Annotated in this window: 48 protein-coding genes, 1 tRNA gene and 3 pseudogenes (2 of these 52 cut by a window edge); 30 read left to right on the forward strand and 22 right to left on the reverse strand. The window is 70.9% G+C overall.

What is annotated here, in order from left to right; translation table 11 throughout:
• Positions 1–645: the 3' portion of a protein-glutamate O-methyltransferase CheR gene (locus FJ309_04340; protein MBM3953835.1), read on the forward strand. It extends 180 nt beyond the left edge of the window; the window shows 645 of its 825 coding nt (coding positions 181–825); its start codon lies off the left edge, out of view; the stop codon is at positions 643–645.
• Positions 646–1093: 448 nt separating this feature from the next.
• Here FJ309_04340 and FJ309_04345 read toward each other — a convergent pair whose 3' ends face one another.
• The 6 genes from FJ309_04345 to FJ309_04370 form a co-directional block, all read right to left on the reverse strand.
• Positions 1094–2251 carry a DGQHR domain-containing protein gene (locus tag FJ309_04345; protein MBM3953836.1) on the reverse strand — a complete coding sequence of 386 codons (1158 nt, stop codon included), beginning with the start codon at positions 2249–2251 and terminating at the stop codon, positions 1094–1096.
• A 392-nt stretch (positions 2252–2643) separates the two neighbouring features.
• Entirely contained in the window at positions 2644–3534 is an 891-nt protein-coding gene (locus FJ309_04350; protein ID MBM3953837.1) for a nucleotidyl transferase AbiEii/AbiGii toxin family protein, read from the reverse strand.
• On the reverse strand, positions 3531–4349 hold the full coding sequence (locus FJ309_04355) for a hypothetical protein (protein MBM3953838.1): 819 nt from the start codon (positions 4347–4349) through the stop codon (positions 3531–3533). Before FJ309_04355 ends, FJ309_04350 begins: the two co-directional genes overlap by 4 nt.
• Positions 4350–4443: 94 nt before the next feature.
• The gene (locus FJ309_04360; protein MBM3953839.1) at positions 4444–5877 is read right to left on the reverse strand and encodes a fused response regulator/phosphatase; all 1434 of its coding nucleotides are present in this window, start codon (positions 5875–5877) and stop codon (positions 4444–4446) included.
• A gap of 67 nt (positions 5878–5944) precedes the next feature.
• On the reverse strand, positions 5945–6310 hold the full coding sequence (locus FJ309_04365) for an STAS domain-containing protein (GenBank protein ID MBM3953840.1): 366 nt from the start codon (positions 6308–6310) through the stop codon (positions 5945–5947).
• Positions 6311–6538: 228 nt separating this feature from the next.
• Positions 6539–7447, reverse strand: a complete 909-nt coding sequence (locus FJ309_04370; protein MBM3953841.1) for an alpha/beta hydrolase — start codon at positions 7445–7447, stop codon at positions 6539–6541.
• 284 nt (positions 7448–7731) lie between these two features.
• Between FJ309_04370 and FJ309_04375 the strand changes: the two genes are divergently transcribed.
• The 6 genes from FJ309_04375 (at position 7732) to FJ309_04400 (ending at position 11737) form a co-directional block, all read left to right on the forward strand.
• Complete coding sequence (locus FJ309_04375) at positions 7732–8370, forward strand: response regulator transcription factor (GenBank protein ID MBM3953842.1); 639 nt, start codon at positions 7732–7734, stop codon at positions 8368–8370.
• A complete protein-coding gene (locus tag FJ309_04380) occupies positions 8357–9034 on the forward strand; it encodes a histidine phosphatase family protein (protein MBM3953843.1) in 678 nt (225 codons plus the stop codon). Before FJ309_04375 ends, FJ309_04380 begins: the two co-directional genes overlap by 14 nt.
• Before the next feature lie 163 nt (positions 9035–9197).
• Positions 9198–9626, forward strand: coding sequence for a hypothetical protein (locus FJ309_04385; GenBank protein MBM3953844.1), 429 nt, complete (start codon positions 9198–9200; stop codon positions 9624–9626).
• The gene (locus FJ309_04390) at positions 9568–10605 is read left to right on the forward strand and encodes a ketol-acid reductoisomerase (protein ID MBM3953845.1); all 1038 of its coding nucleotides are present in this window, start codon (positions 9568–9570) and stop codon (positions 10603–10605) included. The genes FJ309_04385 and FJ309_04390 overlap by 59 nt, the downstream gene beginning before the upstream one ends.
• Positions 10606–10732: 127 nt before the next feature.
• On the forward strand, positions 10733–11371 hold the full coding sequence (locus FJ309_04395) for a DUF4339 domain-containing protein (GenBank protein ID MBM3953846.1): 639 nt from the start codon (positions 10733–10735) through the stop codon (positions 11369–11371).
• Positions 11372–11524: 153 nt separating this feature from the next.
• A complete protein-coding gene (locus FJ309_04400) occupies positions 11525–11737 on the forward strand; it encodes a hypothetical protein (protein MBM3953847.1) in 213 nt (70 codons plus the stop codon).
• Between the two features lie 33 nt (positions 11738–11770).
• Here the strand turns inward: FJ309_04400 and FJ309_04405 are convergent, their stop codons facing one another.
• The gene (locus FJ309_04405; GenBank protein MBM3953848.1) at positions 11771–13288 is read right to left on the reverse strand and encodes a hypothetical protein; all 1518 of its coding nucleotides are present in this window, start codon (positions 13286–13288) and stop codon (positions 11771–11773) included.
• A gap of 265 nt (positions 13289–13553) precedes the next feature.
• Here FJ309_04405 and FJ309_04410 point away from each other — a divergent pair, with 265 nt between their 5' ends.
• Both FJ309_04410 and FJ309_04415 read left to right on the forward strand, forming a co-directional pair.
• The gene (locus FJ309_04410) at positions 13554–16571 is read left to right on the forward strand and encodes a hypothetical protein (protein ID MBM3953849.1); all 3018 of its coding nucleotides are present in this window, start codon (positions 13554–13556) and stop codon (positions 16569–16571) included.
• A gap of 79 nt (positions 16572–16650) precedes the next feature.
• Positions 16651–18111, forward strand: a pseudogene (locus FJ309_04415) (efflux RND transporter periplasmic adaptor subunit).
• Positions 18112–18224: 113 nt separating this feature from the next.
• Here the strand turns inward: FJ309_04415 and FJ309_04420 are convergent.
• Positions 18225–18350, reverse strand: a pseudogene (locus FJ309_04420) (DUF4247 domain-containing protein).
• An 83-nt stretch (positions 18351–18433) separates the two neighbouring features.
• On the opposite strand from FJ309_04420, the gene FJ309_04425 reads away from it, so the two are divergent.
• The 6 genes from FJ309_04425 (at position 18434) to FJ309_04450 (ending at position 26615) form a co-directional block, all read left to right on the forward strand.
• Positions 18434–19717, forward strand: coding sequence for an ABC transporter permease (locus tag FJ309_04425; GenBank protein MBM3953850.1), 1284 nt, complete (start codon positions 18434–18436; stop codon positions 19715–19717).
• Positions 19710–20495 (forward strand): ABC transporter ATP-binding protein, encoded by a 786-nt coding sequence (locus tag FJ309_04430; protein ID MBM3953851.1) that lies wholly within the window; start codon positions 19710–19712, stop codon positions 20493–20495. Before FJ309_04425 ends, FJ309_04430 begins: the two co-directional genes overlap by 8 nt.
• A 68-nt stretch (positions 20496–20563) precedes the next feature.
• Entirely contained in the window at positions 20564–22945 is a 2382-nt protein-coding gene (locus FJ309_04435; GenBank protein ID MBM3953852.1) for a DUF1549 domain-containing protein, read from the forward strand.
• A 19-nt stretch (positions 22946–22964) separates the two neighbouring features.
• Positions 22965–24239, forward strand: coding sequence for a DUF1501 domain-containing protein (locus FJ309_04440; GenBank protein MBM3953853.1), 1275 nt, complete (start codon positions 22965–22967; stop codon positions 24237–24239).
• Between the two features lie 16 nt (positions 24240–24255).
• The gene (locus FJ309_04445; protein ID MBM3953854.1) at positions 24256–25266 is read left to right on the forward strand and encodes a hypothetical protein; all 1011 of its coding nucleotides are present in this window, start codon (positions 24256–24258) and stop codon (positions 25264–25266) included.
• 44 nt (positions 25267–25310) lie between these two features.
• On the forward strand, positions 25311–26615 hold the full coding sequence (locus tag FJ309_04450; protein ID MBM3953855.1) for a Gfo/Idh/MocA family oxidoreductase: 1305 nt from the start codon (positions 25311–25313) through the stop codon (positions 26613–26615).
• 16 nt (positions 26616–26631) lie between these two features.
• Here the strand turns inward: FJ309_04450 and FJ309_04455 are convergent, their stop codons facing one another.
• From FJ309_04455 to FJ309_04465, 3 genes are all read right to left on the reverse strand, one after another.
• A complete protein-coding gene (locus FJ309_04455) occupies positions 26632–27306 on the reverse strand; it encodes a hypothetical protein (protein ID MBM3953856.1) in 675 nt (224 codons plus the stop codon).
• Between the two features lie 701 nt (positions 27307–28007).
• A complete protein-coding gene (gene eda / locus FJ309_04460; protein ID MBM3953857.1) occupies positions 28008–28619 on the reverse strand; it encodes a bifunctional 4-hydroxy-2-oxoglutarate aldolase/2-dehydro-3-deoxy-phosphogluconate aldolase in 612 nt (203 codons plus the stop codon).
• A gap of 110 nt (positions 28620–28729) precedes the next feature.
• Positions 28730–29443, reverse strand: a complete 714-nt coding sequence (locus FJ309_04465) for a nucleotidyl transferase AbiEii/AbiGii toxin family protein (protein MBM3953858.1) — start codon at positions 29441–29443, stop codon at positions 28730–28732.
• Positions 29444–29636: 193 nt separating this feature from the next.
• Between FJ309_04465 and FJ309_04470 the strand changes: the two genes are divergently transcribed.
• The 4 genes from FJ309_04470 to FJ309_04485 all read left to right on the forward strand — a co-directional run bounded on the left by FJ309_04470 (position 29637) and on the right by FJ309_04485 (position 31100).
• Complete coding sequence (locus FJ309_04470) at positions 29637–30197, forward strand: CIA30 family protein (protein MBM3953859.1); 561 nt, start codon at positions 29637–29639, stop codon at positions 30195–30197.
• 66 nt (positions 30198–30263) lie between these two features.
• Positions 30264–30336 (forward strand) — tRNA-Met (locus tag FJ309_04475).
• Positions 30337–30447: 111 nt separating this feature from the next.
• Complete coding sequence (locus FJ309_04480; protein ID MBM3953860.1) at positions 30448–30756, forward strand: DUF433 domain-containing protein; 309 nt, start codon at positions 30448–30450, stop codon at positions 30754–30756.
• Positions 30753–31100, forward strand: a complete 348-nt coding sequence (locus tag FJ309_04485) for a hypothetical protein (GenBank protein ID MBM3953861.1) — start codon at positions 30753–30755, stop codon at positions 31098–31100. The genes FJ309_04480 and FJ309_04485 overlap by 4 nt, the downstream gene beginning before the upstream one ends.
• 77 nt (positions 31101–31177) lie before the next feature.
• Here the strand turns inward: FJ309_04485 and FJ309_04490 are convergent, their stop codons facing one another.
• A complete protein-coding gene (locus tag FJ309_04490) occupies positions 31178–31588 on the reverse strand; it encodes a DUF1254 domain-containing protein (protein ID MBM3953862.1) in 411 nt (136 codons plus the stop codon).
• A gap of 61 nt (positions 31589–31649) precedes the next feature.
• Between FJ309_04490 and FJ309_04495 the strand changes: the two genes are divergently transcribed.
• Positions 31650–32093: a hypothetical protein gene (locus FJ309_04495; GenBank protein MBM3953863.1), complete on the forward strand. Its 444-nt coding sequence runs from the start codon at positions 31650–31652 to the stop codon at positions 32091–32093.
• Here the strand turns inward: FJ309_04495 and FJ309_04500 are convergent.
• The 3 genes and pseudogenes from FJ309_04500 to FJ309_04510 all read right to left on the reverse strand — a co-directional run bounded on the left by FJ309_04500 (position 32001) and on the right by FJ309_04510 (position 36411).
• Positions 32001–32678 (reverse strand): annotated as a pseudogene (locus tag FJ309_04500) (DUF1254 domain-containing protein). The gene FJ309_04495 and the pseudogene FJ309_04500 sit on opposite strands and share 93 nt — an antisense overlap.
• Positions 32679–32720: 42 nt before the next feature.
• A complete protein-coding gene (locus FJ309_04505) occupies positions 32721–34067 on the reverse strand; it encodes an APC family permease (GenBank protein MBM3953864.1) in 1347 nt (448 codons plus the stop codon).
• Between the two features lie 22 nt (positions 34068–34089).
• Positions 34090–36411, reverse strand: a complete 2322-nt coding sequence (locus FJ309_04510; protein ID MBM3953865.1) for a DUF1080 domain-containing protein — start codon at positions 36409–36411, stop codon at positions 34090–34092.
• A 1035-nt stretch (positions 36412–37446) separates the two neighbouring features.
• Here FJ309_04510 and FJ309_04515 point away from each other — a divergent pair.
• The 3 genes from FJ309_04515 to FJ309_04525 all read left to right on the forward strand — a co-directional run bounded on the left by FJ309_04515 (position 37447) and on the right by FJ309_04525 (position 41398).
• Positions 37447–38478 (forward strand): L-threonine 3-dehydrogenase, encoded by a 1032-nt coding sequence (locus FJ309_04515; protein ID MBM3953866.1) that lies wholly within the window; start codon positions 37447–37449, stop codon positions 38476–38478.
• Positions 38475–39668 (forward strand): glycine C-acetyltransferase, encoded by a 1194-nt coding sequence (kbl, locus tag FJ309_04520; GenBank protein ID MBM3953867.1) that lies wholly within the window; start codon positions 38475–38477, stop codon positions 39666–39668. The genes FJ309_04515 and kbl overlap by 4 nt, the downstream gene beginning before the upstream one ends.
• A 632-nt stretch (positions 39669–40300) precedes the next feature.
• Positions 40301–41398 carry a porin gene (locus FJ309_04525; GenBank protein ID MBM3953868.1) on the forward strand — a complete coding sequence of 366 codons (1098 nt, stop codon included), beginning with the start codon at positions 40301–40303 and terminating at the stop codon, positions 41396–41398.
• Here FJ309_04525 and FJ309_04530 read toward each other — a convergent pair.
• Complete coding sequence (locus FJ309_04530) at positions 41392–41871, reverse strand: peroxiredoxin (GenBank protein MBM3953869.1); 480 nt, start codon at positions 41869–41871, stop codon at positions 41392–41394. The genes FJ309_04525 and FJ309_04530 overlap by 7 nt on opposite strands.
• Positions 41872–42005: 134 nt before the next feature.
• On the opposite strand from FJ309_04530, the gene FJ309_04535 reads away from it, so the two are divergent.
• The gene (locus FJ309_04535) at positions 42006–43370 is read left to right on the forward strand and encodes a hypothetical protein (protein MBM3953870.1); all 1365 of its coding nucleotides are present in this window, start codon (positions 42006–42008) and stop codon (positions 43368–43370) included.
• Here FJ309_04535 and FJ309_04540 read toward each other — a convergent pair.
• The gene (locus FJ309_04540; protein MBM3953871.1) at positions 43339–43536 is read right to left on the reverse strand and encodes a hypothetical protein; all 198 of its coding nucleotides are present in this window, start codon (positions 43534–43536) and stop codon (positions 43339–43341) included. The genes FJ309_04535 and FJ309_04540 overlap by 32 nt on opposite strands.
• A 144-nt stretch (positions 43537–43680) precedes the next feature.
• A complete protein-coding gene (locus FJ309_04545) occupies positions 43681–43971 on the reverse strand; it encodes an RNA-binding protein (GenBank protein MBM3953872.1) in 291 nt (96 codons plus the stop codon).
• 471 nt (positions 43972–44442) lie between these two features.
• Between FJ309_04545 and FJ309_04550 the strand changes: the two genes are divergently transcribed.
• Positions 44443–45312, forward strand: a complete 870-nt coding sequence (locus FJ309_04550) for a formylglycine-generating enzyme family protein (protein MBM3953873.1) — start codon at positions 44443–44445, stop codon at positions 45310–45312.
• Positions 45313–45573: 261 nt separating this feature from the next.
• Positions 45574–47166 (forward strand): MFS transporter, encoded by a 1593-nt coding sequence (locus FJ309_04555; protein MBM3953874.1) that lies wholly within the window; start codon positions 45574–45576, stop codon positions 47164–47166.
• A 24-nt stretch (positions 47167–47190) separates the two neighbouring features.
• On the opposite strand, the gene FJ309_04560 is transcribed toward FJ309_04555, so the two are convergent.
• From FJ309_04560 to FJ309_04575, 4 genes are all read right to left on the reverse strand, one after another.
• Positions 47191–47919, reverse strand: coding sequence for a hypothetical protein (locus FJ309_04560; GenBank protein MBM3953875.1), 729 nt, complete (start codon positions 47917–47919; stop codon positions 47191–47193).
• A gap of 253 nt (positions 47920–48172) precedes the next feature.
• Complete coding sequence (hflC, locus tag FJ309_04565) at positions 48173–49393, reverse strand: protease modulator HflC (protein ID MBM3953876.1); 1221 nt, start codon at positions 49391–49393, stop codon at positions 48173–48175.
• Entirely contained in the window at positions 49390–50466 is a 1077-nt protein-coding gene (hflK, locus tag FJ309_04570) for an FtsH protease activity modulator HflK (GenBank protein ID MBM3953877.1), read from the reverse strand. Before hflK ends, hflC begins: the two co-directional genes overlap by 4 nt.
• A gap of 76 nt (positions 50467–50542) precedes the next feature.
• Positions 50543–51373 carry an alpha/beta hydrolase gene (locus FJ309_04575; protein MBM3953878.1) on the reverse strand — a complete coding sequence of 277 codons (831 nt, stop codon included), beginning with the start codon at positions 51371–51373 and terminating at the stop codon, positions 50543–50545.
• Between the two features lie 197 nt (positions 51374–51570).
• On the opposite strand from FJ309_04575, the gene FJ309_04580 reads away from it, so the two are divergent.
• The 4 genes from FJ309_04580 to FJ309_04595 all read left to right on the forward strand — a co-directional run.
• On the forward strand, positions 51571–52995 hold the full coding sequence (locus tag FJ309_04580) for a sulfatase (protein ID MBM3953879.1): 1425 nt from the start codon (positions 51571–51573) through the stop codon (positions 52993–52995).
• 80 nt (positions 52996–53075) lie between these two features.
• Positions 53076–56072: a DUF1553 domain-containing protein gene (locus FJ309_04585; GenBank protein ID MBM3953880.1), complete on the forward strand. Its 2997-nt coding sequence runs from the start codon at positions 53076–53078 to the stop codon at positions 56070–56072.
• Positions 56069–57517: a DUF1501 domain-containing protein gene (locus tag FJ309_04590; protein ID MBM3953881.1), complete on the forward strand. Its 1449-nt coding sequence runs from the start codon at positions 56069–56071 to the stop codon at positions 57515–57517. The genes FJ309_04585 and FJ309_04590 overlap by 4 nt, the downstream gene beginning before the upstream one ends.
• Positions 57518–57562: 45 nt before the next feature.
• Positions 57563–57671, forward strand: partial view of a ThuA domain-containing protein gene (locus FJ309_04595; GenBank protein ID MBM3953882.1) — the 5' portion only. It continues 899 nt past the right edge of the window; only the first 109 of its 1008 coding nucleotides appear in the window; the start codon lies at positions 57563–57565; its stop codon lies off the right edge, out of view.

The following is a 57671-nucleotide window of genomic DNA, read 5'->3' on the forward strand; positions in this document are numbered from 1 at the left end:
CTCGAGCGCGACATCCTCAACGCGATGATGACCCACGAGACGTCGTTCTTCCGCGACCGCGCGCCGTTCGAGACGGTGCGGAAGATCCTCCCCGACCTGCTCGCGCGCCGCGCCGTGTCGCGGCACCTGACGATCTGGTCGGCCGCCGCCTCGACGGGGCAGGAGGCGTACAGCCTGGCGATGCTCCTCGAGGAGCACTTCCGCCCGCTGCTCGCCGGGTGGCGCGTGCGGATCCTCGCCACCGACATCTCCGACGTCGTCCTCGAACAGGCGCGGACGGGGAGCTACGGCACGCTCGAGATGGCGCGCGGCCTGCCCGATGACTACCGGCAGAAATACTTCGTGCCGCTGCTGGGGCGGTGGAGCATCGCGCAGGACTGCCGCAAGCTGGTCGAGTTCCGCCAGTTCAACCTCGCCGCGCCATGGCAGGGGATCCCGGCCTGCGACATCGTCTTCCTCCGCAACGTCCTCATCTACTTCGACATCCCGACGCGCGTGCGGATCCTCGACCAGATGCGCTCCGTCGTCCGCCCCGACGGCAGCCTGTTCATCGGCGGCGCCGAGACGCTGCTCGGGGTGTGCGACACCTTCGAGCGCCTCCAGGGGGCCGGCTGCGGCTATTACCGCCCGAAGCCGGCGCGGTAGCCGAGCCCGGCGACTTTTGGGCCAGCGCCCCCAGTATCGGATGCTGCCTGGAATGGTCGTGGACGACCCTCGCCATCCATTGGATCGAGCCCGCGAGGGTAACCGAGTCGGGAGACAACATCGACGACCCCACGGCTGCCGAGATCGAGGAAGTCGGGCGGCCCGAAGACGCACTCCTTGCTCTGGCGGGGGGGCAGGAAAACCATCGAATTGACTGAATCAGGGGCCTTCGGACGGCGGGCTGCGTTTAGGAACAGCGGCACTTTGTTGCCGAATCAACGTGCCCTTCTATGAAAAGCGCAAGTTAGCAGCGGCGTGATCGAAGGGAAGAGTTGCGGCGATATGACGATGAACGCTGGGTGGGCCTCGATTTGGGTGTTCCCGGCCGGAGCGGCGGCAGGCCCCCAAGCAGCCTGCCGCCGCTCCGTGACCGCGGGCAAGGGCGCCCTCAAGCGGTCACGAGAGCGCCGGCCCGGATCCGCTGATAGTTGGGCTGAGTGGGATCAGTAAGGGCCCGGTAAACGGCATACGCCGTCTCCTTGGAGCCTCCGATCGACAGCTTGCCGCTCGGGCTCAGCTTGCCGGCGATGCCGTTCCAGTGCTCGCCCTTATCCCAATCGACCGACTTCAGCTCGTCGATCAGTCGCTTCATCTCCTGCTGCCGGTTCGGAAGGTTGACGAGGGAATGCCCCATCGCCCCGATGGCCGCCAGCACCGCCGGCGCGGAGGCCACCGACTGATCCCTCAACTCCATGGCTGGCCTGATCGCCTCGGCCACGGCTCCGAACCACTCCTTCGCAACCTCGGTGAGGTGCTTCAGATCTCCCGCCACGGCGACCGGCTTGGCCCCGTGCTTCACGCCGCCAATGCCCTCGGCAAGCGTGACGCAGGCACCGCGGAGCGCCGTAATCGTGACGACATGCCTATCCGACCTCCGCAGTTGCCGCCGCACGGTGTTGACCCTGTCCTTGAAGAACGGGACCTCCTGCTCGAGAGTCCTGGCAATGCCCGTTGCCGGATCCCGGGCGTCCATCGAGATACCCACGGCGGCGTTCGGCCGAACGCCGCACATGTTCAGGTCATGAAAGACCTGACGAGCCCAGGTCAGGTCGAGCCCGTGACAGATCATCACCGGGACTGACGCGGCCTGCGTGGACGGATCCATGCTCGCCGCCTCAAACCGGGCGGCCAACTGCGTCTCGCCATCGATGGCGATGAGCATGGTTCCGTACGGGATCTGGATCTGGCCCCCGGCGTCTGGAGAGTTGGTCCACTTCAACTTCTCCTTGGTGAACAGGATGATCGGCGGCGCCATCCCGTTCTGACCGTTGTGGACGGCGACGAGGTAGTCGGCGTAGGGCCCGACGTTCCGCTCCTTCGCCCCCTCAAACAACCGCTGCACCATCTCGCGGATCTTGCGGGTCTCACTGAGCGAGGCGTCCGCCGCGACCTGCTTCTCGTCCTCGGTCCGCCGAGGATCCTGCGCCACCTGCATCAACTGGGCGGCCTTCATCCGGCCCAGAAACCGGTGGGTGTCGAGGGAGACTCCCGCGACGATGTGCCCCTCGGTGGTATTCAGTCGATCGATCGATTCAGAAGATTCCATTTGAACAACCCTCAGTTGTGACTGCGCCCCCTCGCCAAAGCGGCTCGGGCGTCGCTTCGAGTTCAAAATATCGACCCGAGTCGATCCGTCAACAACTCGAGTTGCAGCTGTGAAAACTCGGGTCTTTTTTCAGGCTGTTTCTCATGACCCGAGCTCGCAATTCTGATCTAGACACTTGGTGTCTGCGAATTTCCTGGGGTCCTCCGAAGGGCTCAATAACTGCTAAAGCCCTTGATGACGGAGGTTTATGATTTTTTTAGCATGGCTGCAGGCGCGTTCAGAGCATCCCTTGTGCCGCAGCACCGCCGTGCACCAGGCCTGCCCGAAGCCCGCATCCTGATTGGATTGGGCCCGGGGGAAGGGGCCCAGAAACTTTGGGCAGCAGAATCCGCTCACGAGGCTGCGGCGTCCTCGATCCCGTCGAGCAGCGTGGGGATCTTGTTCGCCCGGATCGTGGCTATGACCGCCGACGAGGATTTCCAGGGCTCTCCCGGCATGCGGGTGATGAGTTGCCGCCACACTCGACCAAACGCCGCGATCGCCGTCTCCTCGTCAAAAATCACCCCTGCTGGCAGCAGCGGAGCAACGTCTTCCGTCAGGCTCCGGTTGAGCTTCTGCAGCATCCGCTCCTCGCTGATGGCCCGGGTGATTGGATGTCCTTCCAGTTCCAGGTAGTGCCGAAAACAGTCGATCAACCGGTCGTGGTCGAGCCCTGGCAGCAGCAGCGCCTCGTTGAGGTCGAACAAATCGCGATTCTTGTTCCGCTGCAGGAGGGCCCGCAGTTTTGTGGCGAGCAATTCCTCCCGGTCGTACGACATGATCTCGACCCGCCCGCGGTGCCAGTCGCTTTCGACTGCGTAAGGATAGGCGAGAAGCCCATGCCGGCTCTGGTGTTCCCGGGTGTTGATCTCGATCTTGAGCTTGAGCGGCTGGTCGCTGGTCTCCTCGGGAGTGAATCTGAAGATGAGCGCGGTCGAGCGCTGGCCTTGAATCCGCTTTCCTCGCCCAAGCCACGAGAGTGCATCTTGAACTCCGTCGATCACCGGCCCGATCGCCTCCGCTCGAGTCTGCACGAGGTCGATATCCTCGGAATAACGCAGCGGCTTCGCGAACAGGAGTTTGTGAAGCGCAGTTCCGCCGCGAAATGCGATCCGATCGCGGATTGCTCTGCTGGCGAAGAGATCGCACAGGGCGCGGGAAATGACCAGATCCTGTTCGACCTGTCGGAGATCGGGCCACGGCGCGGCAGCGGTCCAGTGTTGGATGTACGCCCGTGGGATCATGCGTCGATCTCGACGTCACTATTGATCGTGAGTTTCCAGGGCTTGTTCCGCTCTTCGCAAGCGGCCAACGGTCGTGCTGCCGGCTTGAGCGACGGGTCGAGCAGCGTGAATGACTTCGCCTGCTCGGCATACTGCGCGAGAGATCGAGATTGACGGGTGTACCCGAAATGCTCGAGAAGGTATCCGAGCCTGCGCACCGCCGTGTTGTCGTAGGCCTTGGCTGCGGCGGCGAGAACGCTGCCGCGGGCCTTGTCTCCAAGATCGTGCACGGCCTGGGCCGCGGCATTGAGCCCTCCCGCGCGGTGGAAATAGCCGCACATGTCGAGCAGCGTCAGTTCGAGGCCGGCGACCTTGGCAAACCCCGCGTCGGTCTTGAGGCGATCGAGCCACGCGGGCTGGTTCGTTCGCGCGAAGGCCTCGGCCGTCTGGTAGAGGAACTCGATCCGATGCCGGCCGATCACGATGAGCGGAAGCTGCCGCGGCGAAATCACCTGAAAGACCATGGCGGCTTGGTGGGCGGCGCCATGGAAGGCTGCGGCCCTCAGCAGCGACACCCGATAGTCGAGCCCAAGATGCGCCATCAGCGGGTCGATCCAACGGGCTGGATCGGGGGCGCCGAGGAGGCGATCCTCGGGCCGTAGAATCAAATAAAAGCCTCGGCGGGGGGACACGAGGCGGCCCTTTTTGGCCAGCCGTGAAGCCGCCGCCTGCAAGGCCTTGGGTGATTGCCGAAGTGCCGCCAGTGCCGCGGGCTTCGTGAAGAAAGCCCGGCCGTTCAGACGCTGCTGATCGATGAAATCTTCCAGTTCACCCATGCCCCGATCATATGAGAAAAACGACGTGCGGCGAGTGTTTTCTCATATGATCGGGGCGTGAGCCGGTCTGCTTGTGTTGGGGCCTTGGTTCCCATCACCCCGCCGCCGGGCCCGCCCACTCCAGGCACAGGATCGAGACGTCGTCGAGCGGCCCCTTCGGCTGGCACCAGGCCTGCACGCTCTCGAGCAGGCGCACGACGTTAACGTCGACCGAGTCGCCGCGGAGCGACTCGACCAGCGCCGTCATCCGCTCGTTGCCCATCTGCTCGAGCTTCTCGTCCATCGCCTCCGGCACGCCGTCGGAGTAGAGGATCACGCGGTCGCCCGGGGCGAGCTGGAGCGTCTCCTCGGCGAACTCGACGTCGGGCACGAACCCGACGGGGAAGCTCTCCACCTCGAACAGCTTGAGCGCCCCGGTCTTCGGGACGTGGAGCAGGGGCGGGTGGCCCCCCGACACGAAGCGCAGCTTGCCGCTGGGCACGTGGAGGATGCCGTACACGATCGTGAAGTACAGCCCGGCCTGGTTGTCGGCCTGGAACAGGTTGTTGAGCTGGGTCACCACCTCGGCCGGGGCCGCCACCAGCGGCTTGCCGCCGTCGGGCGACGGACGCAGGAGGAGCGACGTGTCGGAGACGCGCGGCGTGAGGAACGCCCCGACGGTCACCGCCAGCAGCGAGCTGGGCACACCGTGGCCGCTGACGTCGACGACGAACATCCCGACGTGCTCGTCGTCGAGCGCGAAGATGTTGAGGAAGTCGCCGGCCAGCTCGTTGCACGGCACGTAGCGCCAGGCCGACGCGGTCGCCGGCATGTCGAGCGCGGCCTGGGGGAGGAGCGACTGCTGGACCTTGGCGGCGGCGTGCAGGTCGCGCGTCATCCGTCGGTTGCTGCGCTCGATCTGCTCGTTGACGGCGACCAGCTCGGTGTTGGCTTTCTGGAGCTGGTCGCGTGCCACCGACAGCGACTGGTTGGTCGAGATCAGCTCCTTGTTCTTGGTGACGGCGTTCTCGAACACCGACACCAGCAGGTTGAGGACCTGCTGCCTCCCGGCGTTGACCTTGAAGGTCTGGCCGGCGACGGTGACCTCCATCTCGTTGCCGGCCGTCGCATCGGCGGCCGCCAGCGGGGAGGCGAGCAGCGAGTCCATCCGGCCGAGGAGGTACTCCGGCTCGTAGGGCTTGGTGACGTAGTTGTCGGCCCCGGCGTCGAGCCCGCGGATGATGTCGACCGGGTCGCCGAGCGACGACAGGAGGATCAGCGGGATCGTGCGCAGATCGGGATCGGTCTTGACGATCTTGCAGAGCTCGTAGCCCGTCATCTCCGGCATCTCGATGTCGGAGATGATGATGTCGGGCCGCCGCTCGCGGACCAGCGCCAGGGCCTTGCCGCCATCGGCCCCCCAGCGCACGGCATGGCCGGCCTCGGTGAGCCGGCGCTCGAGGAGCTTGGCCTGGATCTTGCTGTCCTCGGCAATCACCACGTCGACCGGCCGATGGGCGCGGGGAGGGCTGGAGTCGGCGGAGGCCATGGCGAGGTCCCGGGGGCGGAAGGCTGACGGAGATCCGGCCCGACCCACGGGCCGCGACCGCCGCCGCTCAGGTGAACTTCGCCATCGCCTCGGCCGCGTCCTTGTGGATCGCGAACAGCTTGTTGAGGTTGGTGAGCTTGAAGACCTCGTAGATCTGCGGATGGATGCTGCACATCTTCAGCCGCCCCTTGAGCGTCGTGCCGACCTTGCGGTGGATCGTGCCGAGGAGGCCGAGGGCGGCGCTCGACATGAACTCGACGTTGCCGAAGTCGAGGAGCAGGTCGAGCCCCGGGCGGTCGGCGATCAGCCGCAGCAGCTCGACCTTGATCTCGTCGAGCGCCGTCTCGTCGAGGATCTTCTTGTCCTTGAACTTCGCGATCTCCACCTTGCCAACCTTCGTCACGTCGATCCGGCGATAGGGTTCTGCGGTCATCGGCATCCTCGGGGGCTGCGGCCGGCGGAGCGCCGGTCAGGTCTGGGGGCGACGGGTCCTCGGCGGTGTCTGCCGCGGCACTGCTTCACGGCGGCGGCGCCGATCGGCAGGGGTGGAGGAAAAGTGTAGCCGACGCCACGGCCGTCGCACGCGGCCGCGCGGGCCGCGGAATAGCCCCCCGCCGGCGCGCGGGCCGCGCCGGCCCGGGGCGACGGCGGAACGGCTCTTTCAGGGGGTTTCTCGTGCCGCGGTGGGTGGTGCCGGAGCCGGGCCGAGATGGTCGTCGAACCACGACACCATCGCCGTCACGGCGGTCGCCAGGTCCTGCCCCTGGAAGCCGTGCCCCGCCTGTTCGAGGACCACCAACCGCGACGCGACTCCCTGGGCGGCAAGGGCATCGTGGATCTTCCGCGAATGCTCGGGCGGGACCAGCTCGTCGCGGCCGCCGGCGATCAACAGCGCCGGGGCGTCGTCGCGCGACACGGCCAGCAACGGCGACATCCGCGCCGCCTCTGCCTGGTCGAGGTCGAGGGCGGGGAAACGCTCGTACTGTTTGTGATGGTCGGGATGGCTCCAGACGACGTGGCGGAGGTCGGTCGGTGCCACCCAGGCACAGGCCGCCCTGACACGGGCACCGGTGCGGAGCACCGGATCACCGCTCGACTCGTCGCCGTCGTCGCCGGTCGTCGCCAGCATCAGCGACAGGTGTCCTCCGGCACTCATCCCGAAGACGCCGATCCGCTCCGGATCGACCGCGAACCGGGCGGCGTTGTGGCGCACGAAGCGGACCGCACGGCGCACGTCGTCGACCGCCTCGGGGATCGTGAACTTCGGGCTGCTGCCGTGGCGGACGGCGAGCACGGTGTAGCCCTTGTCGGTGAGCGGCGCGAACATCGGCCGGGCCTGGTCGGGGGGCATCCAGGCCGAGTACCACCCGCCGCTGACCATGAACAGCAGCACGGCGCCGTTGGCATCCGTCTCCGGCCGGAACATGTCGCAGGTCATCGCCAGGCCGTGCTTGTGGCCGTAGACGATGTCGGGGGTGATCCGCACCTCGCCGGACAACCCGGTGCTCGCGGCGAGCGCCAGACCGAGGGCCATCCCCACTGACCGCACCAGACTGTCTCGCGATTGCATCACTAAACCCCTTGGAGGTGTTCCTTCCGATGGGGGGTGGTGAACGGACCGTATTTTGTCGCAAAACCCACCCAGCCGGTCGACCGACCCCTTTCGACAGCGTATCCTATCCCAGGGGCATGGCCGTCCCGCTGCCGATCAGCGATTGTTAGCGTATCGTCTCCCCCTGACGGCGGTCCCGACCGCGAGACGCCGACCCGTGGGCTCGGGACAACGATCCCGGTGATTCTGCGGTCGTCTCTCCCGTCCGGCTCCGGGTCTCCCCCTCCCCACGGAAAACCACCATGGCCCAGTCGCTCTCGCTGCTCGTCGCCTACCCCAAGCCCGTCATCCGCGCGGGGCTTTTGAGGATGCTCGAGGGCTCCGGTATCAAGGTGATCGGCGAGGCGAACCATGCCCGCGACGCGGTCTCGATGGCGCGGAAGCTGTCGCCGACGGTGATCCTCATCGACGCCATCCTTCCGGGCGTCGACAGCTTCGACGTCGTCCGCAAGCTGCGGTCGACCGTGCCCGATGCGAAGCTGCTCGTGTTGTCGGCCGTCGACAATCCGACCTACATGGCCCGGGCCCACGCCGCCGGGGCGACCGACTATCTCCTCGAGTCGCTGTCCGCCGACGAGCTGGTGACGACGATCAAGAACGCCGCTGCCGGCAAGCCGCCAGGGAAGGGGAGCCGCTACGCAGCGTTCCTGGCCCAGCTCGATGCGCGCGAGTCGACGGGGCCGGCTTCCGGCCGGCTGACGCCGCGCGAGCAGCAGGTGCTGCGGCACATCTCGCTCGGCCTGCCGAACAAGGAGATCGCCTCGTCGCTGGCGATCAGTGTCGAGACGGTCAAGGAGCACGTTCAAAACATCCTCCGCAAGATGGGGCTCAAGGACCGCACCCAGGCGGCCGTCTGGGCGGCGCAGCATGAGCCCGCCTGACGGCGACGCCATGCGGCAGGTGCTGGTGCGCCACGGCGAGAGCGTCTCCAACGCCGCGGGGCGTGTGCAGGGTCAGGCCCAGGTGCCCCTGTCGTCGCTGGGTGAACGGCAGGCTGCCGCCGTGGCCACCTGGGCTGCAGGGTTGGTCGCCGCCGACGCGATCGACGAAGTCTGGTCGAGCCCTCTGCGGCGCGCTCGCCAGACCGCGGACGTGATCGCCGCGGCGCTCGGGCTCCCCGTCGCCGTCGACGACCGGCTCGCCGAGCTGCACGCCGGGATTTTCGAGGGCCACCTCTGGGCCGACCTCGCGGTGCGCTTCCCCGCCGAGTTGGCCGCGTGGCAGGCCGGTGACCCCGACTACGTGATCCCCGGTGGCGAGTCGCGCGGGGCGCTGGCAACGCGGGGGCGGGCGGCGCTCGAGAGCCTCGCGCTGCGACCGGCGCGGACGATCGTCGTCGTCGCCCACGGCGGCCTGCTCACCGCGGCGCTGGGGAGCTTGGTGGGCAATGCCGACGCGCTGCTGGCCGCAGCGGTCACGCGCCCCTTCACCCGCCTGCCGGCGCTGGCCAATGCGTCGCTCACGCTGCTGCGCTGGCCCGGTCCGCAGCTCGAGGCGTTCAACGACACCGGCCACCTCGCGGCCGTGGCGTCACCTGGCGGCTGAGCGGCGGTTCCTCCGCCATGGTCAGCGCGGCCTGTGCCTGTGACTGTGCCTGTACCGCGGCGATCCCGCGCCCGCAGGCCGTCTGGAAATGACCGGCTGTGGTAGGCTCGCCGCGGTTTCGGTCGCGCCGCCAGGCCGCCCGATGCTCCCCGGGTGGCCCGCGATGCCGAGCGATTCCGTCCCGACTGCCGATCCGTCGTTCGCTGCCATCCTGGCGAGGATGATCGCGCTGCTCGACGGCCGGCTCACCCCCCGGCAGCGCGAGCAGCTCGCCGCCGCGATGCCCGACATCCTCTGGGAGTTCCCCGACGTCGACGGCCGCCTCCATCTCCGCGCCACCGCGACGGGGCTCGAGGTCGCCCCCCCCGGCGGCGCGCCGCCGTTCGTCGTGCGGATGCCGAGGGCGACGCTCGAGGATGCGGCCTTCGGACGGCGCTCGCTCGGGGCGGCATTCCTCGCCGGGAAGATCCACGTCCGCGGCATGAATCCCCTGCGCCTGCGCGAGTTCATCATGCTCGTCGATCCGCTGCTCGATGCCTACCGCGAGGCCCACCGTGAATGCACCCCCGCGTCGCCACCGCCTGTACCGTGATTCCGACGCCGATCCCGGGGCTCTCGCCGACTGCACCGTGGCCCTGCTCGGCTACGGCCTCCTCGGCCGGCCGCTGGCGCTGAACCTCCGCGATGCCCTGCCCGCGGCCGCCGCCGCCCGCATCGTCGTCGGCAGCGACGACGCCGCGTCGAGCGCCCGGGCCGCCGCCGACGGCTTCGTGCCGCAGAGCCTCGCGGCCGCCGCGGCTGCCGCCGACGTGGCGCTGGTGATGCTCCCCGACGAGGCCCAGCCGGAACTGATGCCCGGCCTGATGGCGGCGCTCGAGCCGGGGGCGACGCTCGTCTTCGCCTCGGGCTACGTCCTGGCCTGGGATCTCGTAGCGCCGCCGGCGGGAATCGACGTGGCGCTATTCGCGCCGCGGATGGGGGGCGACGCGATCCGCGAGCGCACGCTGTCGGGACGCGGGTACTTGAGCTACGTCGGCGTCGAGCGCGATGCCAGCGGCCGGGCCTGGCCGCGGCTGTTGGCGCTGGCCAGCGCCTGCGGGTCGCTGCGCCACGGGGGCCTCGGGATGACCGCCCGCGACGAGGCGCTGCTCGACCTGTTCGTCGAGCAGGCGCTCGGGCCCTGGCTCGGGGCCGCCGTCCTGTCGGCGTTCCACGTCGGCATCGAGGCCGGGCTGCCGCCGCTGGGGCTGCTGCTCGAGATGTATCTCTCCGGCGAGATGAGCGAGACGTTCGCGCAGATGGCGGCCGACGGCTTCCTCCGCTCGACGCGCGCCCACGGCTACGCCGCCGCGTTCGGTGGGATGACGCGGGCACTGGCCGTCGACCGCGAGCAGATGGCGACGATGATGCGCGAGGTGTTCGCCGACATCGACGCGGGGGGCTTTGCCCGGTCGCTCCAGGAGGAACACGCCACCGGCTATCCCTGCCGTCCGTTCCTCGAGCAGGTGGTCGCCGACGAGGATCTCCTCAACGCCACCGAAGACGAATACCGGCGGCTCCGCGGGGAGTGAGCCGGCGTTGGGCGCGCGGGGGCCTGATCGGTTTCGTGCGTGCCCGCCCGGCTGGCCGGGCCGCGGCCTGCTATCCTCGCGACAGGATGGCGGGCCCGCGGCGGGCCGGCGGGCGGGGAACGCGGGCATGGCGCGAGAGTGGCACTACGCGATCGACGGCACACGCGCCGGCCCCGTCGAACCGGCCGAGCTCAAGGCGCTCGCCGCAGCCGGGCGGCTCGGCCCCGACGATCTCGTCTGGAAGCCGGGGCTCGCCGAGTGGGTCGCGGCGCGGAGCGTGCGTGGGCTGTTTGCCCCCGGGCCGCCGCCGCTCCCGGTGGCCACGGCGGCTGCCCCGCGAGGCGGCGAGACACCCGTGTGGCGCGGCCGGCCGTCGCAGGTGTTGAACCTCCCCTGGTTCTTCCTGGCGATCGCGTTGTGCTGGTTGTTCGTGCCGGTGATCTTCGCGCTGTGGCGATTGTGCGTGGTGCTCTGCACCCGCTATGAGCTCACCAACGAACGCCTCCGCCGCACCAGCGGCGTCTTCTCGCGCGTCACCGAGGAGCTCGAGCTCTACCGGGTGAAGGACACGCGGCTGTCCGAGCCGTGGTGGCTCCGCCCGTTCGCGCTCGGCGACATTGAGGTTGTCGCCTCCGACGTCACCACGCCGCGGCTCGTGATCCGCGCGATTCCGATCGCGACGGCGCGCCAGCTGCGCGAGATGATCCGCGGCGCGGTCGAGGAGCTGCGCGGGCGCAAAGGCGTGCGCGAGATCGACGCCACGTGACGCTGGTCCGCGGGCGAGCTGCGGCCGGGCCGGGCGGGGCAGGGTCGATTGAAACCGGGCAGCCAGCCAGATATGATGAACGCCCGTCCATGCAGAGCCCACAGCCTGCCAAGGTTTGACAAGCCTGGCGGGGACCTATCTCGAGGTGCTTCGATGAACGCCGAGACGATCCGCGAGTACATCCACCGGAAGCCGTTCGAGCCGTTCGTGATCCGGCTGTCGAACGGCGAGAGCCACGAGGTCCGTCATCCGGAGTGCGTGCTCCTGATGAAGACGAAGGTCCTCGTCTACTACCCGGACGACGATCGGAGCGTGATCTGCGCGCTCATCCACATCAACGCGGTCGAGTCGCTCCAGCGCACCTGACGCCGCGCCGGTCGATCGGGCCATGGTGTCTCGTCAAAAGACGTATTCGAGCCCGAGAGTCAGGCCCTGGGCCCAAAAGTCGGTGGTCTGCAGATCGAACGCCGGGGCGGCAGGGCCGGTGAGCGTGCCCGGCGGGAATTGCGTCGGGTTGACCGTGGGGTCGATCTGGGCCCCGGCGCGGGCGACCTGTGACCACCAGATGCAGGTGTAGCCCACCGAGCAGCGGAGCTGCGGGAGCAGCGCGTAGTCGAGGGCGACGCCGACCTCGCCGACCGCGGCAAACGCGCTCGACCACCGGTTGCCACTGTTGGTCGGCTGCGCGAGGACGCCGCCGGGAGTGCTCGACACGAGTGTCGCGGTCGTCGTGCCGTCGGCGTTGAGGACCGTCTGCGTCCCCTGGGTGAGGCCGCTGACGGCGCTCGAGATCCCGGTGCCGCCGAAGCCCACCTTGCCGGTTGCCATCAGGCCCCAGCGGTGGTGCCACCAGCGCTCGATGAGGCCGAACTCGCCGCCATGGAATTGGTTGACGACGTCGAATTGGTCGCGGCTCCCGATCGAGAGTTGCGGGTAGCCCCCCGGCGTGCCGGTCGAAATGACGTTGGTCTGCGTGATGCCGAGCCGGTCGATGAGGCCGAAGTAGCGGTAGCCGCCGACGAGGTAGCGGCGGTGGAACAGGTCGCAGACCAGCGAATGCCGCAGCAGGACCTCGGCGCCGTTGAACAGGCTCGTGCTGCCGACCTGGATCGACTGGGAAAGGAGCGCCGGGTCGGCGGGGAAGGCGCCGGGCGCGGGGACGACGACGGCGGCGTTGGCCCCGGTGACGGCGTCGACGTACGGGCGGGCGAGGATCGCGCCGGAGGCGTTGCCCCAGGTGCCGCCGTGGCGCGCCAGCGCCAATTCCAGATAGCTGGCCTCGATGCCGTCGAGCTGGCGCGGGTCGAACCAGACGCCGACGGTGAACCTCCCGCCGGGGCGCATCGTCCCCAGGGCGTCGCCGCCGCCGAACAGCGTGGCGGTGCCCGGCTGGCCGAGGATGCCGGCGGTGGCAGGGGGCGTGCCGGCCGGGCTGGCGGTGGCCAGCGCCGGGAAGGAGTCGGCGGACGTCGCCCAGAGGAGCAGCTCCATGCTCGACCAGAGCGTGCCCATGTAGCCCATGCGGAACATCCGCGTGTGGTCGCGTGTGCACCAGCACTGCCCCGGACTCTTGTGGTAGGCGTATTCCCCCGGGCCCATCCATGCCGGATCGACGAGGTTGCGGTCGCACGGCGACGGCCCGAACGGCTCCTCGAACCACGACAGGCGGTGCTCGGGATCGCCGTCCTCGAATGGCGGCGCCCGCGCCGGATCGACGCCGCCGCGCGGCCGCAGTTGGTCGGGGATCGAGAACGGCTCGGCGGCGGAATCGGCCTCCCCGCTGGCGTCGGCAGCGGTCGGGTCGGTTGCCGACGCGGGATACCCGAGCGGATCGTCGGCGGCCCGTGCCGCGGTCAACGCCAGCGCGGCGACGAGCGCCACCCAGCCCTGTTGCGGCAATCGTCCCGTCCGGTTCATGGGTCGTTCGACTCGGCGGATCACGACAGGGAAGGGCACGCAAACTCTTCTTTCCCTATCGGTCGAATCGATCGTGCCGGGTGAGTCGAGGGTGGCGGTTTTTCCACCAAGACCCCCCAGGTGGCAGCAATTCCCCGATTTCTCCAGTCGCCAGGATCGCTAAAGCCGGGCGGCCGTGGCGGTCGATCTTCCCGGTGTGGGTCCGGTCCGGCGCTGTTGGTCTGCCGACCCCGGGAGTCTCCAGGGGGGCCTGGATGCACGCCCGATGCCGCTGTCGCGTTTCATCGCCCTGCGCCTCGTCCTGGCGGCGGCTGTCGCCGTCTCCGGGACCGCCGGCTGCACGCGCGGCCGCTACTACCTCCAGGCCGACCGGGAGGTGAGCACGCTGCTGGCGGAGAAGTCGTGCGACCCGCGCTGGAATCTCCCCTTCAACTACACCGTGCGGATGGATCCGCGCAGCCGGTTCTACGACGAGTACAGCCAGATCTTCCCGCCGATGCCGTCCGACGATCCGACGTCGCACCGCTACATGCACTGCGTCGACGGCAAGCCGGGCTGGCCGCGCTGGCACGCCAACGGCGACCGCACCGACCTCGAAAACGGCAGCTGGCGCGAGTGGGTCGGTGAGTTCGCCGAGATCACCGCCGCCGGCGCGATCCGGCTCGACCTGCCGACGGCGGTCCGCCTGGCGTACCTCAACTCGCTCGACTGGCAGGACCAGCTCGAGACGCTGTATCTCTCGGCGCTCGACGTCAGCACCGAGCGCTTCCGGTTCGACGTCCAGCTGTTCGGCGGCAACACCACCGCCTACGCCAACCGCGGCCCGCTCAACGCTGCCGGGGCGTCGACGATGTGGACGACCGATTCGTTTCTCCAGGCGCGGAAATACTTCGCCACCGCCGGCACGCTCTCCGTCGGCCTCCTCAATTCGGTGATGTGGCAGTTCGCCGGCCCCGACAAATACAACAATGTCTCGCTGGTGAATTTCAACTTCGTCCAGCCGCTCCTCCAGCGCGCCGGCCGGTCGATCGCCCTGGAGCCGCTGACGATCGTCGAGCGGGCGCTGCTGGCCAACCTGCGGACGCTGCAGTTCTACCGCCAGGGGTTCTTCCTCCAGGTGGCGTTCGGCGGGGGCGCCCCGCAGCAGCTCCAGCGCCGCGGCGGCTTCTTCGGCGGCACCGGATTCACCGGCTTCACGGGCACCGGCATCGGTGGCTTCGGCAACCTCGGCGGCGTGTTTTTCGGCGGCCAGGGCGTCGGCCTCCAGGTCGGTGGCGGCGGCACCGGCGGCGCGGGGTTTGCCGGCGGCGGTGCCGGCAACGTCGGCGGCTTCTTCGGACTCCTCCAGCTGCGCCAGCAGGTCCGCAACGCCGAGCAGAACCTCGCCGCCCAGGAGCGCGCCTTGGCGCTGCTCGATGCCAATCTCGAAGGCGGCCTGGTGGGCCTCGACCAGGTCGATCAGCTCCGCCAGAGCGTCGAGACCAACCGGGCGGGGCTGCTCCAGGCGAAGACCACGCTCACCAACCAGCTCGAGAGCTTCAAGGTCAACATCCTCTGCATCCCCTCCGACACGCCGATCGCCCTCGACGAGACGTTCATCGAGCCGTTCCAGTTCATCAGCCCGCAACTCCAGGAGCTGCAGAACGACATCGGGACGTTCCTCGCCACCAACACCGTGGGGGCGGAGGAGACGCTCAAGGAGACCGAGGATCCGCGCGCCGACGACGGCGATGATGAAGCCGCCGCCGGCACCGCGGCGACCGAGGAGTTGCCGGCCCCCGACGCCGCGCCGGCCCCGGCCGGCACCGCTCCCACGGAACCGGCCCCTGCCACGGCGCCGACTGCTGCCGAGGCCGGCACCGACACGACTGCCGACGCCGCCACGAAGGCCGACCCGGCGACCGAGAAGGCCGAGGCGAAGGCCGATCGCAAGCTGATCACCGAGAGCCTCGCCCGCCTCGGCGAGCTCCGCGACCGTGTCGAGCGCCAGGCGGCGGAGGTCAAGGACGACCTCTCCCGGGCGACGGCGAACACCGCCGGCCGCCTCGCCGGGATGCGCCCCACCGAGCGCGACACCTTCGCCCGCGAGATGAAGCTCCTCGGCGACGATCTCGCCAAGCTTCTCCGCCGGATCGACGAGCACGAGGTGGAGATGGAGCGCTTCGGCGGCGTTGTCTCCGACGCCGACCTGCGCAAGACGGCCGACCGGTTCGTGAAGCTCGTCACCGACATCGCCGCCTCGGTCGACGAGATGTCGCTGATCCAGGCCCGGGCCCGGGTCGAGGCGATCACGATCGACTTCGAGCCGCTCGACCCCGACGTCGCCTTCGAGATCGCCCGCGCCAACCGCCTCGACTGGATGAACAACCGCGCGGCACTGGTCGACCAGTGGCGCCTCATCCAGTTCAACGCCATGGCGCTGCTCTCCGGGCTCGAGGTCGTCGTCGACGGCGGCATCAACACCACCGGCAACAACCCCGCCAAGTTCCGCGCCCCGACCGGGAGCCTCGCCGCCGGGTTGCAGTTCGACGCGCCGTTCACGCGGCTCGTCGAGCGCAACAATTTTCGCCAGGCGATCCTCGACTACCAGCAGGTCCGCCGCCAGCAGATCCAGTACGAGGACCGGATCAAGCTCGCGATCCGCCAGTCGCTCCGCCAGCTCGCGCTCGACAAGGCGAACCTCGAGACCCAGCGCCGGGCCGTGATCATCGCCATCCGCCGCGTCGACCAGACGCGGCTCACCCTCTCGCAGCCGGCGCCGCCGCCGCCGATGCCCGGCCCCGACGGGATCACGCCCCAGGTCGATCCGACCGCCGGCCAGCTCGGCCCCACCGCCACGCTCAACCTGATCTTCGCGTTCAACGACCTGCGCAGTTCGCAGGACGCGCTGACGAGCATCTGGATCAATTACTACGCCACCAAGGCGGCGCTGTCGCAGCAGCTCGGCGTGATGGAGCTCACCGACGACGGGATCTGGATCGAGAAGCCGCTCGACTGTGCCGAGCGCGCCCGCGAGGAGGAGATGCCGCTGCCGCCGGCAGTGCCGCAGGAATGGCTCGACCATTTGGAGGAGGTGAAGGCACCCCCCCCGCGCCGCGCCGATGCAGCCGCCCCCGCCGATGCGAAGGCCGCCCCCCTGCCGGCTGCCGATGCCCCGGCTGCCGCCCCCACCTCCCAAAGCGGCTCCCAAGACGGCGCGACGCCGCCGGCAGCCGCGCCCGAGAGCCGATCGTCAGGGCTGCCGCTGCGCCTGCCCCGCCTGCCGCGCTTCCCCGGCGGCTGAGGCCACCGGCCGCGCCGTGCCGTACAATCGAGACCGGCCGTCGGTCGGCGGCCGATTCCGCCGTGGAGCCCGCGCTGTCATGTCCACCATCATCGAACCACGGTCCACGCCCCGCCCGGGTGGGGCGGTCGCCCCGGCCGACGACGTGTCGGCGATCGCCGGGATCCTCGGCGACCACGCCCCCGCCGCCGAGCCTGCACCACGCCGGTGGGGGTGGTTTCCCTGGCGGCTGCTGTTCGCCACCGGCGTGATCGGCGGGCTGGCGGCCGTCGCGCCGTGGGCGATGGCCCGGCTCGGCACCGGCGAGGGGTCGGCGGTCGACGAGCTGCTCACTCACACCGTCGAGCGGGGGCCGATGCGGGTCTCGGTCACAGAGGACGGCAGCCTCGTCAGCGACGAGAACGTCGACATCGTCTGCGGTGTCGCCGGCGGGGCGACGATCATCTGGCTGATCGACGACGGCGCCCAGGTGACCGAGGGGACGGAGCTGGTCAAGCTCGACAGCTCGACCCTCTCGGAGAGCGTGACGGCGCAGAAGATCGCCTTCGAGAAGGCCCGGGCGGCGGGGATCCAGGCCGAGAAGGACTATTCGGCCGCCAAGATCGCCGTCGAGGAATACACCGAAGGGACCTACAAAAAAGACCTCCGCAAAGCGAAGTCCGACGTCACGGCCGCCAAGGAGCGGCTCCAGGCGGCGGAAAACGGCCTCGCCCACGGCGAGAAGATGTTTCGCAAGGGCTACATCGCCCCGCAGCAGCTCGACGCGCAGAAATCGGCGGTCGACCGGGCCAAGCTCGACCTCGGCACCGCCGAGATCGCGCTCGACGTCCTCGAGCGGTTTGCCAAGCCGAAGATGATCACCGAGCTGGCCAGCCGGCGCGACGCGATGGAGGCCAAGCGCGACGCCGAGAACGCCGCCCTGGAGCTCGAGAAGGCGAAGCTCGAGCGGCTCACGTCGCAGCTGGCCAAGTGCGTTCTCAAGGCACCCAAGGACGGGCTGGTGATCTACGCCAACGAACGCACGCGCGACGCCCAGAGCGAGATCAAGAACGGCGCCAAGGTCACCGAGGGGACGACGATCATCCGCCTCCCCAACCTGTCGCGGATGCGTGCCGACGTCGAGGTCCACGAGTCGAAGGTCGACCGCATCCAGCCGGGGATGAAGGCGCGGATCCGCGTCCAGGGGCGCTCGTTCGACGGCACGGTGTCCACCGTCGCCAACCGGCCGCAGTCGAACTGGATGAGCACGGTGAAGAAATACGTCGTCCAGGTGAAGATCGACGGCGAGTCGGGCGTGCTCCGCCCGGGCTTGACCGCCGAGGTCGAGATCGTCGTCGCCGACCTCGACGGCGTGCTCGCGGTGCCTGTCGCCGCGGTCTTCGAGCAGGGGGGGACGTACGTCTGCGGCGTGCGGACCGGGAAGACGGTCGAGCGGCGCGAGGTGACGCTCGGCCAGGGCAACGACAAGCTGGTCGAGATCACCGCCGGCCTCGAACCGGGAGACGTCGTCGTCCTCAATCCGCGGACGGCGCTCGGTGATCCGGCCGACGGCGCCTCGGCAGCGAACGGCCGCCCCGACGGCGCCGGCGGCTGGAAGCGCGACGGCGCTGGCGCCCGGCCCGAGGCTGCCGGGCCTCCGGGTGGCGGGCCTCCGGGTGGCGGACCTCCGGGTGGCGGACCTCCGGGCGGCGGACCTCCGGGTGGCGGGCGGCCCGAGGGCCCGGCCGGGGGGCAGCGTCGCGGTGGGCCTCCGGGGGGCGCTCCTCAGGGTGGCGCGCCGGGCGCCTGACGACTCCACCCGCGTCGCCGGGGCAACGGCCGTGAACATCCTCCAGCAGCTCCGCCTCGGCTTCCGCAGCCTCATGCTGCACAAGCTGCGCTCGGCGCTGGCCGTGCTCGGGATCCTCATCGGCGTCACCGCCGTGATCTGGCTGGTGGCGATGGGGGAGGGGGTCAGCTGGCAGGCGCAGCAGCAGATCAAGGACCTCGGCGCCACGAGCATCATCGTCCGCAGCATCAAGCCCTCGGAGGGCTCGAGCCGCGAGGCGGGCGGCCGGATGGGGATCGCCTACGGCCTGCTCCGCGAGGACTTCGACCGGATCGTCGCCAACGTCCCCACGCTCCAGCGCGCCGTCCCGATGCGCGAGATCAGCCGTGAGGTCCGCCGCGGCGAGCAATTCATCGACGCCCAGTTGATCGGCTGCACGCCCGACTACTTCACGATGAACCGGCTGGGGATGGCCCGCGGCCGGCCGCTCTCCGAGCTCGACATGGAGAGCTATGCCAACGTTGCCGTCCTCGCCTACCGCGCCGCCGAGAAGCTGTTTCCGATCGAGGATCCGCTCGGCCGCACGGTCCAGGTCGGGCAGGAGTTCTACCGCGTCGTCGGTGTCGCCGCCGACCGCAACGCCGCCGCGGCGATCGGCGGCAGCCTCGATGCCCGGCAGTACGACCGCGACGTCTACGTGCCGCTGTCGACGTTCCGGTCGCGGATCGGCGACCGGGTGTTCACGATGCGCGCCGGGAGCACGCAGCTCGAGACGGTCGAGCTGTCGCAGATCACCGCCGTGGTCGACGAGATGCGCGACGTCGATTCCTCCGCCGGCGTCATCAAGAGCCTCCTCGAGCGCTACCACAAGACGGTCGACTACGCGGTCGTGGTTCCCAAGGAGCTGCTCGAGCAGGCGGAGACGATGCGCGCGATGTTCAACGTGCTCCTCGTGCTGATCGCCGGGATCTCGCTGCTCGTCGGCGGCATCGGGATCATGAACATCATGCTCGCCACCGTCACCGAACGGACGCGCGAGATCGGCATCCGCCGGGCCCTCGGCGCGACGCGCGGCGAGATCGTGCAGCAGTTCCTCTGGGAGACGGTCGTCCTCTCCGGCACCGGCGGGCTGCTCGGGGTGGCGTTCGGGTTCCTCTGCGGGCCGACGGTGACGGCGCTGCGGCAGGGGATCCAGACGCTGCTCCCCGAGGTCTGGTCGGCGCTGCCCCCGAACATCCGCAACCTCGAGCCGCGCCTCGCCCCCTGGTCGGTGATCGCGGCGTTCGCGATCTCGGTCGGCGTCGGGATCATCTTCGGCATCTACCCGGCGCGGCGGGCCGCGGCGATGGACCCGATCGAGGCGCTGCGCCATGAGTGACGACCGACGGCTCCGCGACGACGGCCGCACGGGCCTGCCGTCCGTCACGCGCGAGCGGCGCGTGGTGGCGCGCGTCGAGAAGGTGACGAAGGTCTACCGCCTCGGCGGCCACGACGTCCGCGCCCTCGACGGCGTGTCGATCGATTTCCTGGAGGGGGATTTCGTCGCCATCATGGGCTCGTCGGGGTCGGGGAAGAGCACGCTGCTCAACCTCCTCGGCTGCCTCGACCGGCCGACGACGGGGCGCTACGTGCTCGCCGGCGAGGACGTGGCGAGCATGGACGACGAGACGCTGTCGCGGATCCGTGGCCGCTACCTCGGCTTCATCTTCCAGTCGTACAACCTCATCCAGCAGTTGTCGGTCGTGGAGAACATCGAGGTCCCGCTGTCCTACCAGCGCCCGCCGCTCCCCGGCGGGCGCGAGCGCTGCCTGAAGCTCGCGGCGCTGGTCGGTCTCGGCGGGCGCCTCGGCCACCGCCCCACCGAACTGTCGGGCGGCCAGCAGCAGCGCGTGGCGATCGCCCGGGCGCTGGTCAACAACCCGCAGGTGATCCTCGCCGACGAGCCCACCGGCAATCTCGACAGCGCCACCAGCCACGAGATCATGAATCTCCTCGACGCCCTCAACCATGCCGGGCGGACGATCGTGATGGTGACCCACGAGGAGGACATCGCGGCCCGCGCGCGGCGCGTGATCCGGCTCCGCGACGGGCGGATCGACACCGTCTCCGAAAACCGGCCGCTGGCCCCGGCGGCCGAGGTGCCGGCGTTGCGATGACATCCACCCCGGGGTAGGGTTTGGGTCGCCGGAAGCCGTGCAGTGCGGCGGAAGCCGGGAGGGTGGCGATGGGGTGCAGGCCGTCGAGCAGGTTCGCCGTCGGCAACCGCGGGGCCCGCCTCGCCGTGGCGGCCATCGCCCTGGCACTCGGCTCGATGGCCGTCGCCGAGGTCCCCGCGCCGCCCGATTGTGCCGCGGCGATCGACGCGATCGTCGAGCGCGAGGCGGTCGGGGCGGTCGCCGCGCCGTGCGCCGCCGCCGAATTCGTCCGCCGGGTGCACCTCGATCTCGCCGGCACGATCCCGACCGCCGACCGCGTCCGTGCGTTCCTCGCCGATCCCGCCGCCGACAAGCGCGCCCGACTCGTCGACGAATTGCTCGACGGGCCGGCCTTCTCCCGCCACCTGGCCCTGGTCCTCGACGCCTGGCTCCTGGAGCGCAAAGGGGCGGGCGGCGAGGCCGCGGCATGGCGCGAATGGCTCGCCACGGCGCTGGCCACCGACCGGCCGCTCGACCAGATCTGTGCCGACGTGATCGCCGCCGACGGCGCCGAGCCGCTGCCCCACGCCGCGGCCACGTTTCTCCTCGTGCGCGAGGTCGATCCGCTGCGGCTGACGCGCTCGATCGGGCGGGTGTTCCTCGGCCGCGACCTCGAGTGCTGCCAGTGCCACGACCACCCCGACAACGCCGACCTCCGCCAGGACGATTACCATGCGCTCCGCGCGTTCGTCGACCGCAGCAGCCTGTTCAAGCCGGCGGCCGACAAGCCGGCGCTGGTCGGTGAGAAGGCCGATGGCGAGGTCGACTACACGTCGGTGTTCACCAAGGAGTCGGTCAAGGGAGTACGCCCCCGGGTCCCCGCCGGGCCCGCGCTCGTCGACGAGCCGCTCCCCGAGGCGGCCGACGCCTACCTGACGGCGCCGGCCAAGGACGTCCGCGGGGTGGCCCGCCACGGCCGCCGCGCGGCGCTGGCGCGGCTGCTCGTCGAGTCGGAGGAGTTTTCCCGCGTCCTCGCCAACCGGCTGTGGGCCCATCTCTTCGGCCGCGGCCTCGTCCATCCGCTCGACGGCCACGATCCCGACAATCCGCCGGTCCATCCCGACGTCCTCGCCCTCCTCGCCGAGCGCCTCCGCGCCGACGGATTCCACGTCCGGGCGCTCGTCCGCGGGATCGCGTTGTCGCGGACCTACCAGCGGAGCGTCGTGCCCCCGCCGCTCGACCCGGCCGGGCTCGACGCGCTCGCCAAGCGCCTCGCCGCCGAGCGCGCGGCGGCCGAGGCGGCGCTTTTACCCCTGGCGACCGCGCAGGCAGCGGCCGCCGCTCACCGCCAGGCGCTGCTCGACGCCGATGCCGCGGCCGTGGCCGCCGCCGCGCCGCTGCGCGAGCCGCGCGACAAGGCCCGCGCCGCGGCCGACGCCGCCGCCACGGCGCTGAAGGGGGCTGCCGACGACCTGGCCGCGAAGACCGCCCAGGCGTCCGCCCTCGCCGCCGCGGCGAGCCAGGCCGGCGCCGCGGCCAAGCTGCTGGCCGACGACAAGGTCCTCGCGGGCGCCGCGGCGATCATCGAGGCGCGGAGCGTCGAGTTCACCCCGGTGGTCGAGGGGGCGAAGGGGGTGCTGGCGGCGCGGACCACCGAAGAGGAAGCGGCCCGCGGGGGGCTGGCGGCCGCCCGCGCGGCGTTCGACGAGGTGCTGGCCAAGCGCTTCCCCGTCGCGGAGCGCGCCGCCGCCGACCGGGCGGCGCTGGCGGCGGCCGCCGCCTGGCGCGACGCCCGCGCCGCCCTCGCCCGGATCGACCTGCGCCTCGCCCTGGCCGCCGACATCCTCCGCCACGGTGAGCTGGCCGCGACCGACCCGGCCGGCGCGGCGGCGCTCGCCGCGAGCATCGACGAGCGCCGCACGGCGCTCGGGCAGGTGGCCCGCGTGCGGGCGCTGTCTCCCGAACAATTGGCGCTGTCGCTGGCCACGGCAACTGGGGCCGACGAGGCCGCCCGGGCGGCGGCGACTGCCGCACTCGACAAGGAGCCCCCCGCGGTGCTTCGGTCGGCGGCGCCCGAGATCGCGCCGCGGCTCCGCGCGGTGCTCGTCGAAGTGGGGGCGGTGTCGCAGCAGGCGGGCCTGGTGAACACCGTCGCCGGGCTGTACGGCGATCCGCTCGCCGGCGAGTTCCAGGCCTCGGTCAATCAGGCGCTGTGGCTGGGCAATGCTCCCGACCTTGCCAATCGGCTGGCGCCGTCGGGTGGGTCGCTCGTCGGCCGGTTGGTGGCGCTGGCCGACGACGGCGCCGTCACCGACGAGGTGGTGCTGGCGATCCTCTCCCGTCCTGCCGAGCCCGAGGAGCGCGATGATCTGGTCCGCTTTCTCGCCGACCGGGGGGGCGATCGGCCGGCCGCGATCGCCGAGCTGGTGTGGGCCTTGTTGGCAAGCGCCGAGTTTCGCTTCAATCATTGACCTCCGCGGAGACGTCGCCATGCCAGCCTTCGACAGCCCTGCCTGCGGCTCGGCGGCCCACCGCCTCTCGCGGCGCGCGCTGTTGGGGGGCATGGCCGCAGCGGCCGCCGGGGGGATCGCCGCGCGGCCGGCGCTGTCGCGCACGGTCGCCGGCAGCGGCAAGCGCGTCCTCCAGATTTTCCTCCACGGCGGCGTCAGCCAGCTCGAGAGCTGGGATCCCAAGCCGGGCACGGCGACCGGCGGACCGTTCCGGGCGATCCCGACCAGCGTGCCGGGGATCCATGTCAGCGAGCTGCTGCCGTTCACCGCCCGGCAGATGCACCACCTCGGCCTCGTGCGCGGGATGGCCGGTGGCTCCGACGACCATGGCCGCGGCCAGCGCGAGATGTTCAGCGGGCGCGACCAGCCGGCGCCGCTCGACGTGCCCGATCTGGGCGCCGTCGTCGCCAAGGCCTGCCTGGCCGACGAGTTCCCTCTCCCCGGCCACGTCCTCATCCGCGGCGCCGGTGGCGGCCCCGGCAATGCCTCGTACCTCGGCCCGCGCTACGCCGGCGTGATCATGGAGGATGCCAAGCCGCCGGCGTTCACCGACCGACCGGCCGGCCTCTCGGCCGAGGCGGAGCGGCGCCGCGCCGCGCTCCGTGCCCGCCTCGACGCGCGGTTCACCGGCCGTCGGCGCACCGCCGACACCGAGGCCTACACCTTCTCGCACGAGCAGGCCCTCGACCTCCTCGACCGGCGGCAGGTGTTCGACGTCTCCCTCGAGCCCGAGCGCGACCACGACCGCTACGGGAGGAGCGAGTTTGGCCGCCATTGCCTGATGGCCCGGCGGCTGCTCGAGCACGGCGTGCCGTTCGTCCAGGTGAACCACTCCAACTACGATACCCACTTCGAGAATTTCGACTTCCACGTCGAGCAGCTCGGCGAATTCGACCGGCCGTTCGCGACGCTCGTCGAGGACCTGGCCACGCGTGGCCTCCTCGACGACACGCTGGTCTGTGTGATGAGCGAGTTCGGCCGCACGCCGCGGATCAACGCCGGCTACGGCCGCGACCACTGGGGCAAGAGCTGGAGCATCCTCCTCGGCGGTGCCGGGATCCAGCGCGGCGCCGTGGTCGGGAAAACCAACACCGACGGCACCGAGGTGATCGAGCGGCCGGTCGATCACGGCCATGTGTTTCACACCGTGCTCCGCGCCATCGGCGTCGATTCCGCCGGGAGCTTCCATGTCGGCGGCCGCGACCTGCCGATCGCCGACCCGGCCAAGGGGCCGATCACCGAGCTGCTCGCCTGACGCCCCGGAGGTCGCCATGGCCGATCCCGCGCCGATCGATCCCGCCGCGACCCACGAGACGGCCAGCCACAAGCACGGCCGGCCGCTCGTGGGCTGCGCCTGGGATCCGGCCGGCGCGTGGATCGCGTTTTCCGCAGAGGACGCGACCGTCCACCGCCTCACCGCCGCCATGGGCGCCGCCGCCGACCTGCCGGGGCCGGCGCACGACAGCTGGCCGTGGGCGCTGCGATTCTCCCCCGACGGGACGCGTCTGTTTTCCGGCGGCTACGACGGCCGGCTCGTCGCCTGGTCGCTCGGCGAGCCGGCCGCGGCGGCCTGGCTCGTGACCGCCCACGACGGCTGGCTCCGCGGCCTCGCCGTCAGCCCCGACGGCACCACCGTGGCCACCTGCGGCAACGACCGGACGGTGAAACTGTGGCGCGGCGCCGACGGCGGAGCGCTGGCCACGAGCCCCGGTCACGAGTCGCACGTCTACGCGGTCGCCTGGCACCCCGACGGCCAGCGGCTGGTGTCGTGCGACCTCAAGGGGTTTCTCAAGGAGTGGGACGCCGCCGGCGCCCCCGTCCGCGACCTCGGCAGGGCCGAGGCGCTGTGGAAATACGACACGCAGTTTCGCGCCGACATCGGCGGCGCGCGGACGATCGCCTTTCGCGCCGACGGCGCCCAACTCGCCGTCGGCGGGATCACCGCCGTCACCAATGCCTTCGCCGGCATCGGCCATCCGGCGGTCTGCCTCCTCGACCACGCCGACGGCAAGCAGGCCCTGCTCCTCGAGCCGAAGGACAAACAGCAGGGGGTCTGCTGGGGCGTCGCCTGGCACCCGCAGGGGTTCTGGGTGAGCGTCGCCGGTGGCGGGGGCGGCGGCTGGCTGCGGTTCTTCAGGCCGGGAGAGGCTGGCGAGTTTCACGCCCTCAAGCTGCCGGCCAACGGCCGCAGTCTGGCCCTCTCCCCCGACGGGCGCCAGGTGGCGGTGGCGCTGGCCGACGGCACGCTGCGCACGTACGGATTGTTTGCCAAGACCGCCTGAACGGCCCCTGTCCATCGAGACGGTTCCCCCGAGGAGGATTCGCCATGTCGTCCCCGCGCCGTGGATCCGCGAGCTTCGGCATCTCTCCGCGCCGCACGCTGCTGCGGCTGGCGGCGCTGGGAGCGGCGAGCGTGCCCCTCGGCAGCCACGCCGCCGCCGACGAGCCGCGCCGGCTGCGCGTCGGAATCGTCGGCCTCGGCCGTGGCGCTGCCTACATCAAGACGCTCCTCGGCCTGCCCGGCGTGGAGATTGCCTGGCTCGCCGAGGTCGATCCGCGCCGCCTGGCCGCCGCGATGAAGCGCGTCGAGGGGAGCCAGCCGGCGGCCTGCCGCGGGCTCTCTGATTTCCGTGCCGGCCTCGACGACCCGCAGCTCGACTGTGTGTTCATCGCGCTGCCCAATTTCTGGCACACCCCGGCGGCGCTGTTGTGCCTCGCGGCGGGCAAGCACGTCTACGTCGAGAAGCCGGGGAGCCACGACATCCGCGAGGGGGAGTGGCTGGTGGCCGCGGCGGCGCGATCAGGCAAGCAGGTGCAGATGGGCAACCAGCGCCGGACCTGGATGAAGGACGCGATCGCCGCACTCCACGCCGGTGCGATCGGCACGGTGCGCTTCGGCCGCGGCTTCTACTATGCCTCGCGCGGTCCGGTGGGCGCGCCGCGCGCCCCGGTCGCCGGTCTCGCCGCCGATCTGTGGCAGGGGCCGGTGCCCGACGACCCGCGCCACGACATCCGCCAACTCGCCCACTACGACTGGCACTGGTTCTGGCACTGGGGCAACGGCGAGCTGGGCAACAACGGCATCCACTTCCTCGACATCCTTCGCTGGGGGCTGAAGGCGGAGCATCCGCTGCGCGTCAGCTACACCGGCGGCCGCTATGCCTTCGCCGACGCCCAGGAGACCCCCGACACCGGCACCGCCGTCTACGACTTCGGCCACGCCGGCTGCGAGTGGGTGCAGAGCTCCTGCCATCCGCGGCCGGTGGAGCAGCCGCCGGCCGAGATCGTGTTTTACGGCGACGGCGGATCGATGGTCATCAACCGCGACACGTGGGTGATCTACGACACCAAGGGTGTCGAGACGTCGATGAGCACCAGTTCCGTGGTCGGCACCGGCGACGCCTCCCACATCGGCAACTTCCTCGATGCCGTCCGCGGCACCGCCACGCTCAACAGCCCGATCGACGAGGGGCAGAAGAGCACGCGCCTCTGCCACCTCGGCAACATCGCCTACCGGACCTCGACGGTGGTCCGCTGCGATCCCGTCAGCGGCGCGATCCTCGACAACCCCGCGGCGCTGGAGCTGATCGGCAGGCCGCACTACCGCGACGGCTGGGAGGTGAGGGCGTAGCCGGGGCGGGCGGCGCTCACGGCCGGCAGATGCCGACCGCGCAGGCTGGCGGGCAGGAATCGTCGATCACCGGCTCGGCGCCGCCGTAGCCGACGGTGGTCGAGCGGTAGCCGCTGCCGGTCCAGGCCCACGAGTTTCCCCCGGTGTTGAAGACCGGGACGGGGCGGCCGAGCTGCAACTCGTAGCGTTCGCCGGTGGCGAGGTCGAACACCCGCCCCGAGTTGGTCGCCTGATCGAGCCGCCAGCGGTTGTTTTCGTCGAGGCGAAGCGAGGGGCGGGCACCCTGTGTCGCCAGCCGGCGGGCCAGCTCCGGGGCGCGCTTCTCGAGCGCCTTGCGGCGCGTCTCCTGGTCGGCCACCGGATCGAACAGGCGCACCGGGAACGACGAACCGGGGCCGAGCTCGTAGCGGAAGTCGCCGCTCTCGTCGAACCGGCTCCACATGTGCTTGCCCCCGGAGGGCCCCGGGCGGAGGTAGATGTGGCCGGCCTTGAGGTCCTTGCGTGCGATCGGCGCGAGCTTTTCGGTGAGCGGGTCGTAGCGGTAGATCACCGCCGGGTCGAGCCGGTCGTCGAGCGAGTATTCCTTGGCGGGCGTGGGGGCCGGTTCGGCGGCGCGGGCGCTGACCGGAAGGAGCGCGAGCACCGCGAGCAGGATGGCGTGGCGGCGGTGCAGGAAAGCAAGCGAGGGCATCGGAGGGCCTGCGGGGAGCGACGGCAGGCCGCGCAGGCCGCCAACGGGATCGTACCTCGCGATTTGTGGTCAGGTCGGCTGAATCGCGGTGGCGGCTGATGAGGTGAGGGGAGCCGCGGGTCGGGATGTGCAGAGGGACGCGGGTGACGGCCGATCAGTCAGTCGTTATGGAGCCTCAGCTCGGGCTCTGCAGAGGGACGCCCCCCGCGCCTTTGCCCTCGCATCGACCCGCACGAAGTTGCGACGGGCCGATGCGAGGGCGACGGCGGAGGGGCTTCGCGGGTCCCTGGGCGCGGGGGATCGGGCGATCGGTCGGTTGGCGGGGAGCCTCGGCTCGGGCTCTGCAGAGGGACGCCCCCCGCGCCTTTGCCCTCGCATCGACCCGCACGAAGTTGCGACGGGCCGATGCGAGGGCGACGGCGGAGGGGCTTCGCGGGTCCCTGGGCGCGGGGGATCGGGCGCGGGATGGGGGGGCGGTCAGGTCGGTGCGGCTCACGGAGAGTGAGTGGATGTCGTTCGGCGGTGGTGTCGCTCGGGCGGGGTTGGGTTGTGCTGTGGTGGGGCTGTGCCGGGGGCGGGCTGTGACGTGGTGGGGCTGTGACGTGGTGGGGCTATGACGTGGCGGGGCTATGACGTGGCGGGGCTATGACGTGGCGGGTGATGCGATCGTTGCGATTGTCGTGTCGGGGCCGCTCGGGGGGTCAGCTGGATGACGCGGCGCGGGCGAGCGCCGTGATCGCGTCCCAGTCGCCGACGCGGATCAGTTCGGCCGGGGTGACCCATGAGCCGCCGACGACCGGACAGTTGCGCAGGGCCCGGTAGGCGGCGCCGTCCTCGCGCCTGATCCCGCCGGTCGGGCAGAAGACCACGTCGGGGAGCACCGGCGCCAGCGCCTGGAGAAACGCGATCCCGGCGGTGCCATGGGCGGGAAACAGCTTCTGCTCGAGGAAGCCGTGGGCGCGGGCGGCGATCGCCTCGCTCGGCGTCGCCACGCCGGGGAGAAAGGGCAACGCGCTGGCGTTCACCGCGGCGGCGATCTCGGGGGTCAGCCCGGGAGAGACGCCGAACGTCGCCCCGGCGGCGACGGCGCGCTCGACGTCGGCCGCCGACAGGAGCGTGCCGAGGCCGACGTCGGCGTCGGGCTCCGCGGCCCGCATCGCGCCGACAGCCGCGCACGCCGCCGGCGTCCGCAACACGATCTCGATCACCCGGATCCCGCCGGCGACCAGCGCCCGCGCCAGCGCCGCGGCGACGGAGACATCGTCGATCGTGACGATCGGGATCACCGGGCCACGCGACAGGATCGCGCGCATCGGCCGGACGTGCCCGGTTGCTCCTGCGGCCATCGCGATTTTCCTCGGGGGCTGCCTGACATCACGGCGTGGCCACGCATCGGCATCCGGCTGATCGCGCGGACCGGGCCTCAGTCGAGCGACAGGAGCGACGACCTCACCTCGCGGAGCCGCGCCAGCGTGGGCGCGTCGCGCAGGTGCGGATACTCCTCCAGCAGGGCGACGACATCGGCGATGTCGTGCTGCCGCTTGCTCGGCCGTCGCTGCGGCTCGGCCGCTGCCGCGAGTTTGAGCACGATCATGTCGATCGGTGTCGCCACACGGATCACCAGTCCGTCGGCAAGATGCGTCGGTTCGGCGCGACTGACGGCATCGGCGATCCCCACATCGTCGGCCGAAAACCGCACCGTCGTTCGCAGGCTGCCGGAACCACCTGCCGGAGCCTGCCAGGTGTCGCTGTGAGCATGCCGGCCCCTATGCTCGAATCCGGCGGCGACAAGCGCGGCACGCGGAATATCGTCGAATCGCGGGACGGCGATGTCGATGCCGAGCGTCGTCCGTGGCTCGCCCGTGCGGATCTGCATGGCCACGCCACCGATCAGCGCATAGGCCACCCGTTCGCGGTTGAGGAGGGTCGCCACCAGCCGAAGCGGCCCCTCCTTCGTGTCGCTCGGATCGATGCCCATCGTCTCGGTCCAGAGGTGATCGAGCGCCAACCCGATCAGGAGCCGCTCGCGGGCAGCCTCGGCAGAAGAGGTCATGGCACGCTCTCGGGATCGGGTCGCCGACCGCACTCTCCGCGGTCGCTGATCGAATGAGTCCGGCCGTGCCGCGCCGGTCGTCATCGTCACGGGCGTCGGGGACGGGAGTGGGCCATCGCCCCGACTCCAGCCACCATTGTAATCGGCAGCGATACCGCGATCGGCGCCCCGAGGCCGCCCAGCGGCCACCGAGGGCTCGCCGTCACCCCGTTTGATCGGGCGCCCCCGGTATGCTCGAGCAGGACCGATGACCTCCGGAGGGGTGGCGATGCACGAGATGCTGTCGGTAACGCTGACGTTGTTTGCCGGGGTTCTCGCGGGCGACGGCGCCCTGCTTCCGCTTCTCGACTTTGCCGCTCCCGACGCCGGGCAGGTGTGGCAGGCGGTGAACGACGGCGTGATGGGTGGGCGTTCGCAGGGGCGCTTCAGGATCACCGAGACCAAATCGCTCGAGTTTTCGGGAAACCTGTCGCTCGAGAACAACGGCGGCTTCGCGTCGGTGCGCACCAAGCCGATGGCGCTGGGGATCGCGGCGGGCGACACGCTCGTCATGCGCCTCAAGGGAGACGGCCGCGAATACATGGTCAATATCTACACCACGGCCCGGCGCATGGCGTTTTCCTACCGGGCCGTCGTGGCGACGGAGAAAGACCGGTGGCAGGAGATCCACGTGCCGCTTGACCGGTTCGAGCCGACCTCGTTCGGCCGGATCGTGCCCGGCATGGGCCCTGTCGCCCCCGACCAGATCAACGGCTTCGGCTTCATGCTCGGCGACAAGAAGCCGGGCGCGTTCCGTCTGGAAGTCGAGTGGGTCAAGGTGCTCCGCGGCAGCGAGTGAGCCGGGGCCATCGGCCGCGCGCGGGCCTCGTGGTGCAGCGCCGCAAAACAGGTACAACAAGGCCGCGGGCCCGTAGCTCAGCGGTTAGAGCAGGGGACTCATAATCCCTTGGTCGAAGGTTCGAATCCTTCCGGGCCTAGTTGGTTTCGCCGGTCCGCGAGGTTGTCGAGCGACGTGCTGCCGAATCGCCGATTGAACAGGCGGCAGCGTGGTTTTGAGGCAGAGGATTGACCGGCGGAGGAGCACGACCATGGCGACCGTTTCCTACCCGCACATCGCACTGAGCGCGGACGGTGTGCCCTATCTCGAAGGCACGCGCACCAAAGTCGTCGAGATTGCCCTCGACAGCCTCGCCCATCATTGGGATGCCGACGACATCCAGCGACAGCATCCGCACCTGACGATGGGGCAAATTCATACCGCCCTGGCGTATTACCACGATCATCGTGAGGCCCTTGACGCCGTGATCGCCCAGCAACTGGCGGACGTCGATCGAATCGCCGGCGCACAGCAACCCTCCGTGCTGCGCGAGAGACTGAAGCACGTGGGGCGGCAGTGAGCCTCCGGCTGTATTTCGACCACCATGTGCCACGGGCGATCGCTGTCGGCGTGCGGCAGCAGGGCATCGACGTACTGACCACGGACACGGACGGCATGGCCGACCGTGACGACGAACTTCTTCTGCAACGTGCGACCGACCTCGACCGCGTCATATTCACGCAGGACAGGGATTTCTTGGCGCTGGCGGCGGCATGGCAGCAGACCCGTCGAGAGTTCACCGGTATGGTGTACGCTCATCAGTTGCGGATCACCATCGGCGCGGCGATCCGGGACCTCGTCGTGATCGCTTCGTTGATGCATCCCGACGAGATGCGAAATCGTGTCGAATTCCTGCCGCTCTGATTCGTTTTCGAACGTCATCGCAGCCCGACGCCGGATGCCATCGATGGGCGGGGCCCTCGCGGTGCTGCCATTCCCGCCTACTCGATCACCTCGATGTCTGCCAGCACCCAGGAGCGGTCGAAGTAGGCCTGGGTCGGGCCGTAGAGGCGGAAGTAGCTGAACCAGCCTTTGCCCGGGAGGGGCTTGATCCAGTTGCTCTCCGGCGTGCCGGCGGGGACCGCGGGGCCGAACGTGATGGTCACCGAGCCGTCGGAGTTGGTGACGATCGCATCGCGCGACGAACGATCCGGTGGAACACCCGTGTCGACGAAGCACCGGGTCTCGTTGTCGTACACGGTGACCGACCAAAACTGCGCCACGGGAACGTCCTTGGGAACCGTGAGGCGATAGGTCTTGCCACCATCGAGCCAGCGGCCGTGAGCGTCTTTCGCGGCCTCGAGGTAGACCTGGCCGACCCCGACCGCCCGGCCCATCATCCCGACCGACACGCCGACCGCCTCGTAAAAACCAGCTCGTGCGCTCGTCCAACTGCGTGTGGTGCGGGGCTTCTTGGTTGGTCTCGGCGAGAAACAGGGAGATCTCCCAGTTCCTGCCCGGCCAGACTTTCGCCCCTTCGAACCGCTTGCGGTAGGCGATCGCCCGGGCCATCACCTCGCCGGTCCGGGCGGCGTCGACGAGGATCTGCTTCTGCCGCTCGGTCGGCGTGAACGGCTTGCCCTTCTCGATGCCCAGCGGCTGGAGCATTCCCATCATCATCCGGTCGCGCTCGTGGACCGGTTCCTCCTCGATGATCTTCGCGAGACCCTCCCAATACGCGAGGCCGCGCGGCTGTTCGCCGCTCCACCGGCGCCCCGCCGGCGATACGTGACGGGTCGGGGCGTGGCGGTCGCGCTGGCTGTAGGGATAGATCCGCAAGCCGTCGATGAGCTGCCTGGCTCGGGCCGGATCGGGATCGAGCACGCGGTGGGCCGACCAGACGTTCACGGTCGGTGACCGGAAGACGAAATAACCCTCCGGCTTCATCTCGGGATCGTCGGGGCCGAGGATCAGATACCTGCCCCCCGCGCCCTTGTCGGGGCCGGTCTGTCCGGAATCGGTGATCGGCCGCTGCCAGAAATCGGTGAAGCCACCTGCCGTGGGGCCGGCGGGAACCTCGAACACCAGCGGGCCAGCCTCCTTGAGGTTTGGAAACGCCATGATGTAGGGCGTCGTGGCGTTGGCGGTCAGGAGGCCGAGCTTGTCCTGAAACGTCAGGTAGTCGACGTAGTCGAGCTTGCCGGCGCCGAACCGGGCGAAGTGTTCGCTCTGCCATTGCTGCATCGCCATCAGCGGCAGGGCCCAGAGGTAGGCCTGGCAGGCCCGCTGATAGTCGATGTCGTCGAAGACTTTCACGATCGTGGCATCGGTGGGGTAGCCGTTTTCCAGTTCGAGCGGGCCGAGCCTCGATGCGACGGTGCCGGTCGTGGGCAGGAGCTGCGCGTGCGCCGCGGGGGGCGCCTGCGCGAAGACCAAGAGAGCGGCGAGGATGATCGCGCAGGGAGTCGATCGACGGGGCACTCTTCGCAACGCGGTCGTCATGCATGGCTCCTGGTCATGGACTGTGGCGGCTACTTTCCAGACTTACCGCCGGCGCCATTGGTCGCGCACGAAGAACACCACCACTCCCGATGCCAGCACGGCCGCCGCGAGGGTGATGGCCTCGACCTTCGACGTGCCGAGCACGAACAGCCAGCCCGCCAGGGCGACGAGGCTCGGCAGCGGATAGAGCCACATCCGAAACGGCATCTGCTCGGCCGGCAATTGCCGGCGCAGCAGGTGCAGCCCGATGATCTGCCCGATGAACTGGATCGCGATCCGCACCGTGACCGCGGCGTCGATCACGCTCGGCAGCGGCCAATAGCAGAACACCGCCGTCAGCACCCCGAGGCCGAGCAGCGCCACCCACGGGTAGCGGTGGACCGGGTGGACCCGGGCGAAGACCGGGAGGAAGTCGCCGTCACGGGCGGCCGCGTAGAGGACGCGCGAGTAGCCGAGGTGGATCGCGAACAGGCAGGCGGCCACCGTCCAGAGGATGAGCAGGGTGAACGCCACCGCCACCGGCCGGCCGTAGATCGTCTCCATGAATTCGGCGGCGATGTTCTGCGACGCCATCGCCCGCTGCCAGGGGATGACCCCGATGATCACCGTGTTCATGCACAGGTAGATCGTGGCGACGACGGCGATCGAGATCACGACCGCCCGAGGGATCGTCTTCCCCGGTTCGACCACCTCGTCGCCGAGATGGCAGACGTTGTAATAGCCGAGGTAATCGTAGATCGCGATCAGCATCGCGCCCCCCAGGCCGGTGAAGAACCGGCCGTCGAGCCGGAAGGCATCGGGGGGGAAGGTGATCAGTTCGGGGCGGAAGTTGAACAGGCCGGAGACGATCACCACCGACACGGTGACGAGCGTGCCGATGGCGAGGACGATGCTCAACGGCCCGAGAAAGCCGATCGGCCGCGCCAGCACGGCCGTCATCACGAGGACCGCGACGGCTGCCAGCGTGGCCGGCCCGCCAGGGATCGGCCAGTCGGCCAGGTCGGGGCGGATGTATGCCAGGTAGTCGATCGCCCCGATGTACCCCGAGGCCATCTCGAGCGTGCCGGAGACGGCGAACTGCCAGATGAACAGGAACGGGATCAGCCGCCCCCACCGCGTGCCGCCGAAGATCCGCGACAGGAAGTGGTACGACCCGCCGCTGCCGGGGATCGCCGCGCCGAGCTCGCTCCACACCAGCCCGTCGCACAACACGAGGACCGCGGCCACGACCCAGCCGACGAGCGCCTGCGGGCCCGCCATCGCGGCGATGAACAGCGGGATCGTGATGAACGGGCCGATCCCGACCATGTTGGCGACGTTGAGCGCCGTCGCCTGCCACAGGCCGATGCTCCGCTCGAGCGGTGGGGAAGGTGAGTCGGGCACGTGCATGGCGTGTGGGTGGAGAGCTCCTCTACGGCCGAGCCGGCGTAGCGCTGCTTGCGGCAGCGAAGTCGCGCGGAAACTGGAACCGGCTCTGTTCCTCCCCCGTGACGGAGTGGTGGCGGAGTGTGAGCGTGGGCGGGCCGTCGCCGGCGACCTCGCCGGAGAGAAACCCGGCGGCGACACGGAGGAAGCGCTGCTCCGGGCGCGTGTCCCCCTCGCGCCAGCCGAGCTCGTGCAAGGCGCTGCCCGGCCCGCAGCCGAATTCCCACAGACCGGTGGCGGCGTCGGTCGACGCATACTGCCAATGGCGGTCGCCGCAGACGACGATCACGCCCGGGAGTTTGGCGAACGCGTCGCGCAACTGCCGCCCCTCCCAGGCGAAGGCGTCGTTGGCATGGTTGTCTTTCTTCCCCGCCCGGTCGGGGCCGACGATCGGCGTCGGGCTGACGACGAGTTTGAACGGCGCGTCCGACGCGGCGAGTGATTCGAGCAGCCAGGCCTTCTGCCGGGCTCCGAGGATCGTCTTCTCCGGACCGTCGGGCTGCGGATTGGGGCTGCGCTCGTCGCGCCCCTCGAGGAGCCAGATCTGCAGGTCGCGGCCCCAGCGCACGGTGGCCCAGTGCGGCACGCGCGCCGGGAACTGCTCTTCGTTGAACAGCCGCGCTCCCTCGGCAAACGAGACGGCGCCGTAGGTGCGGCCGGGCCAGGTGTCGTTGGCGAGCGTGTCGTGGTCATCCTTGAGGAAGTAGCTGGTGGTGTGGGCGTACAAATCGCGATTCGACGGCAGGGCGAACAGCCGCCCCCACTTGAAGCGCATCAGCGGCAGCGTGAATGCCCAGGGATCGGGTTTGTCGTAATACTCGATGTCGCCGGCATGGACGACGAACGCCGGCCCGAGCGCCGCCATCGCCGGATAGATCTTGTGGCCGCGCGGGCCGTCGTCGCGGCGGCCGTAGTCATGGCAGGTGGTGACGCAAAACACGAGCGCCGCGGCCTCATCGGCCCGGGGAGCGGTGCGAAACGTGCCGCATGTCACCGCGGCGGGCTCCCCGGCGGGGGTCCGCGCCTCGACGACCGTGCGGTAGAGATGGTTGGAGTCGAGCCCCTCCAGACGCCACTGGGCGGTGAAGTCGCGCTCGGCCGCGGTGGTGATCCAGTCGGTGTGGCGGATCCGCAGGCGCTGGTGGTCGGGGTAGTACGAGAGGCGCACCTGCCCCGGTGCCCCCGGTACGGCGCCCGTCATCGTGTCGAGCGCGGCCCCGGGCGGGAGCTGCGCCCGCTCGAGCGCGGTGGCGTCGGTCTGCCGCGCCAGTTCGCCGGCCTGCGTCTCGCCGATGGCGACGAACGCGGGGCCGTCGGCGACCGCCTCCGGATGGCGCGTGGTGCGCGTCCAGATGACGATGCTCGACTGGTCGGCCCAGCCGTTGCGGGTGGCGTTGGCGAGAAACGGACCGGTCCGCGGCGCGGGCGAGGGGGACGGCGCGGGATGGGCCACGAACCGGAAGTCCTTGTAGATGGCCCGGCCGCCGTGGTCGGTGAGCATCACGCGGTCGCCCGGTCCGGGGCGGCCGAAATCGGCGGAGCCGTGAAACTTGCTCAACGCCACGGTGGTCTCCCAGGCCGGGCCGGAGAGGTCGGCCGTGGCGACGAGCCGGCCGTTGAGATGGTGCTCGATCCGATCGCCGATCGCGATCACCGACGCGGTGTTCCATTCACCGGGGGGATGGAGGACCTTGTCGCGCAGCGGCTCGACGAGGTCATAGATCGCCGCGGTCGACCCCTTCGAGCCGTCGCCCGGCGGGGTGTCGATGATCTGGTATTCGAGGCCCAGGAACCGGTCCTCGAAGATCGGGCCGGGGAACCGGCGGACCCGGTACTTGAGCCCGGTGTTGACCCCCTTCTCGATCCGCCACGACCAGTGGAGCTCGAAGTGCGCCGGTAGCGGCGGCGAGAGGATGTTGCCGCCGACGTGCGGGCGGACGAGGCGGACCTCGCCGTCTTCGAACTGCCAGCCGTCGGAGACCGGCTGCCCCTCGGGCGTCTGCCAGAATCCGCGCCGCGTCCAATCGGCCGCAGCGGGGGCGGCAACGTCGGCCGCCGCCGACGCCGTCGACCCCGCCGCGACTTGGGCCACGACCGCCCGGGTGCATGGCCCAGGCATCGCGATGCCGCTCACCAGCGCGGCAGCGATGCCGGCCCGCAGGGCGGCACGATGACTGGGGTGACGGTACATCGCGGGAACAGCGGGGGCGAAACCGGCACGATATCCAACGGGTTCTATCCCGGGGTCACCCCGCGTCACAAGCCGCCTGGGGTGCGGGGCCGGGAAAGACGACTCTCGAGGCATCATGCTGCCGGGTGGTCATCGAGCACGGGGCATGGCGACTGAATTCCTGACGCAGACGGCCCGATCGGCCGATCACCAGTCGCGGAGGCGATGCCTCGGTCAAGGAGGAACGTCCGCGCGAGAGTTTCCCCGCTCCCCGGCTTGCGCACCTTGCCCCGAACCTCATCGAAGCGGATCCGCCGGCCTCCGCGACTCCACTCGCTTTGCCGCGGGCTCTGCGTTGCCATCATGCGAATCGGCACGGCGATCGCAGTGCTGTCGATCACCCTCCTCGTGCTCGTGGTGGCGGCGCTGCCCGGTGCCGCCCAGGACGTCGCCGCCCGAGGCGATGGCGAGCCCGACGCGCCGGCCATGACCGAGCGCGACGCGTTTTCCTACTCGATCGACCTGCTGCCCGACGACCCGGCGCCGACGACGTTCGAGGAGGCTCCCGATGCCACGGCAGGCGCCGCTGCAACGCGCCGAGCAGTGGTATGGCCAATTCGGCAACGTGTCGCTCAACGCGGGCACGTTCACGCCGCCGGCGACGGCACCGACCAATTCGTCAACCAGGCGCTGATCGCCAACCCGATGTTCCTGCTCGGGTTGCCATACTCGTTCTTCACCGCCGGGATCGTCTCGCCCCGCGAGTGGGGTGGGATGTCGGTGTTCGTCATGAATCCCAAGAACCGCACGGCCGACTTCATGCAGGTCGGCGACCTGTTCAACCAGGACATCTTCATCGGCGCGGAGGTCAAGGCGAAGACGACGTTCTTCGGCCTGCCGGGCCAGCAGCACGTCGGCGGCGTCTGGAAGCACCAGGAGCAGCGCGATCTGCGGTTCGTGTTCTCGCCGCCGGATCCCTACCAGCCGCCGGCCGGTGGTGCGCCGACGCCATTTTCTGACTTCATCGTGGACAAAGCCATCCATGGCCCATTCCGGCCGCGGGACGGCCGGCGCAGGAAGTCCACTGGAGCGGGCCCGGGGCGATGGCATACCCTGCCACCTCGGCCCTCGCCCGGCCGCCACTCCCTCCCGCCGGACTCTTCGATGGACACGATGCAGGCGCTGCTCAAGCGGGAGTCGCGCCCCGGACTGTGGCTCGAGCGCGTGCCGATTCCCGAGATCGGGATCAACGACGTGCTGATCCGCGTCGATCGGACCGGGATCTGCGGCACCGACCTGCACATCTACGCCTGGGATGCCTGGGCGCGGAAGACGATCCCCGTGCCGATGGTCGTCGGCCACGAGTTCGTCGGTGAGATCGTCGCCGTCGGGTCGAACGTCCACGACTTCTTCATCGGCGAGGTGGTCTCGGGGGAGGGGCACGTCGTCTGCGGCCGCTGCCGCAACTGCCTCGCCGGCCGGCGGCACCTGTGCAAAGACACCCAGGGGGTGGGTGTCAACCGTCCCGGGGCGTTCGCCGAGTACCTCGCCCTGCCGATGACCAACGTCTGGCACCACACCCCCGGGATCGACCGCGACGTGGCCGCGATCTTCGACCCGCTGGGCAACGCCGTCCACACCGCGCTGTCGTTCGACGTCCTCGGCGAGGACGTGCTCGTCACCGGGGCCGGACCGATCGGCCTGATGGCGCTGGCGGTGGTGAAGCACGCCGGAGCCCGCCACGTGGTGATCACCGACGTCAATCCCGACCGGCTCGAACTGGCCCGGCGGATGGGGGCGACGGTCGCCCTCGACGTCCGCACCGGGCGGCTCGCCGACTGCATGCGCGAACTGGGGATGAAGGAGGGGTTCGACGTCGGCCTCGAGATGTCGGGCTCGCCGGCGGCGCTGCGCGACATGCTCGACGTGATGTGCCACGGCGGGAAGATCGCGATGCTCGGGATCCCGGCCGAGCCGGTGGCGATCGACTGGAACACCGTGATCTTCAACATGCTCACGATCAAGGGGATCTACGGTCGCGAGATGTACGAGACCTGGTACAAGATGACTGTGATGGTCGAGAGCGGCCTCGACATCACCCCGGTGATCACGCACCGCTTCCACTTCACCGACTTCGAGAAGGGGTTCGCGGCGATGCAGTCGGGACGGAGCGGGAAGGTGATCCTCGACTGGAGGCAGGGATGAGCCGGGAGTCGCTCTACGAAGCGCTGGCGGCCGACGCCGAGGCGATGCGCGCGGCGGGAACCTACAAATCCGAGCGCGTGATCGCCGGGCCGCAGGGGGCGAAGGTGCGCGTCGCCGACGGCCGCGACGTGCTGGTGATGTGCGCCAACAACTACCTCGGGCTCGCCAACCATCCCGAGGTCGTTGCCGCGGCGCGCCGGTCGCTCGACGAGTGGGGCTACGGCCTGGCGAGCGTGCGCTTCATCTGCGGGACGCAGCGGCTCCACAAGGAGCTCGAGGAGCGAATTTCCCGGTTCGTCGGCATGGAAGACACGATCCTCTACAACTCCTGCTGGGACGCCAACGGCGGGCTGTTCGAGACGATCCTCGGGCCTGACGACGCGATCATCTCCGACGAGCTCAACCACGCGAGCATCATCGACGGCATCCGGCTGTGCAAGGCGCGCCGGCTGCGCTACCGCAACAACGACATGGCCGATCTCCGCGCCCGGCTGGTCGAGGCGCGCGACGCCCGCTACCGGCTGATCGCCACCGACGGCGTGTTCTCGATGGACGGCTACCTCGCCGACCTGTCGGCGATCTGCCAGCTCGCCGACGAGCACGACGCCTTGGTGATGGTCGACGATTCCCATGCCGTCGGTTTCGTGGGCCAGCGCGGCCGGGGCACCCACGAGCAGTTCGGCGTGATGGAGCGGATCGACATCCTCACCGGCACGCTCGGCAAGGCGCTCGGTGGCGCCAGCGGCGGCTACACGTCGGGGCGCCGCGAGCTGGTCGAGTGGCTGCGGCAGCGCTCGCGGACGTATCTGTTTTCCAACACCGTCGCCCCGCCGGTGGCGGCCGGGGCCCTGGCAGCGCTCAGGATCCTCGAACGCTCACCGTCGCTGCGCGACACGCTCGAGGAGAACACCCGCTTCTTCCGCGGCGCGATGGCGGCACGCGGGTTCGCGATCCTGCCGGGCAGCCACCCGATCGTGCCGGTGATGGTCGGCGACGCGGCGGCCGCGGCACGGATGGCCGAAGCGATGCTCGATGAGGGGGTGTATGTCGTCGGCTTCTCCTACCCCGTCGTCCCCCAGGGGAAGGCGCGGATCCGCACGCAGGTGTCGGCGGCCCATTCGCGCGACGATCTCGAGCGCGCGGTGGCGGCGTTCGAAGTGGTGCGGAGCCGGCTCGGCAGCGGCGACTGAGGAGCACGCGACAGCGCCAGCGTCGGGTGGGCAGCGGGGCTGCGGCGTGTCCGCCAGCCTTTCCCAGCCGGATTTCTCGCCCCGATCGGCACGGTCAGCCGATGAGGAGCCCGGAGGAGAGTCTCCTCATCCGGGGAAGCTCCGCGCTTTCCCCGCGACTTACCCGGTCTGCCACGCCTTCCCCGGCGAGACGGATGGCCGACGCGGGAGGACTGCCGCGCCATGCCGATCGCACCACTCGCGCGCCGTGCACGCTCGCCGACCCGTCGCCTGGTGGCGAGGGGGTGCGGCGCGGTCGTGGTCGCGGTGCTCGCGATCCTCGCAAGCGCCTTCGCCGCGGCGGCCGACCCGGTTGCCGACGAACTGGTCGCAGCAGATGGGCAGGGGGAATTCGACGCCGGCGTCGAGCCCGTCGCGCCGGTCGTGGCCGACGACTGGGGGACCGACGACCTCGGAGCCATCGTTCCCGGGCTGTCGTGCACCGACTGCCCGGGAACCGGCTGCGAGCCCAGCAGCCGGCCCCACGGCTGCGAGCCCAGCAGCCGTGGCGGCGGGCGCTACTTCGTCGACTACCGCGACGGCTTCGCGATCCCGAGGCGACGCCCTTCTCGCTGCGGATCCGTAATCAGAACATGTTTCGCTACAACGGCTTCGCCCGGTCGGAGCCGTCGTGGACCGATGCCGCCGGCACCGTCGTGCCGATCGTCAACTCCAACTACTTCGGGATCCCGCGCGGGCGGTTGATCTTCTCGGGCAACGCGCTGGCGCCCGATCTCTCGTATCTCCTCAATATCGACTACAACTCCGTCACCAGCCAGCCGATCGGCTTTCGCGCCTTCTGGCTGAGCTACAAGTTCAGCGACGCCGTCGAGGTGTTTGCCGGGCAGTCGAAGGTGCCGGGGTCGCGCGAGTGGCTGGAGACGGCGTTCGCGCCCCTGCAGAGTGCCGACCGGACGATGGCGACGACGTTCTTCCGTCCCAGTCTCAGCCAGGGCGTGTGGATCACCGGCGCGCCGGCCGAGGGGCTCTTCTACCACGCGATGATCGCCAACGGGTTCAACACGTTGAACCTCATCCCCGAAGCCCTCAACGACCGCTTCGCTTGGTCGGCCTCGGCATGGTGGGAGCCGTGGGGTGATTTCGGCCGCGGCTACTCCGAGCTCCAGGACCACCGCGATGCCGCGATCCGCCTCGGCAGTTGCTACACCTACGCGCTGGGCAGCGGCAGCCAGGCGGAGAGCGACGCGGTGGAAAACTCGCCGATCCGGCTCTCCGATGGCACGATCATCACCACGACAGGCGCGCTCGCCCCGGGCGTCACGCTGACGTCGTACGACGTCGCACTGGCGGCGCTCGACTGCGCGTGGAAGTACCGTGGCATCGGGGTGTCGAGCGAGATCTATTTCCAGGACCTGCGCGGCCTGCGCGGCACCGGGCCGCTGCCGATCGCGTCGACGTCGGCGTTCGGCGGCTTCATCAAGGGGGGCTACTTCGTCGTTCCGCGCGAGACGGAGATCTATGCCCGCGCGTCGTACGTCACCGGCGCGTACGGGTCGGGATCGGAGCTCGGGGGGGGCTTCCACCGGTTCTTCTTCCCGGGAAAGGACTCGCTGTTTTTCACCGGCGACGCCGCCTGGCTCGAGCACTCGCCGGCCGGCCAGAACCGCACCGGCTTCGTGGCCGGTCAGACGGGCCTGCTGGTGCGCCTGCAGGTCGTCGCCGCCTACTGAGGGGCGCCCGGCGGCGCGGCGGCCAGGCCGAGCGCCGCGAGGGCTTCGCGGACGTGGGCGTCGGAGGCGAACGTCGCCGTGAACACCTTCCGCACGATCCCCTCGCGGTCGATGACGTAGGTCGTCCGCCCCGGCACGAAGCCGAGGATGCTCGGCGCGCCGAGGGCCTTGCGCAGGCTGCCGTCGGTGTCGGCGACGAGCGGGTAGGGGAGGGAATGGCGGGCGGCGAACGCGCGGTGGCTGGCCGCCGAGTCGGAACTGACGCCGATCACCTCGGCGCCGGCGGCGAGGAAACGCTCGTGCGAATCGCGGAAGGCACAGGCTTCCTGCGTGCACACCGGCGTGCCGTCCTTGGGATAGAAGAAGATCACCACCGCGCGCTTGCCGCGGTAGTCGGCGAGCCGGGCCTGCGTGCCGTCGGCGAACGTGAGCGTGACGTCGGGGGCGGGATCCCCCTCGCGGATCGCGGGCATCGCTGGCTCTCCGAAGTGTCGGCCGTGCCGGGCGCCGCGGCCCGGAGGTTCCATCGTACCGGCGTGGCCGGGCGCCGGGCGACCGGTCCCGGCCGCTACACTCTCCCTGCGCTACGGGTTCGCGGAGCCGGGCCTTGGAGACTCGCGACGGAGGTGCCGACGATGGGCGGTCGCAGGTGGTGGGGCGCGGTGGCGACAGTGGCAGTGCTGGCCTGGCCGGCGGCAGCCGACGACATGGTGCCGGCCACGGCCGCGCCGCGCTGGTGAGGGGGAATCTCCACACCCACACGTTTTGGAGCGACGGCGACGACTTCCCCGAGATGGTTGCCGAGTGGTACCGGACGCACGGCTACAACTTCCTCGCGCTGTCCGACCACAACGTGCTCTCGCAGGGGATCCGCTGGGACAAGGAGCGCACGCTCCGCGCCAAGGCGGGAACCGACGTCGTCGCCACGTACCTCGAGCGCTTCGGGCCGGCCTGGGTCGAGCGGCGCGGGACCGGCGACGACGGCGAGATCCGCCTCAAGCCGCTCGACGAATTCCGCTCGCTCGTCGAGGAGCGCGGGCGGTTCATCCTCATCCCGGCCGAGGAGATCACCGACAAAGCGGAGAACGTGCCGGTCCACATCAACGCCACGAACGTCCGTGATCCGATCGCGCCGGCCGGCGGCCGGACGGTCGTCGAGGCGATCAACGCCAATCTCCGTGCCGTCCGCGACCAGGCCGAGCGCGCCGGCCGCGAGATCCTCGCCCACTTGAACCATCCCAACTACGGCTACGCGATCACCGCGGAGGACCTCGCCCAGGCAGTCCTCGAACGCCACTTCGAGATCCACAACGGCCACCCCGGCGTCAACCAGCGCGGCGACGATCTCCATCCCGGCATGGAGCGCCTGTGGGACATCGCCAACACGATCCGGCTGGTCGATCTCAACGCCCCGCCGCTGATCGGCATCGCCACCGACGACAGTCACTCCTACCACGGCAAGCCGGGCGGCTCCCATCCGGGGCGCGGTTGGGTGATGGTCCGTGCCACCCATCTGACGGCCGAGAAGATCGTCGCCGCCCTCGCCGCCGGCGACGCCTATGCCTCGACCGGCGTCACGCTCCGCGACGTCGCGTTCGACCCCACGGCGCGGCGGCTGGTCGTCGACATTGAGCCCGACCCGGGCGCGACCTACACCGTGCGCTTCATCGGCACGCGCCGGGGTGTCGACACCGCCGGCACGCCGATCGACCCGGACTCACTCGAGCCGGCAGCGCGGAAAAACCTCGGTCGGCTGCGCACGCGTCATTCCGAACGGATCGGCGAAGTCCTGGCGACGGCCACCGGCCCGCGCGCGGAATACACGCTCGGCGGCGACGAGCTCTACGTGCGGGCGATCGTCACCTCGTCGCTGCCGGTCGCCGACCCGTCGTGGGAAGGGCAGGTACAAGAGGCCTGGACGCAACCGGTCGGCTGGATGGTCAGGGAGGCGCCACCGGCGGCGCCGCGCTGACGGGAGCCGGGGTGGCAGGCGCGATTGCCGCGCGGAGCAGGCGGTCGTTGCTCGCGCGCATGCACTGCGGGTGGGCACCGCCGCGCGAGTAGGTCGGTTGACCGCAGACCGGGCAGCGCGGCCGCTGGTTGGTGGTGCTCGGGGGCACCGATTTCTTCTCGGACATCGCGATCACCTCGGGGAGTGGCGGCGGGAGGCGAAGACGGCAACGGGCCGCGGCCGCGGCCGGAACGGAATCCCGCTCCGGCCGCGACGCGTGCGGCCCGAAGCCTCGATAGACCGGGCCCATCGAGGGCGCGGTCCACGACGACTACCGGCGGCCGCCGTAGCCGCCGCGGTTGCCCGGGCGCTCCTCACGCGGACGCGCCTCGTTGACCACCAGCCGGCGGCCATCGACCTCGCGGTCGTGGAGCGCGTCGATCGCCGCCTTGGCGGCCTGCTCGTCGGCCATCTCCACGAACCCGAAGCCCTTGCTTCCGCCGGTGTCGCGGTCGGTGACCACCTGCGCCGAGCGCACGGTGCCATGCTCGGCGAACAGCGTCTCGAGCGACGCGTTGGTGACCTGGTAGTTCAGATTGCCGACGTACAGTTTCTTACCCATGATGCACGAACCTCTCGGGAACATCCCGGCGACCCCTGGAAGTTTCCGGGCCGCGAAGAAAAGGGCCAGAGTGGTGGCCCACCAAGCCGGGATGGCGAGAGATCACGCGGCGTTGACACCCACCCTGACGACGTTCGCCGGGGCGAACGGCCGGTCAGGGAGTCACCGACGACACGAGCGAGGATCGGCATTCCAGATGACTGCGATCATACCCTGGATCGCCCGCCGCTGCACGCGACAGGCCGGTGGTCCTGTTCGAGGGCACGTATTCGACGATGTTCGCCGCGTCGCCGCCGCCGACGCCGCGCCACGACTACAACCAGATCCTCTACCGTCTCGATCTCGACGACCCAAGGCTCGCCGGTCCGGCCGGCGATTGACCGGAAAGGCGACCGCCGGGGATAGTGATCGGTCGGGGCAGGGGTGACCTCGCCCCCGGGCGCGGCCCGGGTCGCCGCGGGGAGACGAGCGATGGCCAAGCGGGTCGCGAGACGGACCGGTTCGGTGCGCGCGGCCGGCGCGCGGAAGCGTGCCACGCGGGCGGCCGCAGCGCCGCGCACGCCCACTGGGCGCCGCGCCCGCCCGCGCGCCGCGGCCCCGGAGCCGGCCCTTGACAACGGCGTCGGGATGCGGATGGTGCCGATCCCCGCCGGCACCTTCACGATGGGCAGCCCGCGGAGCGAGCCGGAACGCAACGCCGACGAGCAGGCGGTGGCGGTGACGATCTCCCGGCCGTTCTTCATGAGCGCCACCCCCGTCACCCAGGCGCAGTGGAAGAAGGTGACCGGTACCGAGCCGTGGAAGGGGGAGCGCTGCGTCGGGCGCAACGCCGCCTATCCGGCGGTGTACGTCGACTGGCACGGGGCCGTGGCGTTCTGCAAGGCGCTCACCGCCGCGGAAAAGAAGGCCGGCCGGCTGCCCGCGGGCATGGCCTACCGGCTGCCGACCGAGGCCGAATGGGAATACGCCTGCCGCGCGGGAACGCGGACCGCCTATTCGTTCGGCGCCAGCCCGCGCCGGATCGGGGAATACGCCTGGTTCTACGGCAACACCGAACTGGCGCGCGAGCAATACGCCCATCCGGTGGCGACCAAGAAGCCGAACGGCTGGGGCCTGTTCGACATGCACGGCAACACCTACGAGTGGTGCGCCGACTGGTACGCCCCGCGGCTCGCCGGAGGCACCGACCCGGTCGGTCCGGCGAAGGGCACGGCCAAGGTCCTCCGCGGCGGCGGCTGGGGCTACGAGCCGCCGCGCTGCCGCTCCGCCGACCGCAACAAGAACGACCCGACGTTCACCGACTTCAGCGGCGGGTTCCGCGTCGTGCTCGCCCCGGCGTGAGCCGACGGGCTACTTGATGTCCTGACCCCAATCGGTGTGGTCGGGGCTGGGCCACTGGTCACCAGCGCCCGCCGCGCCCCGCATGCCAAGGGCGAGTGTCGCGGCTGACAGACGACGATCTTTCTCGCGCCCCCTGGCTTCACCGGTCGTCGAGTCGATCGGTGCCGCGTCCTGCCCCTCGCCGCGCCATCGGCCGCGGGGTAGTCTGCCGCCGCGGTGGCGACCGGACACCCTCCACCGAGGCAGCGGAGCGCCACGCTGATGAGCGACACGCGGACGGGAGGGGGGGCGAGCGGCCGGACCGCGGCGCTGGTTGCGGCGCTGCTCGGCTGGCTGTTCGACGGCTTCGAGATGGGACTCTTTCCCCTCGTCGGTCCCCGGGCCCTCGAGGATCTGCTGGCCGGCCAGGCGGCGGCCGGCGGGCAGGTGCTGGCGGCCGGCGTCAAGGACGCCTGGTTCGGGTCGATCATGGCGGTGTTCCTCGTCGGCGCCGCCTGCGGGGGCGTGCTGTTCGGCTGGCTCGGCGATCGGATCGGCCGGGTCCGGGCGATGAGCCTCAGCATCCTCACCTACGCGCTGTTCACCGGGATCTGCGGCTTCGCCACGACGGCGCCGCAAATCGCCGCGGCACGGTTCATCGCCAGTCTTGGCATGGGGGGCGAGTGGGCGCTGGGGGTGGCGCTGGTGAGCGAGCTGTGGCCCGACGCGTCGCGACCGCTGCTGGCGGGCCTGATCGGCGCCGCCGCCAACGCTGGCTACCTGCTGGTGGCGCTGGTCAGCATCCTCCTGGTGCGGATCGCCGCCGCCGCCCACGGGGCGCTGGTCGCCGCCGGGTTGCCCGAGGCGACCGTCGACTGGCTCACCCGGGGCGACGCCTGGCGGCTGCTGATGATGGCCGGGGCCGTTCCCGGGCTGCTCGTGTTCTTCATCCGCCTGGCGGTCCCGGAGTCGGAGCGCTGGGAGGAGGCCCGGGCCCACGGGGGCACGTCGCACTGGGCGACGCGCGATCTTGTCGGCGTGCTCGTCGGCAGCCTCGCCGTGCTCGGGATCGTGGCGGTGTGGATGCCCGGCGGCGTGGCGACCCGGCTGGGTGCCGGGATCGGCACTGTGCTCACGCTGGTCGGCTTCGCCCTGTCGCTCGGCGGGTTCCTCCTCCCCGTCCTCGGCTACCTGCGCCGCGCGGCGGAGGCCGGGGCGATCGCGCCGGCCGCCCGCGGCGCGATCGTGCGGACGATGATCCTCGCCGCCTGCCTGTCGGGTGTGGCGCTGCTGGGCACGTGGGGCTCGATGCAGTGGCTGCCGAAATGGGCGATCGGTCTCGACCGTGCCGCGGTCGCGGCCGGCAATCCGGCCGGCTGGCAGGTGAAGGAGATGACGCAGATCTCCACCAGCACCGGGGCGATCCTCGGCACGCTCGCGGTGGCCCTGCTCGCCGGCCGCTACGGACGGCGGATCGTCTACGCCGGACTGTGCCTGGCGTCGCTGGCGACGATCGCGCTGCTCTACCGGGGCACGACGGGCTACGGCGGCGGATTCCTCGTCGCCGCGTTTCTCGCCGCGGTCACGACCGCCGGGTTCTACGGCTGGTTCCCGCTCGTGCTGCCGGAGCTGTTCCCGACCGCCGTGCGGACGACCGCCCAGGGATTCGCCTTCAACTTCGGCCGCGTGCTCGCCGCGGTCGGCTCGCTGCAGACCGCGGCGCTGATCGCCTTCTTCAGCCGCGGCATCGATCCGGCCCGCGTCGACGTCGAGGCCTTCCCGCGGGCGGGGCTGACGCTGTCGGCGATCTACCTCGTCGGCGCGGTGCTGGTCTGGGCGCTCCCCGAGACGCGCGGCCGGCCGTTGCCGGAATGACGGTCGGGCCGAGCCGGCCGGCGCTCACTCCAGCAGCGTGACGCCGCTGATCTCGGCGATGAACTTTCCGGTGACCTTGCTTCCGGGCGGGACGTTGACCGTCAGGTAGAGGACGCCGTCGCGCTCGGCACGGCGCTCGGCGCTCGCCCCGACGACGAACGGTTTGGGGGGCTTGTCGCCACCGCGGCCGCCCCCCGGGGGAGCGACGACGCCCATCACCGCACCGAGGGGCACGCCCGACACGAGGTCCTCGGCGGGATTGGCCTCCGACAGCCCGGCCGGCCCGGCGCTGCCGTTGATGACGAACTTGCTCTCGCCGCTGACCGCGATCCGGAACGCCTGGTCCTTCGCCAACCGGCCCACCGGCTGCCAGGGCTTGGCGGCGTCGATGTCGATCTCGAACGCCGTCGACTCGAGGATCTGCTCGGCGAGGTTGTCGATCCGGGTGCGCAGCGCCTCGTTGGTCGGGTCGAGCTTGTGGAGGGCGTCGAGCAGGAACCGGGCGCGCTCGAATTGCCCCGCTTCCTCGTAGGCGTCGATCAGCTCGTTGGTCTCGCGGAGGAATTCGCCGCGCACCTTCTCCATCTGGGCGTCGAGCCGCTTGACGTCGGCAGCCGGGGGGGCGGGCTTGGACCGCGGCTTGCCGGCGGCGGTCTGGGCGGCGGCCGGCGGGGCCAACGCGGTCACGAGGAGAAGGGTCATGAGCGCCGGTGCGGTACGCGCGGGGTGCGGGCAGGGAGAAGGCAGGGGCATGGCGGTGAATTCCATCGGGAAACAGGGACGCTTGTTCGAGTAGCTCCGCGATTCGCCGAGCACCAAACCTCAGCTCGGGCTCGACAGAGGGGGGCGCCCCTCGCGCCTTTGCCCTCGCATCGACCCGCACACAGTTGCGACGGGCCGATGCGAGGGCGACGGCGGAGGGGCTACGCGGGTCCCGGGAAGAGGAGGAGGCAGGAGTGTGTCATCGGCGATGCCTCGGGGAAGGCTGGAGCGGAGACGGGCGCTGTCACGATGACGAGGGTGGTGGTGTCTCGGCGGGAATGGATGGTGGCGACTGGGAGCGAGAGGTCGGTGCTGGCGGGATTGGAGTTGGTGTGATTGGGTTGGGCGTGATTGGGTTGGGCGTGATTGGAGTTGGTGTGATTGGGTTGGGCGTGGGTGGGTTGGGCGTGGGTGGCGACGGTGCAGGTGCGGGGGCGCCGTCGATCCGCTTGAGCAGGTCGAACAGCGCGCTGTCGGTCGTGAGCACCAGCGTGGCATCTCGACCGAGCGTCTTCTGCCAGGTGTCGAGCGTCCGGGTGAAGGCGGAAAACTCGGCGGCCCGGGGGCTGGCAGCGTAGGCGGCCGCGTAGATCCCGGCGGCGGTGGCGTCGGCCTCGCCCATGATCTCCTGCTCGCGGCGGTAGGCCTCCGATTCGATGCGGCGAAGATCCTTCTCCTTGCGGCCGGCGATCTTGGCGGCCTCGCCCGCTCCCTCCGAGCGGAACCGCTCGGCGATCTGCTCGCGCTCGGAGATCATCCGGTCGTAGATCTTGTCGATCACGCCGGCGCGGTAGTTGAGGCGCTTGACGCGCACGTCGAGCAGCTCGATCCCCCAACTCGTCACCTTCGGCGCCGCCGCGGCGAGGATCTCGCGCTCCAGTTCCCGGCGTCCGAAACGGATCGGCGGCAGCCGCGCCGTCGACTCCCCTGCCGAGGCCGTCGGCAGGACCGCCGCGGGGTCGACCACGCGCTCGCGGTCGGAGCGGACCATCTCGATGAGGTCGTGGCGGGCGACGACGTTGCGCGTCTCGGAGCCGATGATGTCGTCGAGGCGCGAGGCGGCGCTGCGTTCGTCGCGAAGGCTCTGGTAGTAACGCAGCGGGTCGTCGATCCGCCACCGCGCGAAGGTGTCGACGACGACGTACAGCTTGTCGCGGGTCGGCATCTCGCTCGGGGGGCCGTCCCATTCGAGGATCCGCTTCTCGAAGCGGTGGGCCTCCTGGATGACCGGGAGCTTGAAGTGCAGCCCGGCGCCGTTGGCGTCGTCGTCGGCGTTGATCGGCTGCCCGACCGGCCGGCCGAACTGCGTGATCACCACCTGCTCGGTCTGGTCGACGGTGTAGGCCGTCGCCGCCAGGGCCAGGCAGACGCCCACGAGCGTCACGGCGCCGGCCGGCGAGGCGATCCAGTCGAACAGCCAGCGGGCGATGGCCAGCGGCGTGCGATCGCGTGGCAGGGGACTCATTCGCTTCCCCTCCGCCGCAGCGCGGGAATCCGGTCCGGGGCCGGGCCGTCAGCCCGCTCCGGCGACTCCGCCGGAGCCCTGCCCGGAGGCATTGCTCCGGGGGTCAGTCCGGGGAGCGGGAACAGCGGTAGGACCTGCCGGGCGTCGGCATCGAGGATCACCTTGCCGCCGAGCCGCGGGAGCACGTCGGCGAGCGCTTCGAGGTACAGGCGCTGGCGCGTCACGTCGGGGGCCTTTTCGTATTCGGCCAGCAACCGCCGGAACCGGTCCGCGTCCCCCTCCGCCTCGGCGACGCGGCGGATCGCGTAGCCCTCGGCGCTGCTGATCCGCTGCTGCGCCTCGCCGCTGGCCCGGGGCACGACGCGGTTGTAGTCGCCGTTGGCCTGGTTGATCATCTCCTCGCGCTCCTGCTGGGCGCGGTTGACCTCGTCGAAGCTGCGCCGCACCGCCGTCGGGGGGAGCACGTCCTTGAGCTGGACCTGCTGGACACGGAGCCCGAGATCCAGGTCGCCCGCCAACTCCTGGAGCTTCGCGATCGCCTCGACCTCGACCCCTTGGCGCCCGATCGTGAGCAGTTCGTCGACGGTCCGGTCGCCGACGACCTCGCGCATCACGCTCTCGGAGAGGTCGCGGAGCGTCGGTCCCGGTTCACGGGCGTGGAACAGGTACGCGATCGGATCGTCGATCTCGTACTGCACGACCCACTCGACATGGGCCGCGTTGAGATCGCCGGTGAGCATCTCGCTCTCCTCCGTCCATTTCGCCGACGCCTGGTCGGGATTGGTGGCACCCGTCGAGGCGAAGCCGAATTCCATTTTCAACTGCCGCTTCACCGGCAGGACCGTCACCCGGTCGATGCCCAGCGGGAGCTTGAAGCGGAGGCCGGGCTCGGCCAGACCGATGGCCCGCCCGAACCGCTGGATGACGCCGACGCTGTCGGCGGGAACGGTGTAAAAGCAACCGAATACCCCGGTCGCGGCGACGAACGCCGCGACGATCGCGATCGGGATCAGCAGCCGCACCGCCGGGGGCAGACCCGGCATCCGGCCGGGGAGCTCCGGGAACGAAGGCATGTCGGGAAACGGTCGGCGCGGGGGCATGGGAATGTGGTGAGGGGGAAACGATAGCCGGGGGGCGACGGCCCCGGGCTCAATCAGCAGCGGCAGCGCCGGCCCGGGCCCGGGCGACGAGGAAATCGACCAACTCCTGGCAGTGGAAGAAGCCCTCCCAGAAGCTGTGTCCCTGCCCGGCGACGACGACGAGCGACACGAGGTCGCCCCGGCCGAGGGCAACGTAGCGGTCGCGGAGGCGGGCGGAGTTGGGGCCCAGCGGCACGACGGCGTCCTGGTCGCCATGGATGATGCAGACCGGCACGCCGGCGCGTGCGGCGACGTCGATCCGCTCGATCGGGCACAGCTCGGCCGCCGCTGCGGCGAGATCGGCGGGCGCGAGGCCGTAGGCCAACGCGGCGCGCTCGATGCCGGGATAGGTCCGCCAGTCGTAGACGGGGTAGATGCCCCCCAGGCCTGCCGACCATTCCGGGTGGGCGATCACCCAGGCCGCCGCCCACAGCCCGCCCCGGCTGCGCCCGAGCACCGCGGGCCGCGAGGAGTAGCCGCGCCGCACCATCTCGGCGTGGAGGGCTTCCGTGACAGCCAGTGCCGCCGGGCAGCCGTAGGATTCGCCGGTGTCGACCCCCGCGACGGCGACGCCGGCACGGGTGAACTGCTCGTGCATCCAGCGCTCCGCCTCGTCCGGGTAGGCGGGCAGCGTCGGCGCGTAGAGGATCCACGGGCGGCGCCCCGCCGCGGGTGCCTCACCGGCGGCGGCGAACAGGAACGCGCGGTGGTCGGTGACCGTGAACGACTCCCCCGGCAGCGTCAGCCGCCCTTCCGCGGCGCCGAGCGCAGCACCTGGCCCGGCGAGAGCGGCGAGGCTCGACAGCGCGCCGGCGACGGTCCGGCGACGGGACAGGGCCATCGGTCTGGGCTCCGGGGCGTGAACGGCCGGCGGCGTCACCGGGCACCTGCTGGCCGGCGGCTTCCGCACGAGGCCATGATACCTCCGGGGCGATCGACGACCGCGACGACCGCGAAGGGGTGGCGATGGAACGACGACGTGGGGCTCGGCGGGGTCAGGCCGCAGTGCGGGCGCTGGCCGTGATCGCCCTGACTGGCATGGCGGTGGCGGCGGCCAGGCCCCCCGACGTGCTGCTGATCGCGATCGACGACCAGAACGACTGGATCGGCCACCTCGGCGGCCATCCGGCGGCGCGGACGCCCTCCCTCGACGCGCTGGCGGCGCGGGGGACGACGTTCCTCAACGCCCACTGCCAGGCGCCGGTGTGCAACCCGTCGCGGACGAGCCTGCTGTTGTCGCTGCGGCCGGGAACCACGGGGATCTACGGCTTGCGGCCGTCGTACCGGGCCCTCCCCGAATGGCGCGACCGCGTCAGCCTGCCCCGCGCCTTCGCCGCCCACGGCTACCGGACGCTCGCCGTCGGCAAGATCTTCCACGGTGGCAACGGTCGCGACGGTGTCGAGTTCGAATCGGTCGGGCCGCCGCTGGGAATGGGACCGAAGCCGAAGGCGAAGCTGATCCCGCCGACGCCGATGGGGAACCATCCGGCGATGGACTGGGGGGCGTTCCCGCACGCCGACGAGGAGAAGGGGGATTCCCGGATGACCGACTGGGCGATCGACCGGCTCGCCGATCGTTCCGACGACCGGCCGCTGTTCCTCGCCGTCGGCTACCTGCTCCCCCACGTTCCGTGCCACGCGACTCCGGCGTGGTTCGAGCCCTTCCCCGACGACGATTCGATCCTCCCGGCGGTCAAGGCCGACGACCGCGCCGACACGCCGCGCTTCTCGTGGTACCTGCACTGGGAGCTCCCCGAGCCGCGTCTCGAATGGGTCCGCTCCGCCGGGCAGTGGCGCAACCTCGTCCGCAGCTACCTGGCGTGCAGCCGGTTCGTCGACGCCCAGATCGGACGGTTGCTCGCCGGCCTCGAGGCGTCCGGCCGGGCGCGCGACACGATCGTGGTGGTGTGGGGCGACCACGGCTGGCACCTCGGCGAGAAGGGGATCACCGGCAAGAACACGCTCTGGGAGGACGCCACGCGCGTGCCGCTCGTCTTCGCCGGGCCGGGGATCACCGCCGGCGGCCGCGTCACGAGCCCCGCCGAACTGCTCGACGTCTACCCGACACTCCTCGAGGCCTGCGGTCTGCCGCGGCGCGACGACCTCGAGGGCACGAGCCTCGTGCCGCAGTTGCACGATGCCGCCGCGCCCCGCGCCCGGCCGGCGATCACGACGCACAACGCCGGCAACCACTCGATCCGCACCGAGCACTTCCGCTACGTCCGCTATGCCGACTCGAGCGAAGAGCTCTACGACCACCGCACCGATCCCCACGAATGGACCAACCTCGCCGCCGATCCCGCGCACGCCGCGACGTGCGCCGAGCTGCGGCGCTGGCTGCCGGCGCACGACCGGCCCCCGGCCCCTGGCAGTGCCGACCGGATCCTCGTCTACGACGCCGCCGCCGACCGCGCCGTGTGGGAGAACCGACTCACGATCACGCGCGACACGCCGGTGCCCTGACCGGGCAGCGGTGCGGGCGTTGGTAGGATGGGGGGATGGTGTCTTTCGATCGCTTCGTGGGCCTGTGCTCGGCCGCCCTGATGCTCTCCGCCCCTGGGCCGGCGCTCGCCGCCGGGCCCGACTTCGCGCGCGAGGTGCGGCCGATCCTCGCCGCCCGCTGCTTCCGCTGCCACGGCCGCGACGATGCCGGTCGCGAGGCGGGGCTGCGGCTCGACGAGGCGGAGGCGGCGACGGCGCTGCTCGGCAGCGGCAGCCGGGCGATCGTGCCGGGTGACCCCGGGGCAAGCGCGCTGGTGGCGCGAATCGAGGCGACCGACCCCGATCTCGTGATGCCGCCGCCGCACACGAAGGTCGCGCTGTCGGCCGCCGAGAAGCGGATCCTCCGCGACTGGATCGCGGCCGGGGCCGGGTATCGCCCCCACTGGGCGTTCGTGGCGCCGCAGCGGCCACCGCTGCCGGTGGCACGCTTCGGCTCCGACCATCCGCTCGACCGGTTCGTCCATGCCCGCCTCGCCGCCGAGGGCCTCGTCCCCGCGGCCGCCGCCGACCCGGCGACGCTCTGCCGGCGCGTCCACCTCGATCTCGTCGGCGTGCCACCGACGCCCGCGGACGTGGAGGCGTTCGTCGCCGCCTCCGCCGGGCCCGGGGCCGGAGAGGCCTACGAGGCACTCGTCGACCGGCTCCTCGCCAGCCCGCGCTACGGCGAACGCTGGGCGCGCCGCTGGCTCGACCTGGCACGCTACGCCGACACCAACGGCTACGAGAAGGACCGCGAGCGGTCGATCTGGCCGTGGCGTGACTGGGTGATCCGCGCCCTCGACGCCGACATGCCGTTCGACCGGTTCACCGTCCGCCAGCTCGCCGGCGACATGCTTCCCGATGCGACGGCCGACGACGTTGTCGCCACCGGGTTCCACCGCAACACGATGATCAACGAGGAAGGGGGGATCGACCCGCTCGAGTTCCGCTGGCTGGCGCTGGTCGACCGGGTGGCGACCACCGGCGCCACGTGGCTCGGGCTTTCGACCGGCTGCGCGCAGTGCCACACCCACAAGTTCGACCCGCTCACCCACACCGACTACTACCGGCTGTTCGCGCTGCTCGACAACGCCGACGAGCCGGAGTGGACGATCCCCGCGGCCGACGACGTCGCGCGCCAGGCCGATCTCCACCACCGGATCGAGGCCCTCTGGGAGGCGCTGCCGCAGCGCTGGCCCGCGCCCCCCGCGGGGAGTCCGGCGGGGGAGGGCGCCGGAGTGGAGGCGGCGTTCGCCGCCTGGAACGCAGCCGAGTCGGCCACCGCCGTCGACTGGCACGTCGTGCGGCCGGCGACGCTCGAGTCGACGACGCCCCACCTCACGCTCCTCGCCGACGGCTCGGTCCTCGCCGGTGGCGACGTCGCGAAGAGCGACGTCTACACGGTCGCCCTGCCGCCGTCCGAGCGGGCCGTGCGCGCGATCCGCCTCGAGGTGCTTCCCGACGACAGCCTCCCGGCAGGTGGGCCGGGCCTCACCTGGTACGAGGGGCCGAAGGGGGATTTTTTCCTCTCCGAGATCGAGTTTGCCGCCGGTGACGCGCGCCTCGCGGTGGCCTCGGCGACCGCGTCGTTCGCCGGCAAGGGCGCGTTCTCCGGGGCCGAGGGTGCCGTCGCGGCGGCGTTCGACGGCGAGATGAGTAGTGGCTGGACCACCAACGGCCGCCAGGGGGAGGCCCACGCCGCGGTGTTCGTGCTCGCCGAGCCCGTCCCCCCCGGCACGCCGCTCACCGTCACGCTCCGCTTCGAGCGGCATTACGCCTGCGCGCTGGGGTGCTTCCGCCTCGCCGTCACCGACCGGGCCGATGCCCGGGCCCGCGGCCACGATGCCGTCACCGAGGCGGTCCTCGCGACCCCCGTCGCCGACCGTGACGACGCCGCGCGGGCGCTCCTCGTCCGCCGGTTCCTCGCCGGGGCGGCGGAAGTGGCCGAGCCGGTCGCTGAGATCCGCCGCCTCGAGGCCGAGGTGCGGGCCGGCCCGACGACGCTCGTCCTCCGCGAGCGGCCGGCGGCCTGGCGACGGACCACGCGCCGGCACCACCGCGGCGAATACCTCCAGCCGCGCGAGCCGGTCGACCCGGGGGTGCCCCCGTTCCTGCCGCCGTTGCCCGCCGGGCGCCCCGCCGACCGGCTGGCGCTGGCGGAGTGGCTCGTGGCACCGGGCCATCCGCTCGTCGCCCGGGTCGCGGTCAATCGGCAGTGGCAGGCGTTTTTCGGGCGCGGGATCGTGGTCACGCTCGACGACTTCGGCCTCCAGGGAGCGCCGCCGAGCCATCCGGACCTGCTCGACTGGCTGGCGGTGGCGTTCGTCGAGGATCTCGGTTGGTCGCTCAAGCGCCTCCATCGGCTGATCGTCACCAGCGCCACCTACCGCCAAGACTCGGCCGTTTCCACGGCGCTGTCGGCCCGTGATCCTGACAACGTGCTCCTCGCCCGCGGGCCCCGCGTCCGCCTCGAGGCCGAGGTGATCCGCGACTCGCTGCTGGCGGCCGCGGGGCTGCTGTCGGACAAGCGTTTCGGGCCCGGCGTGCGTCCGCCGCAGCCGGACGGGGTGACGGAAGTCGCCTACGGCAATCCGAAGTGGACGGCGAGTACCGGGGAGGACCGCCACCGGCGCAGCATCTACACGTTTCACAAGCGGACCGCGCCGTTCGCGTTCACGACGACGTTCGACGGGCCGACCGGCGAAGCCTGCCTGGCCCGGCGCGACGTCTCGACGTCTCCGCTCCAGGCCCTCACGCTCCTCAACGATCCGATGGTGATGGAGATCGCCCGGGCGCTGGGGGCCCTGGCGGCGGCGGCCGGGCCCACCGACGAGGTGCGGCTCGACCTTCTCTGCAAACGGCTCGTCTCGCGCCCGGCTGCCGCCGAGGAGCGCGAGTTGCTCCTCGCGCGACTCGCCGACTGGCGGCGACGGATCGCCTCAGGGGCGATCGATGCCGCGGCGGTCGCCGGCGACGGCGAGCAGCCCGCGGAACGCGCCGCCTGGACGCTCGTCGCCAGGGCGCTGTGCAACCTCGACGAAACGGTGGTGAAGCGATGACCGGCGACACCCGGGGGGCTCTGGCGCGCCGCCAGATCCTCGGCGCGATCCCCCTCGGCCTCGGTCGCGTGGCACTGGCCGGCCTGCTCGCCGGCAGCTTTCCCACGCGAGCGGCGCGCGCGGCCGCGGACGGGCCGGCCGCGACGCCGCTCCTTCCCCCGCGGCCGCCTCATTTCGCGGGCCGGGCCCGGGCGGTGATCCAACTGTTCATGGCCGGGGCACCGAGCCAGCTCGACCTCTTCGACCACAAGCCGCTGCTGGCGTCGCTCGAGGGCAAGCCGCTGCCGCCCGACGTCATCGGCGGCCAGCGCTACGCCTTCATCCGCCCCGACGCCGCGGTGCTCGGGCCGCGGTTCCGCTTCGCCCGCCACGGCCAGTGCGGCGCCGAACTGGCCGACGTGCTCCCCCACCTGGCGACGGTGGCCGACCGCCTGGCGATCGTGAAGAGTTGCCGTACCGACCAATTCAACCACGCCCCGGCGCAGATCTTCATGAACTGCGGGTTCGCCCAGCCGGGCAGGCCGAGCCTCGGCTCGTGGGTGACCTATGCGCTGGGGAGCGAGTCGGCCGACCTGCCGGCGTTCGTGGTGATGAGCACCGGCAGCGGGATCAGCGGCGGGGCCGCCTGCTGGTCGAGCGGTTTCCTCCCCGGTGCCCACACCGGGACGCGGTTCCGCAATTCCGGTCCCCCGATCCTCGACGTCGCCCCCCCGGCCGGGACCGACGCCGCCGTCGCCGCCGAGACGCTGGCGCTCGTGTCGGCGCTCGACCGGCGCCGCCTTGCTCTCGATGGCGATCCGGCGATCGCCACCCGGATCGCCGCCTACGAGATGGCCCACCGTCTCCAGACCTCGGCGCCGGAGCTGATGGACCTGGCGAGCGAGTCGGCCGAGACGCTCGCCCTCTACGGCTGCGACCCGGCACAGCCGGGGTTCGCCCGCGCCTGCCTCGTCGCCCGCCGCCTCGTCGAACGCGGCGTCCGCTTCGTGACGATCTACCACGAGGGCTGGGACGGCCACTCCGACGTCGCCGGCAACGTCCGCGGCAACTGCGCCAAGACCGACCGCGCCAGCGCGGCGCTCGTCACCGACCTGGCCCGGCGTGGCCTGCTCGACGAGACGCTCGTCGTCTGGGGAGGAGAGTTCGGCCGCACGCCGATGGTCGAGGCCAGCGCCGTCCTCGGCCGCGCGCAGGGACGCGACCACCATCCCAATGCGTTCACGATGTGGCTCGCCGGCGGTGGCATCCGCGGCGGGGTGACGCACGGCGAGACCGACGACTTCGGGTTCCACGTCGTCCGCGACCAGGTCCACGTGCACGACCTCCAGGCGACGATCCTCCACTGCCTCGGGCTCGATCACGAGCGCCTCACCTTCCGCCACCAGGGGCGTGACTTCCGCCTGACCGACGTGCATGGTCGGGTGGTGAGCGGTATCTTGGCCTGACGTCGGCCCCCCTGCCGGGGACCGCGATGCCGTGGGAGGACGATCATGTCGCGCTCGATACTGGTGGTGGTGGCCTGTCTGGCGGCGGTCGCCCGTGGCGCCGACCCGTGGCTCGATCTCGAGGGCGCTACCGGCCCTGGCAAGGGGAAGAGGG

Source organism: Planctomycetota bacterium (assembly GCA_016872555.1).
Classification (GTDB): domain Bacteria; phylum Planctomycetota; class Planctomycetia; order Pirellulales; family UBA1268; genus F1-20-MAGs016.

Coding starts and splice junctions, on each gene's coding strand:
- FJ309_04510 (MBM3953865.1), bottom strand. CDS start 36,411: ATGATGCCTCGAGAGTCGTCTTTCCCGGCCCCGCACCCCAGGCGGCTT.
- FJ309_04580 (MBM3953879.1), top strand. CDS start 51,571: ATGGCGGTGGCGGCGGCCAGGCCCCCCGACGTGCTGCTGATCGCGATC.
- eda (MBM3953857.1), bottom strand. CDS start 28,619: ATGCGCGCGATCCTGTCGCGTGGCCCGGTGATCCCGATCGTCACGATC.
- FJ309_04370 (MBM3953841.1), bottom strand. CDS start 7,447: ATGCAATCGCGAGACAGTCTGGTGCGGTCAGTGGGGATGGCCCTCGGT.
- FJ309_04375 (MBM3953842.1), top strand. CDS start 7,732: ATGGCCCAGTCGCTCTCGCTGCTCGTCGCCTACCCCAAGCCCGTCATC.
- FJ309_04425 (MBM3953850.1), top strand. CDS start 18,434: ATGCTGCACAAGCTGCGCTCGGCGCTGGCCGTGCTCGGGATCCTCATC.
- FJ309_04505 (MBM3953864.1), bottom strand. CDS start 34,067: ATGCACGTGCCCGACTCACCTTCCCCACCGCTCGAGCGGAGCATCGGC.
- FJ309_04440 (MBM3953853.1), top strand. CDS start 22,965: ATGCCAGCCTTCGACAGCCCTGCCTGCGGCTCGGCGGCCCACCGCCTC.
- FJ309_04405 (MBM3953848.1), bottom strand. CDS start 13,288: ATGAACCGGACGGGACGATTGCCGCAACAGGGCTGGGTGGCGCTCGTC.
- FJ309_04345 (MBM3953836.1), bottom strand. CDS start 2,251: ATGGAATCTTCTGAATCGATCGATCGACTGAATACCACCGAGGGGCAC.
- hflC (MBM3953876.1), bottom strand. CDS start 49,393: ATGAGTCCCCTGCCACGCGATCGCACGCCGCTGGCCATCGCCCGCTGG.
- FJ309_04590 (MBM3953881.1), top strand. CDS start 56,069: ATGACCGGCGACACCCGGGGGGCTCTGGCGCGCCGCCAGATCCTCGGC.
- FJ309_04515 (MBM3953866.1), top strand. CDS start 37,447: ATGCAGGCGCTGCTCAAGCGGGAGTCGCGCCCCGGACTGTGGCTCGAG.
- FJ309_04400 (MBM3953847.1), top strand. CDS start 11,525: ATGAACGCCGAGACGATCCGCGAGTACATCCACCGGAAGCCGTTCGAG.
- FJ309_04360 (MBM3953839.1), bottom strand. CDS start 5,877: ATGGCCTCCGCCGACTCCAGCCCTCCCCGCGCCCATCGGCCGGTCGAC.
- FJ309_04555 (MBM3953874.1), top strand. CDS start 45,574: ATGAGCGACACGCGGACGGGAGGGGGGGCGAGCGGCCGGACCGCGGCG.
- FJ309_04450 (MBM3953855.1), top strand. CDS start 25,311: ATGTCGTCCCCGCGCCGTGGATCCGCGAGCTTCGGCATCTCTCCGCGC.
- FJ309_04395 (MBM3953846.1), top strand. CDS start 10,733: ATGGCGCGAGAGTGGCACTACGCGATCGACGGCACACGCGCCGGCCCC.
- FJ309_04550 (MBM3953873.1), top strand. CDS start 44,443: ATGGCCAAGCGGGTCGCGAGACGGACCGGTTCGGTGCGCGCGGCCGGC.
- FJ309_04455 (MBM3953856.1), bottom strand. CDS start 27,306: ATGCCCTCGCTTGCTTTCCTGCACCGCCGCCACGCCATCCTGCTCGCG.
- FJ309_04380 (MBM3953843.1), top strand. CDS start 8,357: ATGAGCCCGCCTGACGGCGACGCCATGCGGCAGGTGCTGGTGCGCCAC.
- FJ309_04390 (MBM3953845.1), top strand. CDS start 9,568: ATGCCTACCGCGAGGCCCACCGTGAATGCACCCCCGCGTCGCCACCGC.
- FJ309_04350 (MBM3953837.1), bottom strand. CDS start 3,534: ATGATCCCACGGGCGTACATCCAACACTGGACCGCTGCCGCGCCGTGG.
- FJ309_04470 (MBM3953859.1), top strand. CDS start 29,637: ATGCTGTCGGTAACGCTGACGTTGTTTGCCGGGGTTCTCGCGGGCGAC.
- kbl (MBM3953867.1), top strand. CDS start 38,475: ATGAGCCGGGAGTCGCTCTACGAAGCGCTGGCGGCCGACGCCGAGGCG.
- FJ309_04530 (MBM3953869.1), bottom strand. CDS start 41,871: ATGCCCGCGATCCGCGAGGGGGATCCCGCCCCCGACGTCACGCTCACG.
- FJ309_04525 (MBM3953868.1), top strand. CDS start 40,301: ATGTTTCGCTACAACGGCTTCGCCCGGTCGGAGCCGTCGTGGACCGAT.
- FJ309_04430 (MBM3953851.1), top strand. CDS start 19,710: ATGAGTGACGACCGACGGCTCCGCGACGACGGCCGCACGGGCCTGCCG.
- FJ309_04575 (MBM3953878.1), bottom strand. CDS start 51,373: ATGGCCCTGTCCCGTCGCCGGACCGTCGCCGGCGCGCTGTCGAGCCTC.
- FJ309_04585 (MBM3953880.1), top strand. CDS start 53,076: ATGCTCTCCGCCCCTGGGCCGGCGCTCGCCGCCGGGCCCGACTTCGCG.
- FJ309_04445 (MBM3953854.1), top strand. CDS start 24,256: ATGGCCGATCCCGCGCCGATCGATCCCGCCGCGACCCACGAGACGGCC.
- FJ309_04480 (MBM3953860.1), top strand. CDS start 30,448: ATGGCGACCGTTTCCTACCCGCACATCGCACTGAGCGCGGACGGTGTG.
- FJ309_04540 (MBM3953871.1), bottom strand. CDS start 43,536: ATGTCCGAGAAGAAATCGGTGCCCCCGAGCACCACCAACCAGCGGCCG.
- FJ309_04545 (MBM3953872.1), bottom strand. CDS start 43,971: ATGGGTAAGAAACTGTACGTCGGCAATCTGAACTACCAGGTCACCAAC.
- FJ309_04385 (MBM3953844.1), top strand. CDS start 9,198: ATGCCGAGCGATTCCGTCCCGACTGCCGATCCGTCGTTCGCTGCCATC.
- hflK (MBM3953877.1), bottom strand. CDS start 50,466: ATGCCTTCGTTCCCGGAGCTCCCCGGCCGGATGCCGGGTCTGCCCCCG.
- FJ309_04355 (MBM3953838.1), bottom strand. CDS start 4,349: ATGGGTGAACTGGAAGATTTCATCGATCAGCAGCGTCTGAACGGCCGG.
- FJ309_04410 (MBM3953849.1), top strand. CDS start 13,554: ATGCCGCTGTCGCGTTTCATCGCCCTGCGCCTCGTCCTGGCGGCGGCT.
- FJ309_04435 (MBM3953852.1), top strand. CDS start 20,564: ATGGGGTGCAGGCCGTCGAGCAGGTTCGCCGTCGGCAACCGCGGGGCC.
- FJ309_04465 (MBM3953858.1), bottom strand. CDS start 29,443: ATGACGACCGGCGCGGCACGGCCGGACTCATTCGATCAGCGACCGCGG.
- FJ309_04560 (MBM3953875.1), bottom strand. CDS start 47,919: ATGCCCCTGCCTTCTCCCTGCCCGCACCCCGCGCGTACCGCACCGGCG.
- FJ309_04365 (MBM3953840.1), bottom strand. CDS start 6,310: ATGACCGCAGAACCCTATCGCCGGATCGACGTGACGAAGGTTGGCAAG.